This is a genomic window from Kitasatospora sp. MAP5-34, from assembly GCF_029894335.1.
Classification (GTDB): Bacteria; Actinomycetota; Actinomycetes; order Streptomycetales; family Streptomycetaceae; genus Kitasatospora.
The window spans coordinates 1-40,475 of sequence record NZ_JARXZC010000052.1 but is presented as its reverse complement, the minus strand read 5'-3'; the positions used below and the strand labels follow the sequence as shown (position 1 = coordinate 40,475).

46 protein-coding genes and 2 pseudogenes are annotated in these 40,475 nt (G+C 69.7%); 14 read left to right on the top strand and 34 right to left on the bottom strand.

All coding sequences use genetic code 11. The annotated features are described in order from the left end of the window. Positions 1-16 precede the first annotated feature (16 nt). Positions 17-433: an IS200/IS605 family transposase gene (tnpA, locus tag P3T29_RS29785; RefSeq protein ID WP_280719791.1), complete on the top strand. Its 417-nt coding sequence runs from the start codon at positions 17-19 to the stop codon at positions 431-433. Positions 434-515: 82 nt separating this feature from the next. Here tnpA and P3T29_RS29780 read toward each other — a convergent pair. Beyond that, positions 516-1,297 (bottom strand): annotated as a pseudogene (locus P3T29_RS29780) (IS701 family transposase); the annotation flags it as partial. Between the two features lie 157 nt (positions 1,298-1,454). Here P3T29_RS29780 and P3T29_RS29775 point away from each other — a divergent pair. After that, positions 1,455-2,156 carry a hypothetical protein gene (locus P3T29_RS29775; RefSeq protein WP_280719789.1) on the top strand — a complete coding sequence of 234 codons (702 nt, stop codon included), beginning with the start codon at positions 1,455-1,457 and terminating at the stop codon, positions 2,154-2,156. A 50-nt stretch (positions 2,157-2,206) separates the two neighbouring features. On the opposite strand, the gene P3T29_RS29770 is transcribed toward P3T29_RS29775, so the two are convergent. Beyond that, a complete protein-coding gene (locus tag P3T29_RS29770; RefSeq protein ID WP_280719788.1) occupies positions 2,207-2,629 on the bottom strand; it encodes a transposase family protein in 423 nt (140 codons plus the stop codon). A 376-nt stretch (positions 2,630-3,005) separates the two neighbouring features. Beyond that, entirely contained in the window at positions 3,006-3,734 is a 729-nt protein-coding gene (locus P3T29_RS29765; RefSeq protein ID WP_280719787.1) for a class I SAM-dependent methyltransferase, read from the bottom strand. A gap of 941 nt (positions 3,735-4,675) precedes the next feature. On the opposite strand from P3T29_RS29765, the gene P3T29_RS29760 reads away from it, so the two are divergent. Further along, positions 4,676-5,485 carry an IS5 family transposase gene (locus tag P3T29_RS29760; protein WP_280719786.1) on the top strand — a complete coding sequence of 270 codons (810 nt, stop codon included), beginning with the start codon at positions 4,676-4,678 and terminating at the stop codon, positions 5,483-5,485. Here P3T29_RS29760 and P3T29_RS29755 read toward each other — a convergent pair. The 3 genes from P3T29_RS29755 to P3T29_RS29745 form a co-directional block, all read right to left on the bottom strand. Next, positions 5,463-5,954, bottom strand: coding sequence for a hypothetical protein (locus P3T29_RS29755; protein ID WP_280719785.1), 492 nt, complete (start codon positions 5,952-5,954; stop codon positions 5,463-5,465). The two genes, P3T29_RS29760 and P3T29_RS29755, sit on opposite strands and share 23 nt — an antisense overlap. 17 nt (positions 5,955-5,971) lie before the next feature. Continuing rightward, positions 5,972-7,858 (bottom strand): hypothetical protein, encoded by a 1,887-nt coding sequence (locus P3T29_RS29750; protein ID WP_280719784.1) that lies wholly within the window; start codon positions 7,856-7,858, stop codon positions 5,972-5,974. 290 nt (positions 7,859-8,148) lie between these two features. After that, positions 8,149-8,532 carry a hypothetical protein gene (locus P3T29_RS29745; RefSeq protein WP_280719783.1) on the bottom strand — a complete coding sequence of 128 codons (384 nt, stop codon included), beginning with the start codon at positions 8,530-8,532 and terminating at the stop codon, positions 8,149-8,151. 439 nt (positions 8,533-8,971) lie between these two features. Here P3T29_RS29745 and P3T29_RS29740 point away from each other — a divergent pair, with 439 nt between their 5' ends. Next, positions 8,972-10,276: an IS3 family transposase gene (locus P3T29_RS29740; protein WP_280719782.1), complete on the top strand. Its 1,305-nt coding sequence runs from the start codon at positions 8,972-8,974 to the stop codon at positions 10,274-10,276. 143 nt (positions 10,277-10,419) lie between these two features. On the opposite strand, the gene P3T29_RS29735 is transcribed toward P3T29_RS29740, so the two are convergent. The 4 genes from P3T29_RS29735 to P3T29_RS29720 form a co-directional block, all read right to left on the bottom strand. Continuing rightward, on the bottom strand, positions 10,420-11,319 hold the full coding sequence (locus tag P3T29_RS29735; RefSeq protein WP_280719781.1) for a hypothetical protein: 900 nt from the start codon (positions 11,317-11,319) through the stop codon (positions 10,420-10,422). Then, positions 11,310-11,849 (bottom strand): hypothetical protein, encoded by a 540-nt coding sequence (locus P3T29_RS29730; protein ID WP_280719780.1) that lies wholly within the window; start codon positions 11,847-11,849, stop codon positions 11,310-11,312. Before P3T29_RS29730 ends, P3T29_RS29735 begins: the two co-directional genes overlap by 10 nt. 1,543 nt (positions 11,850-13,392) lie before the next feature. After that, positions 13,393-14,448: a threonine/serine dehydratase gene (locus P3T29_RS29725; protein WP_280719779.1), complete on the bottom strand. Its 1,056-nt coding sequence runs from the start codon at positions 14,446-14,448 to the stop codon at positions 13,393-13,395. Between the two features lie 26 nt (positions 14,449-14,474). Further along, positions 14,475-15,278: a proline hydroxylase gene (locus P3T29_RS29720; RefSeq protein WP_280719778.1), complete on the bottom strand. Its 804-nt coding sequence runs from the start codon at positions 15,276-15,278 to the stop codon at positions 14,475-14,477. A gap of 62 nt (positions 15,279-15,340) precedes the next feature. On the opposite strand from P3T29_RS29720, the gene P3T29_RS29715 reads away from it, so the two are divergent. The 4 genes from P3T29_RS29715 to P3T29_RS29700 are packed head-to-tail and all read left to right on the top strand — an operon-like array spanning position 15,341 to position 17,135. Further along, positions 15,341-16,009 carry a TetR/AcrR family transcriptional regulator C-terminal domain-containing protein gene (locus P3T29_RS29715; protein ID WP_280719777.1) on the top strand — a complete coding sequence of 223 codons (669 nt, stop codon included), beginning with the start codon at positions 15,341-15,343 and terminating at the stop codon, positions 16,007-16,009. Then, on the top strand, positions 16,006-16,233 hold the full coding sequence (locus P3T29_RS29710; protein WP_280719776.1) for a hypothetical protein: 228 nt from the start codon (positions 16,006-16,008) through the stop codon (positions 16,231-16,233). The genes P3T29_RS29715 and P3T29_RS29710 overlap by 4 nt, the downstream gene beginning before the upstream one ends. Positions 16,234-16,239: 6 nt before the next feature. After that, entirely contained in the window at positions 16,240-16,497 is a 258-nt protein-coding gene (locus tag P3T29_RS29705) for a hypothetical protein (protein ID WP_280719775.1), read from the top strand. Further along, complete coding sequence (locus tag P3T29_RS29700; protein WP_280719774.1) at positions 16,494-17,135, top strand: hypothetical protein; 642 nt, start codon at positions 16,494-16,496, stop codon at positions 17,133-17,135. The genes P3T29_RS29705 and P3T29_RS29700 overlap by 4 nt, the downstream gene beginning before the upstream one ends. A 377-nt stretch (positions 17,136-17,512) precedes the next feature. Here the strand turns inward: P3T29_RS29700 and P3T29_RS29695 are convergent, their stop codons facing one another. From P3T29_RS29695 to P3T29_RS29660, 8 genes are all read right to left on the bottom strand, one after another. Next, complete coding sequence (locus P3T29_RS29695; RefSeq protein ID WP_280719773.1) at positions 17,513-18,064, bottom strand: isochorismatase family protein; 552 nt, start codon at positions 18,062-18,064, stop codon at positions 17,513-17,515. Next, entirely contained in the window at positions 18,061-19,497 is a 1,437-nt protein-coding gene (locus tag P3T29_RS29690; protein WP_280719772.1) for an MFS transporter, read from the bottom strand. The genes P3T29_RS29695 and P3T29_RS29690 overlap by 4 nt, the downstream gene beginning before the upstream one ends. Positions 19,498-19,519: 22 nt before the next feature. Continuing rightward, a complete protein-coding gene (locus P3T29_RS29685; RefSeq protein WP_280719771.1) occupies positions 19,520-19,978 on the bottom strand; it encodes a MarR family transcriptional regulator in 459 nt (152 codons plus the stop codon). Between the two features lie 54 nt (positions 19,979-20,032). Next, positions 20,033-20,689, bottom strand: a complete 657-nt coding sequence (locus P3T29_RS29680) for a glyoxalase (protein ID WP_280719770.1) — start codon at positions 20,687-20,689, stop codon at positions 20,033-20,035. Between the two features lie 5 nt (positions 20,690-20,694). Next, complete coding sequence (locus P3T29_RS29675; protein WP_280719769.1) at positions 20,695-21,216, bottom strand: AraC family transcriptional regulator; 522 nt, start codon at positions 21,214-21,216, stop codon at positions 20,695-20,697. 124 nt (positions 21,217-21,340) lie between these two features. Then, positions 21,341-21,751 carry a VOC family protein gene (locus tag P3T29_RS29670; protein WP_280719768.1) on the bottom strand — a complete coding sequence of 137 codons (411 nt, stop codon included), beginning with the start codon at positions 21,749-21,751 and terminating at the stop codon, positions 21,341-21,343. Positions 21,752-21,903: 152 nt separating this feature from the next. Continuing rightward, positions 21,904-22,038 (bottom strand): hypothetical protein, encoded by a 135-nt coding sequence (locus P3T29_RS29665; protein ID WP_280719767.1) that lies wholly within the window; start codon positions 22,036-22,038, stop codon positions 21,904-21,906. A 161-nt stretch (positions 22,039-22,199) separates the two neighbouring features. Next, positions 22,200-22,853, bottom strand: coding sequence for a hypothetical protein (locus P3T29_RS29660; RefSeq protein ID WP_280719766.1), 654 nt, complete (start codon positions 22,851-22,853; stop codon positions 22,200-22,202). A gap of 479 nt (positions 22,854-23,332) precedes the next feature. On the opposite strand from P3T29_RS29660, the gene P3T29_RS29655 reads away from it, so the two are divergent. After that, positions 23,333-24,571: a hypothetical protein gene (locus P3T29_RS29655; protein ID WP_280719765.1), complete on the top strand. Its 1,239-nt coding sequence runs from the start codon at positions 23,333-23,335 to the stop codon at positions 24,569-24,571. 536 nt (positions 24,572-25,107) lie between these two features. On the opposite strand, the gene P3T29_RS29650 is transcribed toward P3T29_RS29655, so the two are convergent. The 4 genes from P3T29_RS29650 to P3T29_RS29635 form a co-directional block, all read right to left on the bottom strand. Continuing rightward, positions 25,108-25,626 (bottom strand): DinB family protein, encoded by a 519-nt coding sequence (locus P3T29_RS29650; protein ID WP_280719764.1) that lies wholly within the window; start codon positions 25,624-25,626, stop codon positions 25,108-25,110. Positions 25,627-25,735: 109 nt separating this feature from the next. Continuing rightward, positions 25,736-26,086, bottom strand: a complete 351-nt coding sequence (locus tag P3T29_RS29645) for a hypothetical protein (protein ID WP_280719763.1) — start codon at positions 26,084-26,086, stop codon at positions 25,736-25,738. A gap of 118 nt (positions 26,087-26,204) precedes the next feature. Beyond that, positions 26,205-26,729 (bottom strand): RICIN domain-containing protein, encoded by a 525-nt coding sequence (locus P3T29_RS29640; RefSeq protein WP_280719762.1) that lies wholly within the window; start codon positions 26,727-26,729, stop codon positions 26,205-26,207. Positions 26,730-27,359: 630 nt separating this feature from the next. Continuing rightward, a complete protein-coding gene (locus tag P3T29_RS29635) occupies positions 27,360-27,896 on the bottom strand; it encodes an RICIN domain-containing protein (protein ID WP_280719761.1) in 537 nt (178 codons plus the stop codon). Between the two features lie 381 nt (positions 27,897-28,277). On the opposite strand from P3T29_RS29635, the gene P3T29_RS29630 reads away from it, so the two are divergent. Next, positions 28,278-29,294 (top strand): winged helix-turn-helix domain-containing protein, encoded by a 1,017-nt coding sequence (locus tag P3T29_RS29630; RefSeq protein WP_280719760.1) that lies wholly within the window; start codon positions 28,278-28,280, stop codon positions 29,292-29,294. A 261-nt stretch (positions 29,295-29,555) separates the two neighbouring features. On the opposite strand, the gene P3T29_RS29625 is transcribed toward P3T29_RS29630, so the two are convergent. Beyond that, positions 29,556-29,927 (bottom strand): helix-turn-helix domain-containing protein, encoded by a 372-nt coding sequence (locus P3T29_RS29625; protein WP_280719759.1) that lies wholly within the window; start codon positions 29,925-29,927, stop codon positions 29,556-29,558. A 92-nt stretch (positions 29,928-30,019) separates the two neighbouring features. Between P3T29_RS29625 and P3T29_RS29620 the strand changes: the two genes are divergently transcribed. Then, complete coding sequence (locus P3T29_RS29620; protein ID WP_280719758.1) at positions 30,020-30,859, top strand: NAD(P)H-binding protein; 840 nt, start codon at positions 30,020-30,022, stop codon at positions 30,857-30,859. A 351-nt stretch (positions 30,860-31,210) separates the two neighbouring features. Here the strand turns inward: P3T29_RS29620 and P3T29_RS29615 are convergent, their stop codons facing one another. The 5 genes from P3T29_RS29615 to P3T29_RS29595 all read right to left on the bottom strand — a co-directional run bounded on the left by P3T29_RS29615 (position 31,211) and on the right by P3T29_RS29595 (position 33,682). Continuing rightward, positions 31,211-31,741, bottom strand: a complete 531-nt coding sequence (locus P3T29_RS29615) for an NUDIX domain-containing protein (protein WP_280719757.1) — start codon at positions 31,739-31,741, stop codon at positions 31,211-31,213. Then, positions 31,738-32,433 (bottom strand): DUF402 domain-containing protein, encoded by a 696-nt coding sequence (locus P3T29_RS29610; RefSeq protein WP_280719756.1) that lies wholly within the window; start codon positions 32,431-32,433, stop codon positions 31,738-31,740. Before P3T29_RS29610 ends, P3T29_RS29615 begins: the two co-directional genes overlap by 4 nt. 57 nt (positions 32,434-32,490) lie before the next feature. Then, on the bottom strand, positions 32,491-32,733 hold the full coding sequence (locus P3T29_RS29605; protein ID WP_280719755.1) for a hypothetical protein: 243 nt from the start codon (positions 32,731-32,733) through the stop codon (positions 32,491-32,493). A gap of 14 nt (positions 32,734-32,747) precedes the next feature. Further along, positions 32,748-33,128 carry a peptidase inhibitor family I36 protein gene (locus tag P3T29_RS29600; RefSeq protein ID WP_280719754.1) on the bottom strand — a complete coding sequence of 127 codons (381 nt, stop codon included), beginning with the start codon at positions 33,126-33,128 and terminating at the stop codon, positions 32,748-32,750. A 134-nt stretch (positions 33,129-33,262) separates the two neighbouring features. Beyond that, positions 33,263-33,682 (bottom strand): hypothetical protein, encoded by a 420-nt coding sequence (locus P3T29_RS29595; protein WP_280719753.1) that lies wholly within the window; start codon positions 33,680-33,682, stop codon positions 33,263-33,265. Positions 33,683-34,195: 513 nt separating this feature from the next. On the opposite strand from P3T29_RS29595, the gene P3T29_RS29590 reads away from it, so the two are divergent. Further along, the gene (locus tag P3T29_RS29590; RefSeq protein ID WP_280719752.1) at positions 34,196-35,035 is read left to right on the top strand and encodes a YhjD/YihY/BrkB family envelope integrity protein; all 840 of its coding nucleotides are present in this window, start codon (positions 34,196-34,198) and stop codon (positions 35,033-35,035) included. On the opposite strand, the gene P3T29_RS29585 is transcribed toward P3T29_RS29590, so the two are convergent. Further along, positions 34,957-35,541 carry a VCBS repeat-containing protein gene (locus P3T29_RS29585; RefSeq protein WP_280719790.1) on the bottom strand — a complete coding sequence of 195 codons (585 nt, stop codon included), beginning with the start codon at positions 35,539-35,541 and terminating at the stop codon, positions 34,957-34,959. The two genes, P3T29_RS29590 and P3T29_RS29585, sit on opposite strands and share 79 nt — an antisense overlap. A 50-nt stretch (positions 35,542-35,591) precedes the next feature. Between P3T29_RS29585 and P3T29_RS29580 the strand changes: the two genes are divergently transcribed. Beyond that, positions 35,592-35,720 (top strand): hypothetical protein, encoded by a 129-nt coding sequence (locus tag P3T29_RS29580; protein ID WP_280719751.1) that lies wholly within the window; start codon positions 35,592-35,594, stop codon positions 35,718-35,720. Positions 35,721-36,485: 765 nt separating this feature from the next. On the opposite strand, the gene P3T29_RS29575 is transcribed toward P3T29_RS29580, so the two are convergent. The 4 genes and pseudogenes from P3T29_RS29575 to P3T29_RS29560 form a co-directional block, all read right to left on the bottom strand. After that, positions 36,486-37,004, bottom strand: coding sequence for a hypothetical protein (locus tag P3T29_RS29575; RefSeq protein WP_280719750.1), 519 nt, complete (start codon positions 37,002-37,004; stop codon positions 36,486-36,488). Between the two features lie 238 nt (positions 37,005-37,242). After that, positions 37,243-37,314, bottom strand: a pseudogene (locus tag P3T29_RS29570) (repressor LexA); the annotation flags it as partial. 53 nt (positions 37,315-37,367) lie between these two features. After that, positions 37,368-38,108, bottom strand: a complete 741-nt coding sequence (locus P3T29_RS29565; RefSeq protein WP_280719749.1) for an alpha/beta fold hydrolase — start codon at positions 38,106-38,108, stop codon at positions 37,368-37,370. Between the two features lie 185 nt (positions 38,109-38,293). After that, the gene (locus P3T29_RS29560; protein WP_280719748.1) at positions 38,294-38,527 is read right to left on the bottom strand and encodes a hypothetical protein; all 234 of its coding nucleotides are present in this window, start codon (positions 38,525-38,527) and stop codon (positions 38,294-38,296) included. Between the two features lie 162 nt (positions 38,528-38,689). On the opposite strand from P3T29_RS29560, the gene P3T29_RS29555 reads away from it, so the two are divergent. Continuing rightward, positions 38,690-39,718, top strand: a complete 1,029-nt coding sequence (locus P3T29_RS29555) for an aminoglycoside phosphotransferase family protein (RefSeq protein WP_280719747.1) — start codon at positions 38,690-38,692, stop codon at positions 39,716-39,718. A 50-nt stretch (positions 39,719-39,768) separates the two neighbouring features. Here P3T29_RS29555 and P3T29_RS29550 read toward each other — a convergent pair whose 3' ends face one another. Continuing rightward, positions 39,769-40,014: a hypothetical protein gene (locus P3T29_RS29550; protein WP_280719746.1), complete on the bottom strand. Its 246-nt coding sequence runs from the start codon at positions 40,012-40,014 to the stop codon at positions 39,769-39,771. Positions 40,015-40,475: the final 461 nt, after the last annotated feature.

Here is a 40,475-nt window from a genome sequence, read left to right as displayed (position 1 = left end):
GTACTACAGTTGGTTTATGGCTGAGTATCAGGAGATCCGTACAGGCAGGCACTGTGCGTTCGTGCTTCACGCGCACTTGGTTTTCGTGACAAAGTTTCGGCACAAGGTGTTCAACGGCGACCACCTCACACGCATGGAAGAGATCATGCGGGTCGTCGCAGACGACTTCGAGTGCGAGATCGTGGAGTTCAACGGCGAGAACAACCACGTCCACCTGTTGGTCAACTTTCCACCGAAGGTCGCCCTGTCCAAGCTGGTCAACAGCCTCAAGGGCGTCAGCTCCCGGCGGATGCGCCAGGAGTTCCCGGAACTGGTCCGCCACTACTGGCGCGCACAGAAGCTATGGTCCGGCTCGTACTTCGCTGGCTCGGTCGGCGGCGCGCCGATCAGCGTGCTCCGCCAGTACATCGAGCAGCAGAACCGACCGGCCTAGACCCTGCGCGGAGCGCGCTCCGGCGCTCCGCGCCTACGGGCCAAGGATTCGCTTCACCACCGGGCTAAAGCCCGATGCACTGCGAATAGTCCTGGTAGCGGAGCCCCTTCGCTCCGGCTCCGGCGCTCTGTCGGTGCCAGGCGGCATCGGGCAGGCGGTCGGCGACGGTGTCGGCTCGGATGGCAGTGCGACCGTGGTTGATCCGCACCCGGGTGCTGCAGGCGACGGCCAGGACGTAGCCGATCCCGCGGGACTCCAACAGGGTCCGCAGACCCGGGTCTTGGCCGTAGACCTCGTCGCCGGTCGCCCACGAGGCGGTGACCCGGCATCCAGCGCTGCCGCGATCATCTGCCCGGCCAAAGTGGGCTTGGTCGCGAACTCCGCCTGGTCGGGGACGCCCGCGCGGGTGCGACGCTCGGCGTCCTCGCACCAGGCCTGCTGGGGAAGGTAGAGCCGGCGATCGATCAAGGCCCGTCCGTGGCGGGAGGCGTAGGCGAGGAACACGCCGACCTGGCTGTTCTCGATCCGCCCGGCCGTGCCGGTGTACTGACGCTGCACGCCCGCCGAACCGCGGCCCTTCTTCAAGAACCCGGTCTCGTCGACGATCAGCACGCCGTCGTCGGCGTCGAGATGCTCGACGACGTAGGCACGGACGTCGTCGCGGACGTCATCAGCGTCCCAGCGGGCGGTTCGCAGCAGCCGCTGCATCGGCCCGGGACGGGCGTGGCCGGCCTGTTCGGCCAGCCGCCAGCAGTTTTTCCGCTCGACACCGGACAGCAGTCCGAGCACGAAGGCGCGGGCCGTGGCGCGCGGCTCCACCCGCTTGAACCGGCCCGCGATCCGGGCCATAGCCTGTTCGAACATTGCCCGCCAGCGGGCAGCGTCTATGCTGTGGCCCGCGGCCACCACGCGATCTTCAGGAGTCGACACAACCCCCGATGATCACGCGGTGGCCGTTCCAGATCTCAACCGGGGTCCGACGCAAGATCGAGAAGTCAGACCCGAGCATTAGGATGCGGCGGTGAACACCAGGAGCATGGGACCGGAGGCGGGCGTTCCCGCATGGGAGATCGAGGTCGGGGAGCAGCCGCTGGACCGGCCGGCAGCCAACTCGATCGGGGGCTGGCCGTTCCTTGACGCGGATCAGGAGTGGCCGAGCTGCGGCTGCGGCGAGCGGATGGCACTCTTCTTCCAGTTGGACCTGCCGCCCGAGATCGCCCACTTCGGCGGTGACCACCTGCTCGTCTTCCACTGCCGCGCGCACAACGATGCCAGCAACCCGCCTGTGGACGCCGATCGCCTCGCGTCGCGGTTCTGGGACGCGCCGCAGCTGTCGCTACCCGGACCGTTCTGGCGCACCCTGCTGCAGCGTGGGCCCGCTTCGGCGACGAAGCCCGAACCCCACGTGCGCGCACTGCCCTTGACGCTGCGTCCGTTCATCGACGAGCCCGTGCGGCCGGGGTACGGTGCCATGCTCTTCAAGGTCGGCGGGTTGCCGTCCTGGGCGCAGGGCCCCGAGTTGTACGAGTGCGCGTGCGGCGCCGAGTTGGTGTATCTGTGCCAGGTGCCCGAGAACCTGACTTTCCTCACCCACCCCGGCGCGCCCGCGCAGCCGTACGGTGACCGGGACGGCTACCAGCTCTTCCTCGGCAACGAGGTCTACTTCCTGGCCTGCCCGCAGCGGTGCGATCCGGCCGCGATCTGGCCGGTGAACCAGAACTGACCCGGGACCGGCAGCCAGCCCCGGAGCTGGCGCAGCGTAGGGACTTGCCGTCAACGGACAGTCCGCGCAGCCCCGGCGCTCGCCGGCCGACGGTCGGTGAGCCATCTCCCCACCGCCTGGTCCAGGGCGCCGCCGTCAATGCGGGCGAGCAGTCGGCGGACAGTTGCCTCCGACGGCACCAGCCGCCGGGGCAGCACCGGATCGGCCCGCACGCCGAGCCGTTCCAGCACATGCGGCGGCGCGTCCGCGATCCATTCGCCGACCGCCAGCAGTGAGGTCGCCCCGGTCAGCACCGCGCACGCTGTCAGCGCGAGCACGACGGCCAGGGCATGGCGGACGCCGCGTGGATCGCGAGGATCTGGCACCTGGGCAAGTCGCTCCAGCAGACCGGGTACCTCCCTGGGCACGATGTCGGGCTGCTCGCGGAGTTGGCCGAGAGCAGGCGGGATCGGCAATGATGCGTCGGCAGGCACGGTCTTCCAGGTGGGTCACAGGGCGTAGAGAACTCATCCATGGTCTTGGAAGCCGTGCCTGTCGCCGTCGGCCCGGTGAACTGATGGGAGAGATCAACCAGTGTCGGTGGAGTTGGTTTGCACCGTGCAGGGCATTCAGGATGTGCGGCCAGGCGACGGCCCCCAGAGCTGCATCCTCCGCGTCGGTCCCCCGTAGCGGAGCAGCACGGTGGGAAGCCCGGTTGCCGCCCGACGGTCTCTCTGTGTCTGTGCGGCGGGCAGAGAGGGCCAGGTCCGGTCGTCTCCGCCGGCTGCCAGGACGAGCTCGGCCGCCGTGTTCTCCACGGGGACCAACGGATGCAACTGCGATGAGCGTGCCGGGGGCTCTGGCCAGGAATCAGACCCGCCGCATCCGGTAGACGCAGGTCCGGTAGGGCATCTCGACGCTGTCGCGGCCGGCCAGGGCCGGGTCGGTGACGACCAACTCGCCGATCTCCCGGTCCAAGCGGGCCTGCTCGGCGGCGTCGGCGGTCAGGTAGGAGGAGCGGGACCGCACCAGGTCGATCAGCCGGTCCGTCGGGACGGTCACGGTGTGCTCGGTCAAGCCACGTTCGGGTTCGGTGAACCATGGCGTCACCGGCCCGTACTGCCAGGCACTTTCCAGGCCGTATCCCTCGTTGCCGACGATGCCGGAAAGCGCGGCCACCCACGGGGTCCGATCGTCACGGATGTTCCACATCGCAGCGAAGACGCCGTCCTTGCGCAGTACCCGGTGAATCTGCGGCAGCGCGTGCTGCGGAGTGAACCAGTGGTATGCCTGCCCGACCACGACGGCGTCGACGGACTCATCCGGCAACGGGATGTCCTCGGCGCTGCCGGCGAGCACCTGCGTGCCCGGGTGGCGTTCGGCGGCCACGGCGCGCATCTGCTCGTCGGGCTCGACCGCGATCACATCGTGGCCGACGGCGCGCAATACACCGGCCAGCAGCCCGGTGCCCGCCCCCAGATCCAGGACACGCACCGGCTTGGCGCCGATGGCCCAGGCGACCGCCCGCACCGGGTAGGTGGGCCGGATCGAGTCGTACAGGCGGGCGGCGGAACCAAAGGACAGCGCGGAGCTGGACATACTTGTGAGCGTACCCAGATCCGGGTCGGCGGTGCGGGCGTGGCGGCAGCCAAAGCACGCACCGATGGCCGCGTGCCCCGTCACCCGAGCGGTTGGCGTTGGGGCACCAGCACAACCTGCACCCACCTGGAACGACCCCTCACCCCGACTCTGCCGAAGCCCCGCGCCCCGGGGGCTGTCCCACGGGTGGGACGGGCCGGGCGGCGGCCGGACAGGGAGCCGATGGCCCTTCCTCGGGACAACCGATCGTTGTTTCGCTTTGCCGTGCCTCAGGTGCCCCACCCGTCACCCGAGACGCTCCAGGGCCCCCTGACGCCTGTTCAGGGCCCGGATCGATCACGGGGACCGATCCGCACCGACCGGCCCACCGAAACCGCCGCAAGACGCATACGATCAGGCGTCAGCGCACCTTGCTCCTCCAAGACAAGCAGCCGCGCCACCACCTGCTCCCGCAGCGCCAACGCCGAGACACCGATGCCACACCGACAGGTCCGGCCGCCGCAGCACCCGCGCTGCGGCGGCCGGACCTGCACCAATAGTCCAGACTCTCAGATCACCGACAGTTACGTCCTGCCTGGCGTGCCGGTCCCCTGGCCGTATGAAGGATTTACCGCTGGGCCGGGACGGGCAGTCGAGGGTTGAGCTGGTCTGTGCGGGCCGCTGTCCCGCTGAGAAGCCGTTGTCGTACCGATCACGGGGGTTGCGGATCGAACGGGAGTCCCGTTCGGGTGATCGCGGGGCGGTGGACGCATGAAGGCAGGGCCTCCGGTGCAGCTCGTGGGTGTTGAAGCCTGAGATGCACCAGGGAGGCCCTGTTGTCGAAGTTGTATGCCATCGCGCCGGAACAGTTCAACTCGACTCGCCCGCGGTGTGATTGCCTCGCGCATGTGTACGGGAACGCGGGCGATCGTCCGGATCGCTTCCGGTCCTACGACTCCGATATGACGGACACGGAGTGGGCGGCGGTGCGCGACCTGCTGCCGGTCCCGGCATGGCTGGAGGGCAGGGGCGGTCAGCCCGAGGGCTACTGCCACCGGCAGATGATCGACGCGGTGCGCTACCTGGTCGACAACGGGTGCAAGTGGCGGTCCGTGCCGGCCGACTTCCCCGCCTGGGACCGCGTTTACGCGTTCTACCGCCGCTGGCGCGACACGGGACTGATCGCGGAGTTCCACAACCGGCTGCGCGGGCGGGTGCGCGAGAGCGAGGGCCGCAGCGCGGAGCCGACCGCCGCGATCATCGACTCGCAGTCCGTCAAGGCTGCCGCCTCCGTACCGGCGGCCTCACGGGGCTTCGATGGCGGCAAGTTGGTCAACGGGCGCAAGCGGCACGTCATCGTGGACTGCCTTGGCCTGCTGTTGATGGTGCTGGTGACTGCGGCCGATGTCACCGACCGCGACGCGGCCTGCGGCATGCTCGAACGCCTCCGCTCCCGGTATCGCACGATCACCCTGGTGTGGGCCGACGGCGGCTACACCGGACGCCTGGTCGCCTGGGCCAAGGAGACGCTCCGGCTCACCCTGGAAGTCGTCAAACGCAGCGACGACGTCTCCGGGTTCGTGGTGCTGCCGAGACGGTGGGTAGTAGAGAGAACGCTGAGCTGGCTGATGCGTTCACGACGGCTGGCCCGCGACTACGAGACCCTGCCCGCCAGCAGCGAAGCCCTTGCCCTGTGGTCGATGACCATGCTCATGGGACGCCGCCTGGCCCGCCACCGGACCCGGCAGGTCACCCGCCCGCGCGCCGCGTGAACACCCCGGGACGCTCCTGGACCAGCCAGCCCCGCTCGATGAGCCGATTCGCCTTGGACCGCAGCCCCTCGACCTTCGCCGGCGTCAAATCCAGCCCCAGCCGCCCGGCCAGCTCCTTCGCACGCAGACCCACTCCGCCCGGCTCCGCCTCCAGCACGCCCAACAGCCTCTGGTAGTCCGGCGCGAGGGCCGCCACCGTCAACCCCTCCCGCCAAGGCGGCACCACCGACCCGGCCACCGGCACTTTCGCCACCACCGGCACCGGCACCGGCCGCACCGGCTCCTCCACCTGCGGCCCCGGCTCGGCCAGCGCCTCGGCCAATTCGACCCGGGCGATCACCCGCCGCTCCAGCACCGCCTCGGCCTCCCGCAACGCGGCCAGTACCCGCTCCGCCTGCTCGCGCAGCTCCTCCACTCGAACCTGCGCAGCCGACTCTCGCGCCTCCAACAAGCCCATGACCGAAGCCACCAGCCACCTCCGTGCCATCAGGACCAACCTGTCGGCCCGACTATTCCTCGACAGCACGCAGACCACGCCTGACCAGCGGAAACCAAACGATCATGTTCGGAAAGACAACGACTTCTGAGGCCGTCCCCGACCGGCGCGAAGACGAACCTCTGGGTGGGATCACCGGCGTTGCACGGTCCCATGTATGCCTTCGGAGGGTTGCCGGGAACCAGCTGGACGCACCGGCCCTCGTGTCCGATCAGAACCAATCCGTTGACCAGGGGCATCAGGTGGAATGACCCGGAGCCCGCCGGTACTAGGTTCACGTTAGAGGCGGGGTTCCGGAACCACCATCCGCCGCCGGGCTGTGGTACCGGGACCCAAATGCCTCGCGGATTCCCGGGAGGCACGCCTAGGTAGGTCTTGGTCGTCGGGTCGTACCCGAGCGCATTCCCGTTGACGTCGAGTATTTCCTCGTCCACGGTCGGGTCCAGGACCGGGAGCGTTCCGGTTGCGGACGGCACCCCGGCGAAGCTCTGGGGCTCTTCCCGGTGGGATGTCGTGTCGTAGCGCCAGATTTCGGCGTCGTCCAGCGCGTTGAGCGCGTCGTCGATTCCGACGAAGGTGAACGCCTTGAAGCACTTCGTGTTGCCGCAGTAGGCCCCGGTGCCGGCGGAGGCCGATACGACTCCCAGGGCTGTCACCTGGCTGCTCGGGGTTCCTGAGGTGGTTCCGTTGTTCGCCCCGAGAATGACGGGGCCGCCACTGTCTCCGCGCCGGGCGACATAGCCGCCGCGCGACTTCGCCCTCCAGCCCTTTGTATACAGTGTCGGTTGGTTCTTCATGCCAACGCCGTTGTAGTAGTCCTCTCGCTCGATGATCTGGATGTTGCAGGTCTCGCCGGACCTGGCGCCGTCGTTGCAGACCCAGTCGCCCACCTTCGGCTTTTGCGCTGCGACCACGGTGGTCTTGTGCTGGCTGCTGGCCGGTGAGTTCTGCGCACCCCCACGCCAGAGGGTGGGGCTGAACACCGTCCCGGTCTTCGGGTATATCGCGGCCACGTCGACCCCGCCGTTATTACTCGAGATCGGTGAGGCCAGGGTCCCGAACGGCTTGTCCGGATGGTCGATGGTGCTGCGGTTGTCGTTGGAGTCGGGGAAGCAGTGGGCCGCGGTGAGCATCGCGTTCCGACCGTGGTAGTCGATGTTGAACGCGGTGGAGCAGATCGGGGTGACCATCGCCGCCCCTCCCGCGGTCGGGTCGTTGGCCCGTGAGTCGTCGGCCAGGACGTCGCCGATCTGTCCACCGCCGGTGACCGTGACGGGAACGTCCACCGATCCGATGGCCTGCCGTGCCCGTGCCGCCTGGGTGTCGTCTCCCACGACCGACAGATGCAGCCCGCTTCCGTCCTGCGGGTCGCTGATCGAGTCGTAGGCGATCCCGGCGGAGCCGATCCGTTGCGCGACCAGGGCTGAGGCCCGGTCGGCGGCGGCGGCCGTGTAGGAGGCCGGCTTCACCACGACCGGTGTGCTGCTGTGCGCGATGACCGCCTCGGCAGCCGACGTGAGCGCGCCGTGCCAGTACAGGGTGACGTGCCCGTCCTCGGGCGCCACGACCACTCCGGCCAGCGCCTGCTGGTCGCCCTGGCCGGGCGAGTCCTCCAGCGCCTGCGCGGTGGCGTCCATCCGGTGCTGCACCGCATTCAGTTGTTCCCACGAGGTGAACGGGGCAGGGACGGAAGCGGCGCTCGCGGTCGGGTCGGCCGTCGCACCGAAGGCAGCTGCCGGCGCGGCCAGGCCCGCCACGAGGACCGCCGCCGTGGCGGCGGCGAGAGCCGGCCTACGGCCGCGGCGCCAAGCGCCGGGCCAGGGCCGAAGCGACGCGCCACTGAGCTCCACAGCCAGTTTTCGTGCCTGGTTTTTCATCAATTTTCCTATCAGTCAGCATGATTGCGCTTCACTGGGCGCAGACGCTCGTCGAGTGCGTCCTCGTGTACCCGTCGGCTCGACCGGGCGTCACCGTGCGGGCGAGCACGGGCTGAGTCCGGATGGTTTCGTCACCCCTTGCACTGCCAAGAGGCCCTGCTTCTCTTCACGCAGTTATCGGCGAACCGGCCTACCTCGCTGAGAGAGCTGTGGACCAGCGCTCACGGGCACTCAGGCCCACGCTTGAAAGGTAGGACAAGCTCAAGCTCCCGCCCGGGGGCGGCAGTCTCTCAGCGGACGGTCACGGTGATCGGCGCGGAGGTCCGGTCCGTCACCAGGCGGCCGCCGCGCGACACGAGCAGCCGGGACCGGAACTGCTCCTGCCCCTTGCGGTCGGCCCGCGCGTTCAGCACCAGCTGCCGGCCCGCCTTCGGCGAGCAGGCAAGCTGCCGCCAGGCCCCCGCGCCTATCCGCTCGTCGATGCAGACGTACGTGACGCGCGCCGCGTCATCGTCGCCCCGGGCCGTCACGTGGACACTCTGCCCGACGTGCCGCGTGTGGGCATTGACGGAGATCGACAGGTCCGACTTCGCGGAGGCGGTGCCGGCCGCGATCCCGACCAGCCCTGCTGCCACCGCTGCGGTGGCGACGGTACGGCGAAGCGTGATGTTCATGGTTCCCCCCAGGCATCCAAGACGCGTGCGCGCGTCACTGAAGAGCAATACGCGGCAGCGGCCCACCCGGTTGCAGCAACTCCACAGCAAACTCCCAGGATTCCCACCCACGACACACCGGCCCGACGAGAGCACGGCGCAAGACGACCACCGGAGCCAGGCCACAAGCCGGGACCCGGCGGGCGGGCGAAGGGCGCCGGCCTCGGTGTTTCATCACGCCACTGTTGATCGGTGACTGTTTGTCACGGCATGGGAAACCCGGCTTCGACAGTCTGCGAGCACACGATCGGGTCTGACCGGTTGTCTCCGCTGGGATGAGAGGTGACCCCCGCGATGTGGACACACCTGACAATGGATCTTGTAGGTCCAGGAAGGTGAAGATCCACGTGGCAAGGCCATCGAAGTACAGTCCGGAGTTCAGAGCCGACGCGGTCGCGTTGTGGCAGGCGTCGGCGGGCAGGCGGACTTCAAGTCGGTCGCGGACGACCCGAACATCAACCACGAGACGCTGCGCACGTGGGTGCGTGAGGCCGAGGGGTTGCGGCCCAGGGCAGGCCGCAGGCCGAGGGGCCGATGCGGAGCTGGTCCGCCTGCGTGCGGAGAACGCGCGTCTGTTGAAGGCGGAGAAGGAGTGGCAGCTGGAGCGCGAGATCCTGCGCCGGGCAGCCGCCTATTTTGCCAAGGAGATGAAGTGATGCCCCGCCGCTGGGACTTCATCTCCGCCCACGCCGGCGAGTTCGGCGTGAAGCGGCTGTGCCGGGTGATGGAGGTCTCCCGCTCCGGCTACCACCGGTGGCAGGCCGGCGCCGAGGCCCGTGCCGAGCGCCGCAGCGAGGAGGACGCCCTGGTGGCCGAGATCCGCGAGATCCACGGCGAGCACAAGGAGACCTACGGCGCCCGGCGGGTGCACGCCGAACTGCGCGGCTTCGGGCACACGGTCAACCGCAAACGGGTGACCCGGCTGATGCGCGAGCGCGGCATCGTCGGCCGCCATCTGCGGCGCCGCAAGCGCACCACGGTCCCCGACCCCGTCGCGCCTCCCGCCCCGGACCTGATGGGCCGCGACTTCACCGCCGCCGCGCTCGATGAACGTTGGTGCGGCGACATCACCTATATCCAGGTTGGCGGCAGCTGGCTCTACCTCGCCTCCGTGATCGACATGTGCTCGCGCCGGGTGGTCGGCTGGTCGATGGCCCCGCACATGCGCGCCGGCCTGGTTGTGGACGCGCTGGAGGCAGCTGTCGCAGCCCGGGGCAGGGACGTCAGCGGGGTGATCTTCCACAGCGACAGGGGCTCGCAATACACCTCGGCCGCGTTCGCCGGGGTCCGCGACCGGCATGGGGTTCGCAGGAGCATGGGCCTGGTCGGTTCGAGCTACGACAACGCCCTGGCCGAGAGTCCGTGGCAGGGGCTGAAGCGAGAGGTGATGCATAGGAAGCTGTTCTTGACGATGAGTCAGGCGAGGCTGGAGATATTCCAGTGGCTGACGTACTACAACGCCCGGAGGCGGCACAGCTCGCTCGCCTGTCTCCCCTGGAGTTCGAACAGCAGCACCACACGCAGGCTAAACTCTCACTCGCAGCATGAACCCCTGTGTCCACGTTCCGGGGGTCACCTCAAACCTCAGGCTTGCTCCCGTCGGGCCCGCAGCGCGCCGGCCACCGTGTTCGGGAACTCCTGGTGCGGGGCGGCCAGCTGCCACACCTGCTTGACGGTCGCGGCCTTCAGCACGCCCAGCACCTGAAGGATCTCGTGGCGCAGCGGGCCGGTGGATCCGTTCGGGTAGGCCCTCGCGCGGACGAACGCGGTGCGCTTCTTCGGCGTCTTCGCCTGCGCCTGGCCGGTCGGGCCGGGCAGGCAGGCAGGCAGGCAGGCAGGTCAAGTTGGTCAGCGGTAGGCCGGGAGGCCCTGGTCGGCGGAGATCAGGGTTGGGGCGGCCGAACCGTCGGCGGGGAAGGTGGCGATGCCGTCGGGTGTACGGGCGGCGATGATGGCGCCGTCCCGGGATATCGCCGGCTCGGTGTAGTCGACGGTCGCGTTCGGGGTGAGGTCCTTGGTGGGATCCTTGCTGTCCAGGTGTTGCTCGAAGATGTGGGCGTGCCCGCCGACCGAACGGACGAAGACCAGTTCCTTCTCGTCGGCGGAGAGCGCCGGCTGGGAGCCGGGGGTGAGCACGCTGCCGACCGGGCCGTGGCTGTTGTTCTCGAGGCAGATGTTGCCGGTCTGCGTGTTGGTGTAGACGACGCTGCCGTGCGGGCCGCCGGCGTTCGGCCAGGTGTTGGCGGTCTGCGGCACCTCGGGTTGGCCGAGCTTGCGGGGGACTCCCAGGGACAGCGTAGTCGGGGTGAAGTCGCCAGCGTTGGCGGGAACGGTCTCCAGGGTGGTGAAGCCGCCCGCGCCGGAGACGAAGACGATGTTCTGCTGCGGCTTGGTCGGGTCGATCTTCTCGGGGTCCGCGAATACCCAGGCCGGGTGGGACCAGGTCTGCCCGGGGATGTGCTTGGCGAGGATCACCCGTCTGCTGCCGTCCGGGTGTGCGGTGGCAAGGTCGCCGTCGCCGTCGATGAAGACGGCCTTGCTGCCGTCCGGGTTCCAGGTGAGGTCATGGACGGCGGTGCCGAAGTCCACCCGGGTGCCGTTCATCAGGACGTACCGGGTACCGTCGCTGATGGTCAGCTTGCTGTGCGCGGTGCCGTTCATGGCCGGGGGCTCGGTGGTGGTGTCTTCTGGGCCGCACCCACAGACGGCCAGGATTGCGACCGTGGTGAAGGCAGCGGCTACGTGCATGCGTCGCATCGCGAGGGTTCCCCTTCCGGGAAGTCATGCGGCCAGCCCGGATTCGGGGAGACGGGGTCGGATCTTCCACCCGGGAGCCAAATCCGAGCCGAGACGCGGCATGTGACGTACCAGCGAAGCAATTGGTTCCCAGGCTCACGAGAGTGATCGCCGTTCGACAGCTCCGCGTGCCGCCGTTGCACCCGCTCGTCCTCAAGCTCGGCACCGGTGGGCAGGACCGCTTTGGTCGTGGGTTTCGCCACGTCGCCCCACCCGAAGTGGTCGCCATCGAGGAGGATGCCGTCCTGGGTCGCCGTCAGGACGCCGAAGGAGAGCGACTTGCCGCAGCGCATCGCGTGCACGGCGTCCTGCAGCCGCGACTTCGCCACCGTCTCACGCAGCTGCATGCCCGCGGCCCGCGCGTCTCTGTTCAGCTCGCACGGGTCTTGGCGAATGCCGTGGCGGAAGAACTCCCGCGCCAGTGTGAAATCCGGCATTTCCGCTATGTAGAACGTGGCCGACTGCCCGTCGTCCAACGTCACCGTGTAGGTCTCGACGTACCGGGCGGAGACCGATCCGATGTCCTTCTCGAAGACGACGGTGAGCCGCAGCGCGCGTCGCAGCTCCGCAATGTCGCTCCACCGCCATGGTTTCTCCCTGACTGACCCGACCCACCGACGGTCAGAGCCCCGGAACCCTGCCCCTTGGGTTCCGGGGCTCTGACCGTCGGATCCCCGGCGCCCCGGCGCCGCCCCGGGCTGCCGTCGGCGAGGGTCTGTGCGGCTACCGGTGGGAAGTCCCGGACAGGAAGCGTTAGTTGATGACTATCGTGAAGAGTGAGAGCGTGGTGGTGAAGCGAGTGCTGTTCGGCTACCCCCAGTCGACGGCGCGGACACCGTCGCCGACGACAGTCGCGGCTACGACGGCGCGAAATCGCGCGACGGCAGGAAGCGCCACATTCTGACCGATATGTTGGGCCTGCTGCTGGAAGCCGGCGTCACCCCCGCGAACGTGCACGACTCGATGGCCGCTCCGGACCTGCTGGCGGTTCATGGCCGTGCCGGACCGGCTGTTGAAACTGGTCTGGGCCGACAGCGCCTACCAAGGCCAGGCCCTCGCGCAGGCTTTCGCCCGCCACGGGGTGAAAGGCGAGGTGGTGCGGCGAAGCGACGGGCAGCGAGGCTTTGTGGTCCTCGCACAGCGTTGGTCAACACCGCCCAGCAGATCGGCGGGTCGATCGGGACAGCCGTGTCGGGCCGGGGTCGCCGGGGACGTCCGGGTCGGAGGATGCGGCGTGGACCCGCCGGACGGCCGAGGGCTCGGCCGGCTCCCTCGCCAGGATGCTCCTCAGGTCGGCGGGTTCCATCAGTTCGAGCCTGGCCAAGCAGGCCTGCGCGGTGGTGGCGGCCTCCGAAGGCAGCCTGGCAGCCACGGCCGCTGAACGCTGGCGTGCCCCGGCCGTCCGGTCGGGGCACGCGCGGGTGCGGGCTACTCTCCGGACACCTGCCGGAGCACCACCATGGCTTCCTTGGCCAGCACCTTCAACTCCCTGGTGATGGGATCACCCTCCTTGGCCCCGTCGACGGCGGTCACGAGAGCCCGAGCAGGGGGACTACTGACGAATCCGAGGTCCTCTGCCTGACTCGTCCCGGACAATGCCTGGCTGGGGTCGTTCTGTGGCACGGCTTGGTTCCTTCCGTACGGGGACTATCTGGGAGGCCACTTCCCTCGCAGGACTGGTGTAGTCGCAAGTTCACTCTGACGGGGGTTCTTGTCGATTGTTTGCTGGTGTGAAGCTGGTCGGCCCGGTCGGCCAGGTCCTTCCGAGGGCCCTTCTCCGACCTACGACGAACCCGTCGTACCGCAGGCGGTCTCCGGGGAAAGCCCCACATAGTCGGCAGCGCCCGGGCTGATCTTGGGCCATGACATAGAGGGTGGGCTGGCCGCCGAGAGACGGCCGGTTTGCTGGTGCGGACATGTGGTGTGACAGCTCGGCGCGTGAACTCCTGTCAGGCCGACGCGAAGGCGCGAGGGCAGAGCGCACGAACTCACAGTTCGTCCGGCCGCCCCCTTCGGACTTGACGGTCAGCTCTCGCCGGCGTGATTGACGAGCCGGCCGGGGTCAGTGTTGGCACCGCACAGCACCACGGCGACCTTCTCGCCGTTACCGGGCCGGTAGCCGTGGTTCCGGCCGACCGGCCGGGTCGGCCGGCCCCGGTCCGGCGCGTGGCTCGCCGGAGCGGTCAAGGCGGCCAGCGCCACCGCGGCGCCGTGTTCCACGGCCACCCTGCGGTGGTCCCACAGCGCCTGGCGGGCGCGGATGATCTCGTCGTCCCGCACCAGGACCGAGTGGACGGCGTCCTGTTGGGCGGCGTGCAGGGCCATGGCGGACGTGCGGCGGGCGCCGAGGGAGTCGGCGGCGATCGAGTCCACCGTGACATCGACCGGGCGGCCGGCCTCCAGGGCGGCGTTCAGGGCACGGCAGTTCTCCGGTTCGACTGCGACGACGCGGATGCCGTGGTGCTGGGCGGCGGTGGCGATGCCGGCGAACAGGCCGCCGCCGCCGACCGCGACCACCACGGTGTCCAGGCCGGGGAGCTGGGCCCGGATCTCCTGAAGCAGGGTGCCCGCGCCGGCGGCGATCAGCGGGTGGTCGTAGGCGTGCGAGGCGAGGGCGCCGGTGGCGGCCGCGAAGTCCTCGCACGCGGCCAGGGCCTCGGCGTACTCGGCGCCGGTCAGGCGGACGTCCGCATCGTACGAGCGGAGCTTGGCGACCTTCACCGCTGGGGCGGTGGCGGGGAGGAACACCGTGGCGGTGACGCCCTGCTGCTGGGCGGCCCACGCGCACGCGAGCCCTGCGTTGCCGCCCGACGCGATGGTCACCCCGACGTCGGGCAGCGTGCCGGCGTCGCGGTGGGCCTGGATGAAGTTCTGCGCACCGCGAGCCTTGAAGGAGCCGGTGTGCTGCATGAACTCCAGGGCGAGGTAGACCTCGCAGGGCTCGGGCTCGCGGTCGTCCAATGGGTCGCGGTGGGCGGTGCGGATCGCCCCGGGGTCGACCGGGGCGAGGGTGACGGGGCGGACGCGTCCGGCAATGCGGTCGGCGGCGGCCTTGATGTCGCCGTACGTGAGCTGGTGCACGAGGTTGCTCCTTGGCTGCGCGGTGGTCAGGACCAGGCGATGAGCTGGCCCGTGGTGGTCAGGGCGAGGAAGACGGAGAAGGCGATCCGCCGCCCGCCGGGGTTGGGTTCGACGGCGTGGAAGTTGGCCGGGTCGAACAGCAGCGCGTCGCCGGGCTGTGGCCGCAGGCTGACCCGCTGGCAGTGCTCGACGGTCTCGGGCCGGTAGCCGTACGCCTCGCGGTGAAGCTCGTCGGCCGGCTCCCAGCGGTGACGCCACACGGTGGTCGCGCCGCCCGTGTCCGGGACGGACACCCAGACGTTGAACGCGAGCTGGGCGACGACCTCCTGGTCGAACAGCCCGGCGGGGAACTCCCGGGTGATCGAGTCGTAGTGGACCAGCGCGCCCGCGTTGATCTCGCGCAGGGTGCCGCCGAAGACCGCCCGGCCGCAGATGGTGGCCGGGGCAACGGCCGCGCCCCAGGCGGAGCCGAGCCGGGCCAGTGCGATGGCAATCGGGTCCGGGCGCAGCCCGGCCCGGTGCCAGGCCGTCCGGGCGGTCTCCGCGTCGTGCCAGTAGCGCCTCGCATTCAGCGTGCCGGGGCTGTCGCGGTAGTCATTGAGGGCCGGGCCGAACCGGACGATCGGGGTTGGCACCCGGGCGGGGTGGTAGTCGGCGGTGGGCAGCCTGTGCAGCGCGGCGAGTGCGCTGGTGCGGGTCGACCGGTCGAGGAAGTCGGGGACGCGGACGGCGGCGAGGGTGCCGGCGGCGAGGTTGGCCAGGTGCCGGTCGGTGAAGGCCGCGCTGTCCACCGAGGTGAACAGCGGGTCGAGCGCCGTGGTGCGGGGCATGTCGCCTCCGTAGGGAGAGGGAAGCCTAGCGTGACGATACGCCGTACCGTACGCTGACTCGCATGCCAAGGCAATCCACTTCCCTGGACCTCGCGACTCCCGAACGGATCGCGGAGCAAGCCCTGCTGATCGTGGATCAGGAGGGGCACACCGCGCTCAGCTTCCGCACCCTGGCCGCCGCGCTGGACATCTCCGTCGCCTCCCTCCAGCGTCGGTGCACCGATCTGGCCGGACTGCTGGACCTGGTCACCGACCACCTGGCGGCCCAGCTTCCGGACATCGCGCCGGGCACCGACTGGGCGGGCGCCACCGAGGGGCGGTTCGCCGCGCTGTACGAGCTGCTGACAGCCCATCCGGGCCTGGTCGCCCTGCGCGGCGGCCGCCCCTGGCTCGGCCCGCAGCTGCTGAAGCGCCTGGTCGAGCCGCAGCTCGCCGACAGCATCGCGGCGGGCATGACACCCGAGGAGGCGATCACCGCCTACCGGCGGATGTACCTGCTCACCCTCGGCAGCGCGAGCTTCGTCGACCACCGCGACCCGAAGGCCGCCCGGGCCGCCACCCGCACCGCGCTGGCCGCGCTCGACCCCGAGGAGTTCCCGGTACTGACGGGGCACCTCGTCGCCGTCCTGCCCGCCGTGACCGACCACGAGGTCTACTTCGGGGCGCTCCGCCAGCTCATCCACGCCGCCGACCGGGCCCGGGCCGGCCTGCACGGAGGAACCGTCCGGTGACCAGCATCCCCGCCGGAGCCCCCGCCGCGCAGGACCCGATGCTCCACGGCATCAACGCCGCCCAGCGCCTGATCGCAGCCTTGGCCCTCCACGGCCTCAAGCTGGCGTCGGTCCGCGGCGGCTACCCCGTCCGGAACCGGGGATTCGTCGAGCTCGGCGGCTGCACCGCCGAAGTGGCCGACGCCCTGGCCACCGTGCTCGAAGAGGCACACGAGGGGAAGTAGACCGAGGTGGACAGCACTCTCACCACGTATCTCGGCCTCACCGCGTGGCCGGAGCTGATCCACGAGCGGCCCGCCGTCCTCCATCCGCAGCCGCCCCGGCAGCACGGGCAGCCCGGCCTGCCCGTGCCCGCCGCCGACGGCCGGTCCAGCCCGCAGCAGCCGGACGGCTGGGACCGCCCCTACCCCGGCTGGGCCGCCGTACTCGAACCGGACGGGCAGCAACGGCCGGGGACCTTCGGGTCCGCTGATAGATTCCTGCGATGAGCGAACAACTTCCCAGCGGCGGAATCGAGTTGTCACCCCACGAGACCGAAGCCCTGCACGCCAGGTGGTCGTCCTGCTGGACCCCGGTCGAGATCGCGCAGCAGCTGGCCGGGATCGGCACGCCCTGGTACGTGGCCGCGGGCTGGGCGCTGGACCTGTTCCACGGCAGACAGACCCGCGCTCACGGGGACATCGAGATCGCGATTCCGGCCGCGAGCTTTCCCGAGGTCCGCCGGCGCTTCCCCGGATACGTCTTCGACGCGGCGGGCAGCGGCCGGATCTGGGAGGACGCCGCACCGGAGGTGCTGGCCGCCGTCCATCAGACCTGGCTCCGCGATCCCGTCACCGGCGACTACCTGCTCGACGTGTTCCGCGAACCGCACGACGGCGACACCTGGATCTACCGGCGCGATGAGAGTGTCCGGCTTCCCTACCGCGACATCATCCACTACACCGAGGACGGCATCCCGTACCTGGCACCCGAACTGGTCCTGCTCTTCAAGGCCAAACACACCCGCCGCAAGGACCAGGCGGACTTCGACACGACCGTCCCGCACCTGACCCCGGCCCAGCGCGAGACCCTGGCCGAACTGCTCGCCTGCCTCCACCCGGACCATCCCTGGCTCGCGGACCTGTAGCCCCCGCTCCGGTCGGTTCCCGACCCGACTGTCGCCGGTTCGCCGAGGAACCCGGCCCGCTGCCGACCGGCTGTGATCGCCGCCCTCGCCTTCCCGTGCGGCCCTTGCACAGGGAACCGCCGCGTACTCCGGGCCGGTGGCCCGGAGTACGCGGCGGCGGGTGCGCGTCATACGTGTAGCCGTGAACTCCTGCTGTCCTGCGGGCCGACGGCTGACGGGGTGGTTCAGCCCTCGCCGATCACGTTGGTCTCGGAGAGGGGGAAGCAGCTGGGCGTCTGCTTGGTGAGCGAGATCTCCAGGTTCCCGACGGTGCTCGGGTGGAGCGCCTCCTTGGGGGTGTTGTCATTGAGCAGCAGGCTTTCGCCGTGCGGGGCAAGTCAGAGGAGCACGAGGATCTCGTCGGTGGTGCCCGTCTCGCCGAGCCTGGGGAAGATGTGGGCGACCGAGTTGTCATGGGTCGCCGGGTTGAGGTCGGTGACCGCGTCGGTCGCCACGGTGACGTTCAGGCCGTGCTCGTGGGCCTGGCGCGCGGTCGATTCCACGCCGATGCTGGTGGCCACCCCGACGACGACCACCTGGGTGACGCCGAGGGCGTCGAGGTACCCGGCCAGGTCGGTGTTCTGGAACGCGCCCCAGGTGTACTTGGTGACGGTCTTGTCCCCGGGCTGCTGGTCGAGCTCGGGCAGCAGGTCGGTCCAGTTGTCGGGGAGTGCGCTCCGCCCGGCGACGCCCTGCTCGGTGCGGCCGGGGGCGCCGCCGGCGACGTTGACCAGCACCACGGGCAGCTTCCGGGCGCGGAAGGCGTCGGCGAGCCTGGCCGCGTTGGCCACGACGCTCTCGAAGGGGTGGACGGTCGGCAGCGCGGCCAGCCCGGCTTGCAGGTCGACGACGATCAGGGCGGTGGTGGGGTCCAGCGTGGTGACGGTCATGGCTGCTCCTTGAGCGGGATGGACGGGCGGGTCCGCAGGGTGCGGTCGGCGACGGTCAGCAGGACCAGGACGACGCTGACGCCGACCATGATCCAGGCGATCAGGTGCACGCCCTGGTCCGAGACCCGGGTGTGGAAGACGATGCCGGTGATGGCGGAGGCGGCGATCGAGCCGAGGTAGCCGAAGGTCCGCAACAGGCCGGAGGCGGTGCCGAGTTGTTCGGCGGGCGCCTGGCCGTAGAGGGCGATCTGGTTGCCTGCGGCGGCGGCGCCCATGGCGATGCCGAAGACGAGGGTGACCACGACGACCCAGCCGATCCAGGCCGAGGTGCCGAGCAGCAGGACCCCGGCCGAGCCGAGGAGGCAGGCCAGGGCCGCGGCGATCACCGGGCCGCGCACCAGGTTCCGCCGGGAGACGGGCGAGATCACCAGACCGGAGACGAGGGTCATGGGCAGCAGCAGGAGTCCGGCTTCGGTCTCGGACAGGCCGCGGACGGTCTGGACCCACTGCGTGATGCCGTAGAGCACGACGTAGACGCAGATCAGGACCAGTCCGAAGCGGAGGTAGGTGCTGGTCAGCGCGCGGTTGCGGGCGAGCAGGCGCAGGTCGAGGAAGGGGGTGCGGGCCCGCAGCTCCCACAGCGCCAGGGCGGCCCACAGCACGGCGGACATCGCCAGGAGGTACCAGCGGGCGGTGGGCAGCTCGAACAGGAACAGCAGCAGGGTGATCATCGCGGTGGCGAACCCGGCGATGCCGATGACGTCCAGGTCGGCCGCGATGCCACGGAGGCGGCGGGTGCGGTCCGGCGGGCCGTCGGGTGGGACCCAGGCCAGCGTCGCGGCCAGCGCGGCCAGGGCGACCGGCACGTTGACGAGGAAGACGGCCCGCCAGCCCAGCGCGCCCACCAGCACCCCGCCGAGCGGCAGGCCGAGCGAGGCGGTGGCGATGGCGGCGATCTGCAGACCGCCCAGCACCGTGCCCGGCGGCTTGTCCAGGCCGGACTCCTGGGCGCGGCGGCGGATCAGCAGCATGGCGGTGGGGTAGGCGCACGAGGTGCCCAGGCCGATCAGCACGCGGCTGACCAGCAGGGTGAGGAGGTTCTGGGCGAAGCCGCCGAGGAGTCCTCCGGCGACGACGAACGCGATACCGGCCAGGAACACCCGCCGGGGGCCGAACACCTCGGCGGCCTTGCCCGCGGTGGGCTGCGCTATCGCGCTGGCCAGGTACAGGGCCGTGACCAGCGCGGCCGTCCGCCCGACCGGCACGCCCAGGCCGTGGGCGATCGGGACGAGGGCGGTGGCGATCAGTGAGCTGTTGACGGGGTTGAGCGCGGAGCCGAGGAACAGCGGTGTGGTGAACCGCCACGAGAACGGGCGCCCGGACGGTGTCCCGACCACCGCCGGGGCACTGGTCGAGGACCTTGGGGAGGGCATCAGAGTCTCCCGTCCGTCGTGCTCACAGGCGCTGGGCGAGGCGTTCGAGCAGCCGGGCGGCGGCATCCAGGGTCGCGATCTCCTCGTCGGTGAACGACTCCGCCAGCACCCCGGCGACCCGGTCGACGAGCGCGCTGCGGCCCGAACCGATCGCGGCCTGACCGGCGGGGGTGAGGCTGAGGATCATGCGGCGCCCGTCGGCGGAGTCCGCCTGCCGCGCGACCAGGCCGCGCTGTTCGAGGCCGGCGATCGTGGCACCCATCGCCTGCGGGGTGATCTGCTCGCGCCGGGCCAGCTCCGCCGTCGTGGCGGGACCGAGCCGGTCCAGCCGCGCCAGGGCGGTCAGCTGAGGGACGGTCAGGTCCCCCTCGGACATCGTCTCCTGGGTGCGCCGCCTGAAGGCCCCGATACCCACCCGCAACCGGGTGGCGGTCTCGCGGACCGCGGCGTCCTGCGCGGCCGGCTTCTGCACGTCGTTCATGTTTAGAACATTAGCCTTCCAAACATGAACTTGTAAACCCAGCCTTCTAAAAGTTCAGGACGCGGTGGCCTCCCAGGCGAACCCGTCCGGGTCGGTGAAGGTGCCGGTGGTGCCGCCGAGGACGATGCGGTGCGAGCCGGTGCCGTCGACGGGGACGCCGAGGTCCTTGGCGAGGGCGCGGCGCTTGTACAGCGCCAGCTTGAGCGGGCCGGGCTGACCGGGGCCGGCCTGGCCGGGGGCGAACTCGGTGTACTTGCCGCCGAAGCTCCTGGCGACGGTCAGGCCGCGGTCGACGTAGAACTGCTTGGTGGCCTTCACGTCCTCGACGCCGAGCAGCAGGACGACGTCGTCGATCTCGCGGGTGGCGGGGCCGGTGTCCTTCTTCGCCGAGGTCGCGATCTTCCAGATCGTGCCGTCCGGGGCCTGGACGACGCCGCCGTAGCCCCACAGGGACTTCGCGGCGGGCTTCAGCACCGTGGCGCCGGCGTCCACGGCGTCGCCGACGAAGCCGTCGACGGTGGCCGGCCCGGACACCGTGAGCGCCAGGGTGAAGCCGCGGAATCCGGCGGAGTGCGCCTCGGACGCCCGCAGGTGCAGGTACGCGTCCACGCCGAAGGCGCGGTAGAAGCGGCGGGCGGCCCCGGGGTCGGCCACCTCGAGGGTGACGGACGCGAGGGACGTGTGGGCTGTGGTGGAAGCGGTGGTTGCCATGACCATCACGCTAGGCACTGCCCGGCGGCCGGGGCTTCTCGTTTCCTGACCGGTCTCGAGACCTGCTTCGCCACGCACGCCGGCATCCCCTCCACGTTGATCGCCGTACCCGCACCGCGCGCCGTACCCGCAGCATCGCCATGGTCGGCCGCAGCCGCAGCCGCCTCGCGCCGGAAGGCCCCGGGCGGCGTGCCGACCAGCTCGGTGAAGCGGGTGGTGAACGTGCCCAGCGACGCGCAGCCGACCTCGAAGCAGATCTCGGTGACGCTGAGGTCGCCCCGCCGCAGCAACGCCGTCGCCCGCTCGATGCGACGCGTCATCAGGTACGCGTACACCGACTCGCCGTACGCGGCCCGGAACTGCCGGCTCAGGTGCCCGGCGGACATGTTCACATCGAGGGCGAGCGCCTCCACGTTCAGCGGCTGCGCGTACTCCCGGTCGATCCGGTCGCGGACGCGGCGCAGCCGCGCGAGATCAGCCAGGCGCTGCGCCTGGACGCGCGCACGCCGCCATTCGGGGTCACACACGGAACCTCTCCCCTCTCCCTCTCTCATCTTCCGTTCCCCTTTCCGGCAACGTCTTCGAGCGTCCGGGGTGCCCGCCTCGACGGGTACCCCGGACGCTCGGTGATGCGGACCGGACCCGACCGGTTCAGCGCAGCTCCTGGATGCGGATCAGGTTGCCCGCAGGGTCGCGGAACGCGCAGTCGCGGATGCCGTACGGCTGCTCGGTCGGCTCCTGGACGACCTCGGTGTCACCGGCCTGCACCTTCTCGAACGTGGCGTCGAGGTCCGGGGTGGCCAGCAGAATCCAGCCGTAGGTGCCCTTGGCCATCATCTCGGTGATCGTGCGGCGCTCGTCCTCGGTGATGCCGGGATCGGCGGCGGGCGGCGCCAGCAGGATCGACGTGCCGGGCTGACCGACCGGGCCGACCGTGATCCAGCGCATCCTGCCCTGCCCGACATCGCTGCGGACCTCGAAGCCGAGGACGTCGCGGTAGAAGGCGACCGACGCGTCCGGGTCGTCGTGCGGAAGAGCGGTGGTGTGAATGGTGATGTCCATGCAGAGCAGGCTAGAGGCGACTCCATGAACCGCGCTTCTCGAATCCTGACCGCTCCGCAACGTCTGCTCGGTGCGGCCCCTCGAGTCCGGCTGCCCGAGTTCCCAGGCGACCTGTTGGTCCGGCTTCTGCCCGGTCGCGGCGGGTGGGGCGATCACGTAGGCCGGCAGCTGTTGGCGCCTGTGCGCTCGTCCAGCGGCGGGACCAGGATCGTGTTGAGGCGCCGCTCCTCCTCGAGCCGGGCGGGCTCGATCCGAAGCGCCGGGCCGCGCTGGGGAGATCGACCCATGGTGGTGCCCGGCCTTCCACCACGGCAGGACCGAGCAGGATCGGGGGCGGGCTCGATCCTCGTGCTTGTCCGACGGACGGTCCGGCGGATTCGGACGTCGCGTTTCACGCCGAAAGGCACCGCGCGGTACGCGCGGTGCCTTTCGGCGGACGTGGTCGGGATCAGCGGCGCTGGAGGAGCCAGGCGCCCTGGCCGCCGCAGCCGCCCGGCAGGTAGCTGGTGCTGCGGAAGCCCGCCGGCACCGGCGAGCCGGGGCAGGTCCACAGGCCGGCCCGGGCGGTCGTCTGGACCCAGGCGCCGATGCCGTTGCAGAGGCTGCGGTTGTAGTTGACGGTGACGTAGCCGGCCACGATCGGCGAGCCCGCACAGGTCCAGAGGCCGTTCTTGGCCAGCTGGTGGTACCAGGCGCCGATGCCGCTGCAACCGGCGGAGAGGTAACCGGTGATGACGTACCCGGACACGATCGGCGAGCCGGCGCAGGTCCAGATTCCGTCCCGCACCGGCTGCTGGTTCCAGGCACCGGCCCCGTTGCAGCCGCTGCGGATGAAGCCGGTCAGGACGTAGCCTGCCGGGATGGGCGTGCCGGCGCAGGTCCACCCGCCTATCGCGGGCCGCGCACCGGCGGACGCGTGACCGGACGCGGCGGCGGAGACGTGCGAGGACGCGCCGACGGGCGCGGCACCGGCCGTGCCGACGGCGGCCGTGCCGGTGAGGACGGCCGCCATCAGCGCGACCACCCCTACCGCTGCGGCGATCCGACCCCGGACCGCCGCCGTCGACGAATGATCCAACAGCCGGCGAAAATTGCTGCTCACTTCACACCAGTCCTATCGAGATGTCCACGTGGCGCCTCACGACGGCCGGGAGGCAGCGGGCAGTGGAGCAGAAGTGACACTAGTGGGCCCCGATACAGCCGATCATCACAGAATGGGCACATAATGAACTTGGCCTGAAACAGACATGAGAGGCCGTCAACTGCCGTGGACCTGGTGCACGCGGCGCCCGCCAGACGGGGCGGTGCGGCGCGGGTGGACCGCGACGTCTGCAAGGCCTCCATCCCCGCTGCAGCGCCGAGGCTGCACTTGAGAGCGTGTATGACAACGAGCCCGATGCGGGCGGGCGCTGGATGCGCCCGGCGCGCGCGGCCCAGGCAGTCCTCCCCGAGCACACTCGCCCGTGGGACGCCGTGGAGACCGGTCGGTTCCGCCGGCAGCCGGCCGCGTGCGAGCGGCGCGTGAACGACCCCCACTGACCGCTCTTGCCATGCCTGAGCAGCGGCTGGCACGATCGAGCGATGTTCGTCGAGTCCAACAGTCGTATTCCTGGGCCGCGTTGGCGGTCGGTCGGGGCGCTGGGCCTGCTCCTCGTGGTGAGCGCCTGCGCGTCGGGTCCCAAGCCGCCCAAGCCGCCGGTTCCGGAGTTCTCGGGCTCCCTGGTCCTGGAGGGGCGGCAGCCTCCTGGAACCACGATGGTCTGGCGGATCACCCACGTCGAGGGCGGCAAGGCCAGCGCCGTGCCGCTTCTCGACCCGGGCACACCGGTGGTCCAGGGAACGGCGGCACTGTCCCCGGACGGCACATCGCTCGCCTACGTGTCGGGCCGGATCATGACGGTGCGGAGCCTGGCCCCCGGCGCGCAGCAGATCACCGTGCCACCGCAGGTCGACGGTGCGTCGTGCGCCGAGTGGGCACCGGACGGCAAGCACGTTGCCTTCACGACCCATCAGGGGGTGTTCTCCGTCGCCCTGGACGGGACCTTCACCATGGTCGCGACGCGCAAGAGCGCGGACTACCGCCAGCAGCAGAGTTGGAACAACCCCGGTGTGCTCCCCACCGGCGGTCCGCAGACGGTGTACTCCGCGATGTCCTGCGCGCGTTGGCTGGACAACGACCACCTTGCCTTCGACCGGCTGAAGGGCGACATGCCCCAGCTCACGGGCCAGTACCAGGAGCCGTCGGCGGATGTGTCGACCATCGCCACCGTCCAACCGGGCCGGCAGTTGACCGACTTGGCCACCCGCTGGACAGTCGACTCTTCCTGCGGCAGCCATGTGCTGGTCGACGTGAACACCACGACGGACAACCAGCAGTACCTGTTCACCGATCTGCTGAAGCCAGGAGGGGGCGACCCCAACGACCCACAGCAGACGGCCAGGCACGAGGGGAGCACGCAGAACGACACGATGGGGCGGCTCTGGTACTTCCAGCCCGGCAGCTGCGACCTGGTCCGTGTCACCCAGAAGTCAGGCCAGTCAAGCGGCTACACCTACACCGTCACCACCAGCGATCCCAGTACGGGGGCCGTCGTCCAACAGCGCACCCTCCCCGTGGCCGTGGGTCAAGGCCTCGCGACCGGCTGGCCGATGTCTGGGGACACCGTCGTACCAACTCCGTCAGCGGGCTCCGCCGTGGCGGCGTACGCGGAGTCAGACCACCGAACCCTCAACCTGGTCGACCTGCGGACAGGTGGTGCTGTGGTCGTCGACGGCCCGTGGGCCGAAGCCGATCAGGTCCTCGGCTGGAGCGAGCACTAGTACTCCAGCAGGACTTCGATGTTTTGCCTGGTCAGAGGCTGTGTGGTGCAGTGTAGTGGGCTGATTGTCCGTCAGGGGCGGTCTTCATGAGACCGTCCCTCGATCGTGTGCAACCGCCGTTGGTGGTGGCAGTGGCGGGCGGCGGCCTGGTGCTGTCTGTGCCGGGCGGACCAGTGCCGGAGTCGGCCAAGGCCCCGCGTTCGGTCAGCCCTGCTTGTCGCCGCAGAACTCCGCCTCCAGGGACACTCTCGCCGACCGGCCACGGCGTGGAGGCGGCACGATGGAGGGCCCGCGCGCCGACGGACCACAGACCCTCAAGAGCTTCACCAACAGCCGGTCGAAGACGAAGGAGAGGAGGGAACGGCAGCGAACCGACGGCACTTCCTCGGCGCGGCAGCGTTGGCGACAGGGGCCGTTGCCCCGGCCGGTACCACGAAGGCGAGGCGGGCCAGGCTCACCCTGGAGCAGCACGGCCAGCTGCAGGCGCTCGGGGGTGCAGCGGTGAGAGCGCGTCAGCCGGGCCGGCTGGTCGGTGGCTAGTCGCCGGTGACGCCGTCGGTGAGCTCGCGGACGATGTCCAGGTGGCCCGCGTGACGGGCGTACTCCTGCAGGACATGGAACAGGATCCAGCCCAGGGTGGGCCGCGTGGTGCCGTCGTCGGGGAAACGGCCGCCGGCTGCGGCGACGGTGGACAGTGGCGTACCCGACACGACGGCGCGGGTGTACTCGCCACCCGCGTGCAGCGCGGCAAGCAGGCCGGCGGTCGTCTCCTCGGGGCCGACGCACCAGCGGTCCGCCTGGCCGCGGTCGCCCCAGGGGGCCGAGACCTGCTCGGCCCGGAAGCCCCAGCGCAGCCAGCGCTGCTCCATGTGTACGAGGTGTTTCAGCAACTCGAGCAGTGTCCATCCGGAAGGAAGCCGGCTGACGCGCAGCTCTGCGTCGGACATGCCCTCGATCTTGGCGTTGACCACGGACCGGTAGTAGTCGAGATAGTCCAGCAACAGCTCGCTGGGATCGGAAAGTCGCTGGTCCGGCTCGGGCAAGGAGGAAGTCATGGGTCCGAGTCTGCCACTGTGCGGGCCGGCACCCGGAGGGTCTTCCGTTGCCGGTGGCTCCACGGCCATCGCCTTTCACCCGCAGACAGCCCCTGTACGGACGGCGGGGTCAACGTCCGGCGACCGTGGTACCGGCGCCGTCGGGGAGCACCGGCAGTGGCCAGGCGGGGTCGGGCGACCAGGTGGGCCAGCCGCCGGCAAACGGGCCCGCACGGTCGTGCAGGAGGCCGAGCGCCCGTTCGCGGGCGGTGTCGACCAGGGCGTGGAGGTCGTCGACCCAGCCGAGGCGGCGGATCGGGGCGTATTCGTCGGCGTCTTTCCAGGACCACGAGGACAGGTCGGGTTCGGCGACCAGGCCGATGCAGAGGTCGAAGGTGTCGATGCCCAGGCCTGGGCGGCGGGTGAAGGGCAGCTCGAAGGTCACATACCAGTGGATCGGCTCACCGGTGTTCGGCTTCACCCGTTCGCCCGGAGAGGGGTCCGGGCGAACGGGTGAGGTGGCCCGGGGGGCACCCGCCACAGTGAGGTGGCCGGCGCGTCGCGACGCGGGCGTTGTCGGTGGCGAGGGGGATCGTGTGTCAGGCGAGTGTGAACATCTGGTTGTTCTGCCCCGTGCAGTCGTACTGGATGATGCCCGTCCCGTCGCTGGTGCTGGCGTCCCAGACGTCGAGGCACTTGTCGTAGAAGGTGCGGATCATGACCTTGCTGCCGAATGGCACGATCTTGAAGTGCTGGTTTGCCCCGTTGTTGCAGCCGTACTCGATGATGCCCGTCCCGTTGTCGCTGCGGGCGTCCCAGACGTCGAGGCACTTGTTGTCGGCGAAGGTGTGGATCTCGTACTCGTCGGGCTGGCCGTCGACCGGCTTGATCGTGAACGTCTGGTTGTCGTGGCCCCAGCAGGTGTACTGGATGATGCCCGTCCCGTCGTTGGCGTGGCCGCCCCAGACGTCGAGGCACTTGTTGGCGAAGGTCTTGATCTGGTGGGGTCCGGTGACCGGGGCGGGCGTATCAGCCGTGGCGACGAGCGGTGTTGCGGAGACGGCCGAGGCCGCGAAGGCCAGGACGGTCAGGGCGCGCAGCCCGGTCTTGGTGGCAGAAAGCATGATCTTCTCTTTTCTTTTCCTGGAGGAATGTGCCGGCCGTTGGGCGCCTGCGGGCCAGGCATGGGTATCGAACACGGCAATGGTGATCATGTGCGCGTCAAACTGGCCGGTCTGACGGTGGGCCTCAGCCCCGCCTTCAAGCCGGGCTGCATGTGTCCGGGCGGGATCGGACCGGCTCTTGTCGCGTCAGGGTTCACCGCATCGAAACCAGCGGGGCGGGCCGATGACCCAGCGGACCCCGGTCCGGGTGACCTTGCCGGTGCTGCACTCGTCGCAGGTCGAGGAGTGCTGGCGTTTCCACCAGAGCCTCGGCCCGGACCACGCCGCCGAACGACACGTCAGGGGCCCGAGCACTACGCCGCCCACCTCGCCGGCGGCACGGTCGTCGGGCTCTGCCCGGCGCGCCGGGGCGGACAAAGCGGCGTCCCGGGCCTGGGCCTGGCCGTCGACGGCAGCACGGCCTTCCCGCCGCTCGATCCGGGACACTCCGCCCTCACCGACCGAGACGGCCGCGCGGTCGAAGTGCACGCCAACCTGGACGCGCGGCGAGCGGGCCAACGGTGGGCCTGCCCGGCCTGCCGCATTGATGGCCGTGCGAGAGGGCTCGGGTCGGTGGCGGGGGATCGGGTGTCAGCCGATCATGAACCGCTGGTTGGGCTGGTGCGTGCAGGTGTACTCGATGATGCCTATGCCGTCGTTGTAGCTGGCGTCCCAGACGTCGAGGCACTTGTCGGCGAAGGTGTGGATCTCGACCATGGGGCTGTTGTCGACCTTCACGGTCTTGAAGTGCTGGTTGGCCTGGCCCGTGCAGGTGTACTGGATGAGGTTCGTCCCGTCGTCAGCGCGGCCGTCCCAGACGTCGAGGCACTTGCCGGCGAAGGTGCGGATCTCGTACACGTCGGGCTGGCCGTCGATAGCCACAAAATTGAAGGCCTGGTTGGCAGCCGCGTCGTTGGCCGCGCAGGTGTACTGGATGATGCCCGTCCCGTTGTCGGTGTGGGCGCCCCAGACGTCGAGGCACTTGTCGGTGAAGGTCCGGATGTGGTGGGTTCCGCTGTGGTTTGCGGGCGTATCAGCCGTGGCGACAAGCGGCGTTGCGGACACGGCCGAGGTCGCGAAGGCCAGGACGGCCAGGGCGCGCAGCCCGGTCTTGGCAGCAGAACGCATGGATCTTCTCCTCTTGCTGGAAGGGGGGAGTGCTGGCACAGGGTGTTTCCCGCGGGCCATCGGGCGGATCCGACCTGCCGAAGCGAGAGGCGTCGGCTGGAAGTGAGGACTACGTTGTCCGCCGCGCCTTACGCTTCCTACTCGCCGGTAGCGCGTGACTCATGGTGCGCGCTCCGCGGAAGGGGCGCCATGGCTTTCGACGGTGCTCGAAAAGCGGCAGAACCGGCCTGTCCCACTGGATCCCCCTATACCGACCCGATTCTGTACGGCTGTTGCGCTGTCCCTCGACCGGGCTAGCATGATCGTTTTGACCATTGGGACGACCGTTTCGCCGATGCGGGGCCCTGATGGTGCACCGTCCACTGTTCAGCTGGGGGGCTGATGCTTCGTCTTCATTTCACCGCCGCTGATCTGCAGCGGATCCGCTGGGCCGCGCATCCGGAACCGCTGATGGAGACCGTCTTCAGCCTCCAGCTCCTGCAGCAGCCGCAGGCGACCAGCGAGCCGTTCGCCCGCTGGTCCGCCCAGGTCCGCCAGAGCATCGGCCGGCGCGAGTTGCCGCTGTTCGACCTCGCGGCCGCTGATGACGGCGCGGTGACCGAACTCCTCATCGCCCCGCACGGCGCCGCGAGCCTGTATGAGGGCCTTGCAGCATTACAGGAACTTCCGAAGGCCCGGATGATCGCCGACCTGGCCTCCGCACGCAGCATGCGCCCGGACCTGCCGCAATGGATCACCGACGTCCACCACAGGCGGCCCGAGGCCACCGACCAGTTCACCCGCATGCTGAGCGGCTACCACCGCATGGCCATCGCGCCGGCCTGGGCGTATGTGGAGCACGCCGTGCGAGTCGCGGTCGACAGTGCGGCGGCAACGCCCGACATCATGCTCAACGGCCTGCACCCGTCCATCAGCTGGCAGTACCCCGTCCTTTCCGTCCCGTGTCACCTGCCGCAGGATGTGGACCTCGATCTGGCCGGCCGGGGCCTGGTCCTGGTGCCCGCGTTCTTCCTGCGCATCCCGACGGCCCGGGCCGACAACTACGACGACCAGGCCCCCATCGAGGTCTACATCCCCGTGCGCCACCCGCACGCCGCACCCGACGAAGACGATCCCCGGCCCGATCCCGGTCTCACCCGCCTGCTGGGGCGTACCCGGGCCGCCGTCCTCACCACACTGGCCACCGCGCGCAGCACCACCGAAATCGCCACCTTGGCCGGCATCTCCGCCGCAACCACAAGCCACCACCTCAACGCCTTACGCGCGGGCGGTCTCGTCACCACCGCACGCCAGCACGGCACTGCCCGGCACAGCCTCACCAACCTCGGCCTGCGCCTGCTCTCCCGCTCCACCTGCACCCTGGGCCAGCCCGTAACCGCCTTCCAGCCACCTGGCTGACCGGGTCGCCCCGGTGTCGCGCCCGCACACCGTGATCGGCCCCCGGGTCGCCAGGCACGTGCGGGTCGGACGGCGCGGCGCGGACCTGGCGGACCGCCAAGGGGTCCACCGGCTCCCCGCTCGGCCGGATCACCCCGGCGTCCGAGGCGGAACGTGCCGTACGGGTTGATGTGAGGACAGGATCGAGGCCAGGTGCGCGACGACTATCACCCATGTGACCAGGTCACGCTGGATTCGCCTTCGAGGCCGACCACTACCGCACTATCCCGGGCTGCGCGGCGGTAGCCGTTGTGTGATCCGGTTGAACAAGTCCGTCAGCGGCTCGCTGACGTCCTGACCGAACTCGGTCAGCCCGTAGGTGACCTGGGGCGGCGTCGTCGGCTCCACCTCCCGCCAGACCAGGCCGTCCTGGACCAGCGCGCGCAGGGTCTGAGCGAGCATCTTCTCGCTGATGCCCTGAATGCTGTCGCGCAGCTCGTAGAACCGAAGGTCGTTGCTCCGCAAGGAGATCAGCACCCAGATACCCCACCGGCTGGTCACGTGGTCGACCACGTCACGCGCGGGGCAGTCGGTGTGAAACACCTCATACCGATTGCCCGCCTCAGCCGGCGTCAGCTGCGCACCTTCCCTCATGTCCGGAGCTTACCCCTGGGTATGTTCTTACGAAAAGTAAGCCCGGCTCCTAGCGTCAATTACCGCAGTGCACAACGGACTAGGAGCTGAACATGATCGTGGTGACCGGGGCTACCGGGAATGTGGGCCGACCCTTGACGCAGGCCCTGGCCGAGGCGGGCGAGCAGGTGACGGCGGTGTCGCGGCGCGCGGTGGCGATGCCGGACGGAGTCCGGCATGTGGCGGCCGACCTGGCCGAGCTGACAAGCCTCACAACCGCGTTGGACGGGGCGAAGGCGCTGTTCCTCTTGCTGTCCGGCGACCTGCACGCCCCCGAAGCCAGGCCGACCGACATCATCGGCCTGGCCGCGGCCGGCGGGGTCCGCCGGGTCGTCCTGCTGTCTTCGCAGGGCGTGGCGACCAGGCCGCTCGGCCCGTCGCGGGTCGCGATGCGCACGGTGGAGGACGCGTTGCGGGAGTCCGGCCTGGACTGGGCCGTCCTGCGACCGGGCGGTTTCGCCTCCAACGCTTTGGCCTGGGCGGAGTCCGTCCGCACGCAGGGGATGGTCGCCGCGCCCTTCGGCGACGTGGGGGTGCCGGTCGTCGACCCGGCGGACATCGCCGAGGTCGCGGCGGCCTGCCTGCTGGACGACCGGCACACCGGCGGGGTGTACGAGCTGACCGGGCCAGAGGTAATCACGCCGCGTCAGCAGGCGGAGGCGATCGCCGCCGCGCTCGGCTCGCCTGTACGGTTCCACGAACTCACCCGTGGCGAGGCCAAGGCCACGATGACCCAGTTCGTGCCGATGGAACTCGCCGACGACACCCTGGACATCATCTCCGCCCCGAACCCGGCCGAACTGCGGATCAGCCCGGACGTGGAACGAGTCCTGGGCCGCGCCCCGCACCCCTTCAACGGCTGGGTCGCCCGCAACATCGCCGCTTTCCGCTGAAACTCAACTGAAGTACCCGGGCAGCCTCGTGCGGCTGCGACCGCACGAGGCGCCCACCTCCGTAGCGCCGTCGTCGGCGCGCGAGGCGCTGAGCCGCGCAGGCCCTCAGGCCAGGCCCTGCAGAACAGCCACCGCAGGGCCGGCCACGCAGTGCCACAGGGCTCTGTCCCATGCAGACCATCGCAGAGCCACTCGCCCCACCCGCACAACACCGGCCCAGACCAGGCACCACGTACGGCTGAACACCACCTGGTTCGAGGCATCGCGTACAGCCTGGCCAACTACCCTGAGAACTTTGGCCGGCTACGAAGCACAGTCACATCGGCCGGCCCGGGGCGTACGAACGCGGTGTCAGCGCCACTGGTAGGACGCGGCGGTCATCGCCGGGAGCAGCAGCGGGCCGCCGGTGGTGGTGTCGGGCTGGGCGGCCCGGGCGAGGGCCGGGCCGATGGCCGGGTAGAGGTGAAGGCCGGCCGCGTCGGCCACCGGCAGCCAGACCACCGGTGCCTGGTCGGGATCGTCCTGCTCGGTGCGGGCGACCGCGCGGTGGAGAACGGTCGGCAGGTGGGCGGTGAAGACCAGGTGCCGGCGGCGGAACGGCGTGGTCTCGCCCGGCCGCACGGTCTCCTGGTCCTGGACGAAGCGCAGCTGCGGCGGGTCGGGCAGCACCGCCAGGTCGAGGCCGAGTTCCTCGAGCAGCTCCCGGCGCAGCGTGTCCGACGGGTCCTCCCCGTCCTCGGCAAGACCGCCGGGGAACGAGAGCTGGAGGCCGGCCGGGCGCTGGCGCCGGATCAGGCACACCCGGCCGTTGTCGACCAGGACCGCGCACACCCGTACCCGGGCCTGGGTGCCCTGGCTGCTGCCGGTCGTCGGCGAGGTCACCGGCCGGTGGCCGGGTCGTCGGCGTCTGCGTCTGCGTCTGCGTCTGCGTCTGCGGGCAGCTCGGGCAGCGGCCACGACGGGTCCGGCGCCCAGGCCGGCCAGCCGGCAGCGAGCGGGCCGGTACGGTCGTCGAGCATGCTGATCGCCCGCCCGCGAGCCCGCTCGACCTGGCGATGCAGGTAGTCGTCGATCAGGCCGAGGCGGCGCAGCTGGGCGTACTCGGCCTGGTCCTTCCAGTGGTGCCCCGACAGGTCGGGGGCGATGACCAGGTCCAGGCACAGGTCCAGGGTGTCGATGCCGACGCCGGGGCGACGCTGGTAGGGCTTCTCGAAGTTGACGTACCAGCGCAGCGGCTCCCTCGTGGCGGCGTCCTGGAAGCAGTGAACGGAGAACCACTCGCCGGCCAGGAAGTACGAGAGCAGTGCGGTGCCGGTCCACCGGTACCGGCCAAGGGTCCAGGTCCCAGCCGCCAGGTCCTCCAGGCCCTGCTTGCGGGTGACGTCGTCCCCGCTGCGCGTCGAGGTGATCCACGTCGTCGGCGCCAGGCTCTCGATCCCCGGCCAGTAGGCCACCGTCAGCACGTGGCCGGTGTCATCGACCACCCGCTGCGGCATCGCGGTCCACACCCGGCCGGCGTGGACGTCGCGGCGCACCAGCGTGGTGCCGGGCTGGAACAGGTCGGTGTCAGTCACGGTGGCAGTCTTCCCCGCCTCGGGACCGGGAAGACCGCTCAATGGTGTGACGGTGGCTCAGGGCTTGGGGAAGCCGTAGTGACCGGCCGCCCAGGCGTTCGGCGGCTGCGGGGCGTCCAGTCGCTTGCGCAGCTCCTGGACCGCTTGCGCGAGCGCCTCGCGGTCGGTGGCGTCGACCGTGCCGTCCAGGAACGCCGAGACGTCGGCGAAGGTGCCGCCCCCTCCCCGAGCAGAGGAGAAGACCGTGGACGGGATGGTGCCGCGCGGACCGCTTCGCCGAGGGCGGCGACGCAGCCGCATCCCCTTCAACAACCCTACTGGGGTTTGAAGGAGCGGATCTGGTAGCTGCCCATCAGGTTGCCCCCGTGTCCGGGCCGGGTGGACCCGACGCGTGCGTGGTAGTTGGTCTGGGTGTAGTACTGCACCCGGTGCCCGGTCCCGTTCCATACGGAACGGACGGGCCGTCCGTTCCGGATGAAGGAACACGCGTCGGCGGTGTTCGCAACCTCGTCCTGTGCCCACTGACAGCGGGTTCCGCCGCCGTCCCAGTCGCTGTAGATGCAGAACTTTCCGGGATTGCAGTTGAAGGACGCCAGGTGGGCGGGCGCTGTGGGCGCTGCGGTCGCGATGGGTACGGTGCCGAAGGCGGCTACCAGGGCGACCGTGGCGATGACGAACGAGTGGATGCGTCGCATGGCAAAGCTCCTTTTCCTCGTCGGCTGTCCGGAGCAGCCGCGCCGCTCTGGACAGACGGAGAAGGATCGCGGGTGAACAGAAACCACCACTCAGCCCAACCGGGCCGACTGGCACAGCACCCCGGCCAGGGCCGTCAGGGGATGACGATGGAGAACGCCCGGTCCTCCCAGACGTTGGTCTTTCCGGTGATGACGAGGAAGGTGTCGGTGCGGTTGCCGCAGGTGGGGTCCGGCCACATCGAGATGCGGATGCCGTACTCGAAGGACGTGTACTGCAGGGTCGCGACGGGGACAAGCCTGGTCACGTCCACCTCCTTGTCCTCCAGCTCGACGCAGTACCTGCCGACGGCGGGCTTGGTGACACCGGCGATGCCCTTGGACCGGTTGACGCTGCCGTCCGAGTTGACCACTGCGGCCGCCTGCGCGTAGGGGGCGATCGCCTTCGTCGCTCCGGGCGGAGCCGCCACCGCCACCCCGGTCCACACCCCACCCACAACCAGGCCCAGCACCGCGCCCGAGCACGCCACCGCGCGGACCCTCTTGCTCCGGAACATGCGAACTCCTCTCACCAGCCAGCGTCACCCGGCATCGACAAGCCCGGACAGCAAAGACCGTACGGATGCGCACAAATGCCTGGAAGGCCCCACGGGGCAAACCACCCGCAGGAGCGACAGTGGAGCTGCACCCGAGGCGCGTTACAACCACCCACGAGCCCCCGGGCGCCCACATGCCAGTCGGCGAAGCCCGCCAGCTGGCGCGCTCAGTCACAGATGATGAGCAGGCGCTCCCCTCTTTCCATGCCTGTCTTTCCGATGCCTGGGGAGCGCGCGGCGGCCCGGCAGGAGACCTCTCCTGCCGGGCCGCGGACGGTGACGAGGGTTTGCATGCGGAGGTCCGCGTCGTAGCCGTCGGATGCCGGGGCGTCGGGCTAGTCTCGACGTGTTACGAACTCCCAGGTCCGAGGAGGGGATACGGCACCGATCGACCGCGAGCGCCTGATCAGAACGCTGACGTTCTGGCTGCGTCCGGGCTTCGCGCTGCGCGTCGTCAACCGCTTCCAGAAGATCGTGGGGTTCGACCGGTCGATGGCGCTCGCGTCTGGCGCGCTGACGGCCCTCATCCCGCTCGCGATTCTCTGCGGTGCCGTCCTGACCCGCTTGGGTGGCAAGGACGTTGCGGACCGCACTATCGACCGCTACGGCCTCACCGGTGGAGGGGCGGAGGCGGTCAGACAGATCTTCACCTCCACAAGCGCGGGTGTGGGCATCTTCGGGACCTTGTTCCTGATGGTCTCGGTGTTGAGCTTCACGCGGGCGATGCAACGGTTGTTCGAGCAGATCTGGGAGCTGAGTCCGCTCAGCGTCCGCAACACACCGAACGGCCTGAGGTGGGCGCTTGCCCTCCTCGGGTACTTGGCGGCCACTTCGTGGCTTCACGCCGTTCTCGGCCGCGGGCGTCTGGAGCTGGCCGCATCCCTGGTTGTGGTGCCGCTGACGGCGGTCTTCTTCGTCTGGAGCGGCTCGGTCCTTTCCGCCAAGCGGATTCTCTGGCAGGACCTCCTGCCGTTCGGTGTTGTCACCGCCCCTCTCACGGCGGTCTCTTCGATGGGCGCGACCTTCTACCTGCCGCACCTTTTCAGCTCCTACGCCACACGATATGGCGCGGTGGGTGCCGTCTTCGCGATGCTCTCAGCCCTCTTCTGCGCAATGTTCGTCATTGTCGGGTCCGCAGCGCTCGGGCGGGAGGTTCGCGACGAACTCGACCGTATCCGTCGAGGCGAGCGACCGCCGGATGACGAGGTCCGTCAGGAATGGGATAACGTCCTCGGTCAAATGCGACTGCGCTGGCAGACCACCCGGGAGCAGTTCTCCCACCGCCGCAGGAACAAGCATCCCAACCCGCCCTGACCCGAAGGACGACGCCACCGCGATCGGCCCGGCTGACCTGTGAAATCACCCACCGCCAACGAGAACGGGCTGTTCCCGGTGGGGTAGTCGACCTTGGGCGCGAAGGTACCGTCCCCGTCGCCCAGCAGTACCGACACCGTATTCGAAGCGTCATTGGCGGTGACGAGATCGAGCTCGCCATCCCCGCTGAAGTCACCCACCGCCACCGAGGCTGTATTGATCCCGGTGGGGTAGTCGACGTTGCCGGCAAAAGTGCCGTCCCCGCGACCCAACAGCACGGACACCGTGTTCGCACCGTAGTTGGCGGTGACGAGGTCCAGGTGCCCGTCCCCGGTGAAATCACCCACCACCACCGAGTTCGGGTTGTGCCCGGTGGGATAGTCGACCTTGTTTGCGAACGTACCGTCACCGTGGCCCAACAGCACGGACACCGTGTCGGAGAGGACGTTGGCGACGGCCAGGTCCGGGTGCCCGTCCCCGTTGACGTCACCCACCGCCACTGAGATCGGGTTGCTCTCAGTGGGATGGTCGACCGGCGCTGCGAAGACCGGGGCGGGTGCGACGTCTCGCGAGCCTGGTCGGCGAAGTCGACACCGCCGAGCAGGCTGTGGCCCTCGCCGTGGAACTCCTGCCTCCCGACAACCCCAGCCCGACGATCACCAACACTGCTGGCAGCCGCACGTGACGAAGGCCGTGTCCGGACAGGACCCACACGTTGATCAGGACGCGACTGGCGACACCCACGCTGCCACCCGCATCTGCTCAAGATCGTTCATGGAAATGCGACCGGAGCCAGAAACCCGAATCCTGAGCAGCGCGGCACCGTGATGACGCGGCGACAGGGGGTGCGGGTCGTGTGGTTCATGCGGCCGGGCACCCGGGGGCCGCATGTGCTGTTCGGTGAGAGGTTGCGGTGTAGACGCTGCAGGCCGCCCCCGATGAACGTCTCCACCTGGATAAACCGACGTCAGGAGGTGACCGGGATGGCGCGGCGGATCAGGGAAACGGTCTGCACGGGGCTGAGCCGGCCCGCCTGCGACCCGATCGAGCTGCAATATGTGATCAGCAACTGCAGAACAGCGATCCGGCGGACCTCAACGGGGGCGCTGCGCCAGGACTCGCGAGCCGACTGCGCACGTGGTCGCGGTACGAGGCCATCACGGTCAGGACCAGCGCCGTGACCTTGTCCGACGTGCCACGCGCGTTGCGGTGCAGCCGGTCGGTTCCGTCCGGCTCGGGCAGGCCGTAGGCGGGTCCGCGAGCGGGCCGAGGACCCAGGTTCGCCGATCTCCAAGCCCGCTGCCGATTCACGGAGGCACGGCTGCGGACCTACGCGATGGCCCTCAACCTGTTGGCTCGGGGGACGCTGCCCTGCTTGGGCGGGGCGAGGACGTCGCCGGGGTCCGATTCTTGCCGCGTCGCGGCCGGCACGTGCCGTGAGGTCGCGGGATCACTGCCTGTCCCACCAGCGTGGGGTTGAGTCATCCGGGGTGCTGGGGCTCGCGAAGTGGAACGGCAGGCCCAGCCGTTCGGCCAGCGCCCGGCCTACCGTGTTCGCCTCTTCCGCCTCCGGCCAGGAGGGGAGGGAGCTGTTGAAAAGGCGCATGTCCGTTCCGAATCGGATGAGCGCGAGGTGATAGGCGGCTCTCGGCCCGGTCGTGACGCCGAGCAGCTCGACGAACCAGCCCTGGGTGTCGCCGTCCCATACGGCCTCGATCGCTTCGGGGCGCCGGGGCAGCTCGCGGATCTTGGCGGTCAGGGCATCGACGTTCAACGGCGCCGTCGGTTCACGGTCGAACCGGCGCCCCAGCACGGCGTAGCGGTCGGTGATCTGATCGAGGCACTCATGGATGCCCGGGACCGGCTCCGGGCTGGCGTCGCGGATCACCTTGATCGCGTGGATGCGATGGCCCTTGATCAGCAGGCCGTCGACTTGCTCCCGGACGTCCGTGGCCAACGCGTCCCACACTGGGTTCTCCATGGTCGTATTCAAGCGTGAGGGTCACCCTGGGAGGCAACACCATTGTCGCTCTGGTGATCTGCGGAGCAGCGCCAGCCGGACCGGTCCGCGATCAACGGATCGTTGTTCTGTTTCCGCTGGGGGTGAGCCGGGCTGCGTGGCACGTCTACGGGGCTTGCTGACGAAGTTCGCCGGGCCACGGGCTGGGGGCGGCTCCGGTCGCCGGTGTGCCGGTGTGCCGGTGTCGGAGTCTGCGCAGCACGGCGACGACTTTGCCGAGGATGGTGGCGTGGTCGGCGGGGATGGGTTGGTAGGCGGAGAGTTGACCTCGGACGAAACGGGGCTTGATCAGTGGCTCGGATCCGAGTCGGCTCAGGGCCGGGTTGCCGGAGGCGGTGACAGCAAACTCTTGATCACGCGCTTGCGGTCCTTCGGGTGTTCGGCCAGCCATTGGTCGAGTAGATGTCCCGCACCGTCAAGAACCAGCGTTGCGGACCGAGGGTTGGCGCGCAGGTTCTCCTCGACGAGGGCTGCCATCCCGGGTGGAACCATCTCGTCGTGCTCAGGGAGTACCAGTACGATCCGGCCCCGGAACGCCGCCAGAGTGTCCAAGGCTGGGCTATCCGGCCACAGTTCCGGTCGGTGGAAGACCAGGTCGCCGAACGACTCGTCTCCGAAAGGGACGTCTCGCAAAGTACGTGAGTAGATGCCTGGAGCACAAAGGGCCAGGCACTCAACCCGCTCGTCGAATCGGCTGATCAGGTCTGCGGCGGTCTGGCCGCTCATGCTGAAGCCGACGAGGATCAGCGGGGCGTGTGCAGGCAGTCGGCTCTCGATGAGGGAGGCGGCCTGGTCTCTGCGGCGGTTGAGGGTCAGCTCAGACCATTGCCCCGAACTCTCGCCACTTCCGGTGAAGTCAAGGCCGAGCACTCGGTATCCCTGCGCTGCAAGATCCACGGCAAGCGGAAGGCTCGGCTCTTTGCTGTCTCCCCTGCCCCCGCCGTGCATGAGGACGATGCACTCCTGCTCGGCCACTTCCTGACTTGGCGTCACCTCGTAGCAACTGAGTCGTTCAGTGGCCCATTCGTGAGTCGATCTGGCGATCGTGGCCATCGTGCTCCTCTTGGATAGCCGAAGCCGTTTCGGGCAAGGCCATGCACAGCATCGTCTTCTTCACAGGCTGGACCGGCCAGGCTGCGGTCACTCGTACGGCGATCGTAGAGCCATGTCCTGCGGCCTGGGCGGGGTTTTCTGTCCATGTGCGAACAGGTGAGTCGGGGGCGAAGTTGTTCTTCAGTTCAGCGCGAGCGTTGCGCCAGCGGATATAGGCGCCGGTATTGCGGGATAGCGGAGGAGGTTCTGGTGAGGCCGACAGCCGTGCCGATCTCGCGTATGGAAGACGGGTAGCCGGTGGTGGCGGTGCGGATCGCGGTCACGATGGAGCGCTGGCGGTCGGTCAGGCCGTCGTCACCGGGCCTGGTTCCGCGCGGGCGGCCGGGGCGCCGTGGCGGTGGGGTGCTGTGGTCGGCCATGGCGCTCTCCGTGTTGATCTTGATGGTCCGGACTCCAGCCCGCCGGCGCCCCTTCGAACGCGGGATCCTGGTCGAACGGCCGCAAGCAACCGCGGCGTGAACTGCGCCGCCAGTTACCCGCCGCAGCCGCAGAGTTGTTCACCCGCGTGGAAGGATGAGCTCATGTGGTCGCGACTGCCGTTCGGGGACGAGTTACGGGCCGAACTGGGCTCACCCAGGCGCTCCCGGCGCCTGGGCAGCAGCCCGCGCTCACGTGTGTGGCGCGTCGAGCTGGCCGGGGCACCGGCGGTGGTGAAGCAGATCGTCGACGGTCCCGACGCCGGGGAGCGGTACGCCCGCGAGGTGGCCGCGCTGCGGCTCGCCGCCCGAGCCGACACCCCCGTGGTACCCGCACTACTGGCCACCGATCCCGGCGAGCGGGTGCTGGTCCTGGAGCATCTGGACCACCAACGCCCGTCCAGCGACTGGATCGTCGACTACGCGGCGGCACTGGCCCGGCTGCACGCCACCACCGGCCCGCAGGACGTCGGAGTACTTCCCCGCTGGCTGGGCCCAGTCCAGGCCGACGTCGACTCCTTCCTCAGGCTGGCCGAGGCTCTTGAGGTTCCCGTCGCGCCTGGCGTGTCCGGCGAGCTCGACGACCTCGTGCACCGGCTCGGCCGGGCACCGGGGCATGCCCTTCTCCACGGAGATCCATGCCCCGGCAATGACCTGCACACCACCAGCGGGATCAGGTTCATCGACTTCGAACAGGCCTCCCTGGGCAGCGGACTGGTGGAGCTCGCCTACCTGCGCATCGGCTTCCCGACATGCTGGTGTGTCACTGCGGCATCCGCTCCACTTCTGGACCGGGCGGAGACCGCCTACCGCATGGCATGGCGCACCGCGACCGGCACCGAACTCCACGGCGATCTCGCAGACGCGTGCGCCGGGTGGCTGCTACGAGGCGACGCGCTGGTTGAGAGGGCCCACCGCGGAACCACTGACCACCTGGCCCGGATCCCGGACAGGGACTGGAAGTGGGGCACCGCGACCGCCCGGCAACGGCTCGTCCACCGGCTCGGTGTCGTCGGCCAGACGACTGCCGACCGCGCCGACCTGAGCGGCCTCAGCAGACTCAGCACGGACATGCGCCAACGCATGCTCGCCCGCTGGCCCACGCTCCCACCAGTCCCATCACAGCGCCCATAGACACCGGTTGATATCCCGGATCGCGCGGAAGCTCGAACCACAACTCTTGACTATTCCTCGACGGTGACCGGCCCGTCGGGGTAGACAGGCGGCGGCACGTCCAGCCCCGGCAGGTTCAGCAACTGGACCGGCCGGTCGGAAGCGGGGGACCCGGTGGCGCGCAGCCCGCCCTGGACCTCAAGCCGGGTCGGTACGCCCAGCCCGTCCACACCATCGGCAGGCAGGCTGATGCTGTACAGGTGGAAACCGGGCCGCTGCGGCCGGTAGGTGGCCTGGACCCTGCCCTCCGAAACCACCGCAGCAGCCCGCTGAACTCCAGCTGCCCGTCGACGACGGCGCAGACCTCGCCGTCCAGCACCGTCCCCACTTCCAGCGTGGCTTCCATGGCGGGCAATTCCTCTGGCAGACGATCCGTCAGCGACCGTCAGCGCCGCGACCACACGCCGTGACGGTGTCCGCGCAGGCCAGTCGGTGCCGGACATCACCTCGTTGATGCAGTCAGCGCCGACTACGTGCGCGACGTGATCCATGCGTTCAACGAGCGGGGGTTCGAGGCACTGGACCCAAATTCGACTGCCGCTCGAACGGGGGTTCTCGGTCGGGTGATCTTCCGATGGGCCGACATTCTCATCACAAACCGAGCCGCTGGACGGCGCTCAACCAATGGGCAATTGCCAACCTGAACGTGCAGGTCACGGGGCTGGTGTGGGCCGGAGGCGGGGTGCTCGGGCTGGTCGGGGACGTGATTGCTAGCAGG

What these genes read in the sequence shown, in the direction of transcription:
- P3T29_RS29620 (WP_280719758.1), top strand. Translation starts at nt 30,020, where the DNA reads ATGATCGTGGTGACCGGGGCTACCGGGAATGTGGGCCGACCCTTGACG.
- P3T29_RS29655 (WP_280719765.1), top strand. Translation starts at nt 23,333, where the DNA reads ATGTTCGTCGAGTCCAACAGTCGTATTCCTGGGCCGCGTTGGCGGTCG.
- P3T29_RS29680 (WP_280719770.1), bottom strand. Translation starts at nt 20,689, where the DNA reads ATGGCAACCACCGCTTCCACCACAGCCCACACGTCCCTCGCGTCCGTC.
- P3T29_RS29690 (WP_280719772.1), bottom strand. Translation starts at nt 19,497, where the DNA reads ATGCCCTCCCCAAGGTCCTCGACCAGTGCCCCGGCGGTGGTCGGGACA.
- P3T29_RS29595 (WP_280719753.1), bottom strand. Translation starts at nt 33,682, where the DNA reads ATGTTCCGGAGCAAGAGGGTCCGCGCGGTGGCGTGCTCGGGCGCGGTG.
- P3T29_RS29750 (WP_280719784.1), bottom strand. Translation starts at nt 7,858, where the DNA reads ATGAAAAACCAGGCACGAAAACTGGCTGTGGAGCTCAGTGGCGCGTCG.
- P3T29_RS29695 (WP_280719773.1), bottom strand. Translation starts at nt 18,064, where the DNA reads ATGACCGTCACCACGCTGGACCCCACCACCGCCCTGATCGTCGTCGAC.
- P3T29_RS29605 (WP_280719755.1), bottom strand. Translation starts at nt 32,733, where the DNA reads ATGCGGCTGCGTCGCCGCCCTCGGCGAAGCGGTCCGCGCGGCACCATC.
- P3T29_RS29560 (WP_280719748.1), bottom strand. Translation starts at nt 38,527, where the DNA reads ATGGCCGACCACAGCACCCCACCGCCACGGCGCCCCGGCCGCCCGCGC.
- P3T29_RS29735 (WP_280719781.1), bottom strand. Translation starts at nt 11,319, where the DNA reads ATGCACGTAGCCGCTGCCTTCACCACGGTCGCAATCCTGGCCGTCTGT.
- P3T29_RS29600 (WP_280719754.1), bottom strand. Translation starts at nt 33,128, where the DNA reads ATGCGACGCATCCACTCGTTCGTCATCGCCACGGTCGCCCTGGTAGCC.
- P3T29_RS29765 (WP_280719787.1), bottom strand. Translation starts at nt 3,734, where the DNA reads ATGTCCAGCTCCGCGCTGTCCTTTGGTTCCGCCGCCCGCCTGTACGAC.
- P3T29_RS29630 (WP_280719760.1), top strand. Translation starts at nt 28,278, where the DNA reads ATGCTTCGTCTTCATTTCACCGCCGCTGATCTGCAGCGGATCCGCTGG.
- P3T29_RS29650 (WP_280719764.1), bottom strand. Translation starts at nt 25,626, where the DNA reads ATGACTTCCTCCTTGCCCGAGCCGGACCAGCGACTTTCCGATCCCAGC.
- tnpA (WP_280719791.1), top strand. Translation starts at nt 17, where the DNA reads ATGGCTGAGTATCAGGAGATCCGTACAGGCAGGCACTGTGCGTTCGTG.
- P3T29_RS29555 (WP_280719747.1), top strand. Translation starts at nt 38,690, where the DNA reads ATGTGGTCGCGACTGCCGTTCGGGGACGAGTTACGGGCCGAACTGGGC.
- P3T29_RS29635 (WP_280719761.1), bottom strand. Translation starts at nt 27,896, where the DNA reads ATGCGTTCTGCTGCCAAGACCGGGCTGCGCGCCCTGGCCGTCCTGGCC.
- P3T29_RS29640 (WP_280719762.1), bottom strand. Translation starts at nt 26,729, where the DNA reads ATGCTTTCTGCCACCAAGACCGGGCTGCGCGCCCTGACCGTCCTGGCC.
- P3T29_RS29565 (WP_280719749.1), bottom strand. Translation starts at nt 38,108, where the DNA reads ATGGCCACGATCGCCAGATCGACTCACGAATGGGCCACTGAACGACTC.
- P3T29_RS29720 (WP_280719778.1), bottom strand. Translation starts at nt 15,278, where the DNA reads ATGCCCCGCACCACGGCGCTCGACCCGCTGTTCACCTCGGTGGACAGC.
- P3T29_RS29760 (WP_280719786.1), top strand. Translation starts at nt 4,676, where the DNA reads ATGACGGACACGGAGTGGGCGGCGGTGCGCGACCTGCTGCCGGTCCCG.
- P3T29_RS29700 (WP_280719774.1), top strand. Translation starts at nt 16,494, where the DNA reads ATGAGCGAACAACTTCCCAGCGGCGGAATCGAGTTGTCACCCCACGAG.
- P3T29_RS29665 (WP_280719767.1), bottom strand. Translation starts at nt 22,038, where the DNA reads ATGGGTCGATCTCCCCAGCGCGGCCCGGCGCTTCGGATCGAGCCCGCC.
- P3T29_RS29745 (WP_280719783.1), bottom strand. Translation starts at nt 8,532, where the DNA reads ATGAACATCACGCTTCGCCGTACCGTCGCCACCGCAGCGGTGGCAGCA.
- P3T29_RS29670 (WP_280719768.1), bottom strand. Translation starts at nt 21,751, where the DNA reads ATGGACATCACCATTCACACCACCGCTCTTCCGCACGACGACCCGGAC.
- P3T29_RS29625 (WP_280719759.1), bottom strand. Translation starts at nt 29,927, where the DNA reads ATGAGGGAAGGTGCGCAGCTGACGCCGGCTGAGGCGGGCAATCGGTAT.
- P3T29_RS29685 (WP_280719771.1), bottom strand. Translation starts at nt 19,978, where the DNA reads ATGAACGACGTGCAGAAGCCGGCCGCGCAGGACGCCGCGGTCCGCGAG.
- P3T29_RS29715 (WP_280719777.1), top strand. Translation starts at nt 15,341, where the DNA reads ATGCCAAGGCAATCCACTTCCCTGGACCTCGCGACTCCCGAACGGATC.